Source organism: Mycobacterium sp. 852002-51971_SCH5477799-a, assembly GCF_001667145.1.
GTDB lineage: Bacteria > Actinomycetota > Actinomycetes > Mycobacteriales > Mycobacteriaceae > Mycobacterium.
The window spans coordinates 1-56,064 of sequence record NZ_LZIF01000087.1; the positions used below are offsets into that span (position 1 = coordinate 1).

At 68.5% G+C, this 56,064-nt stretch carries 57 protein-coding genes, 1 tRNA gene and 1 pseudogene (1 of these 59 only partly in view); 27 read left to right on the forward strand and 32 right to left on the reverse strand.

Translation table 11 applies throughout. The features are described from left to right. The coding region (locus A5753_RS12710; RefSeq protein ID WP_156656085.1) for an MlaD family protein at positions 1-168 on the reverse strand (168 nt) is incomplete at its 3' end. A gap of 300 nt (positions 169-468) precedes the next feature. Here A5753_RS12710 and A5753_RS12715 point away from each other — a divergent pair. Both A5753_RS12715 and A5753_RS12720 read left to right on the forward strand, forming a co-directional pair. Further along, positions 469-1,005 (forward strand): hypothetical protein, encoded by a 537-nt coding sequence (locus A5753_RS12715; RefSeq protein WP_067128075.1) that lies wholly within the window; start codon positions 469-471, stop codon positions 1,003-1,005. 20 nt (positions 1,006-1,025) lie between these two features. Further along, the gene (locus A5753_RS12720; protein WP_067128078.1) at positions 1,026-1,514 is read left to right on the forward strand and encodes a glutathione peroxidase; all 489 of its coding nucleotides are present in this window, start codon (positions 1,026-1,028) and stop codon (positions 1,512-1,514) included. A 47-nt stretch (positions 1,515-1,561) separates the two neighbouring features. On the opposite strand, the gene A5753_RS12725 is transcribed toward A5753_RS12720, so the two are convergent. The 5 genes from A5753_RS12725 to A5753_RS12745 all read right to left on the reverse strand — a co-directional run bounded on the left by A5753_RS12725 (position 1,562) and on the right by A5753_RS12745 (position 4,637). Next, positions 1,562-2,359: an RsiV family protein gene (locus tag A5753_RS12725; RefSeq protein ID WP_067128082.1), complete on the reverse strand. Its 798-nt coding sequence runs from the start codon at positions 2,357-2,359 to the stop codon at positions 1,562-1,564. Positions 2,360-2,524: 165 nt separating this feature from the next. Then, positions 2,525-2,601 (reverse strand) — tRNA-Met (locus A5753_RS12730). Positions 2,602-2,680: 79 nt separating this feature from the next. Next, positions 2,681-3,217 carry a cupin domain-containing protein gene (locus tag A5753_RS12735; protein WP_067128085.1) on the reverse strand — a complete coding sequence of 179 codons (537 nt, stop codon included), beginning with the start codon at positions 3,215-3,217 and terminating at the stop codon, positions 2,681-2,683. Between the two features lie 50 nt (positions 3,218-3,267). Beyond that, complete coding sequence (locus tag A5753_RS12740) at positions 3,268-3,969, reverse strand: nitroreductase family protein (protein ID WP_067128088.1); 702 nt, start codon at positions 3,967-3,969, stop codon at positions 3,268-3,270. 17 nt (positions 3,970-3,986) lie between these two features. After that, complete coding sequence (locus tag A5753_RS12745) at positions 3,987-4,637, reverse strand: HD domain-containing protein (RefSeq protein WP_067128090.1); 651 nt, start codon at positions 4,635-4,637, stop codon at positions 3,987-3,989. A gap of 129 nt (positions 4,638-4,766) precedes the next feature. Here A5753_RS12745 and A5753_RS12750 point away from each other — a divergent pair, with 129 nt between their 5' ends. Further along, on the forward strand, positions 4,767-5,711 hold the full coding sequence (locus tag A5753_RS12750; protein WP_067128093.1) for a GlxA family transcriptional regulator: 945 nt from the start codon (positions 4,767-4,769) through the stop codon (positions 5,709-5,711). Positions 5,712-5,714: 3 nt separating this feature from the next. Here A5753_RS12750 and A5753_RS12755 read toward each other — a convergent pair whose 3' ends face one another. Together A5753_RS12755 and A5753_RS12760 are read right to left on the reverse strand one after the other, a co-directional pair. Next, the gene (locus tag A5753_RS12755; RefSeq protein WP_067128096.1) at positions 5,715-8,696 is read right to left on the reverse strand and encodes a UPF0182 family protein; all 2,982 of its coding nucleotides are present in this window, start codon (positions 8,694-8,696) and stop codon (positions 5,715-5,717) included. 75 nt (positions 8,697-8,771) lie between these two features. Next, positions 8,772-9,794 (reverse strand): PDZ domain-containing protein, encoded by a 1,023-nt coding sequence (locus tag A5753_RS12760; protein WP_067128099.1) that lies wholly within the window; start codon positions 9,792-9,794, stop codon positions 8,772-8,774. A gap of 100 nt (positions 9,795-9,894) precedes the next feature. Here A5753_RS12760 and A5753_RS12765 point away from each other — a divergent pair, with 100 nt between their 5' ends. The 3 genes from A5753_RS12765 to A5753_RS12775 all read left to right on the forward strand — a co-directional run bounded on the left by A5753_RS12765 (position 9,895) and on the right by A5753_RS12775 (position 13,656). Further along, positions 9,895-11,289: a zinc-dependent metalloprotease gene (locus A5753_RS12765; protein WP_197694683.1), complete on the forward strand. Its 1,395-nt coding sequence runs from the start codon at positions 9,895-9,897 to the stop codon at positions 11,287-11,289. Positions 11,290-11,325: 36 nt separating this feature from the next. Further along, entirely contained in the window at positions 11,326-12,189 is an 864-nt protein-coding gene (locus A5753_RS12770; protein ID WP_067128105.1) for a cyclodehydratase, read from the forward strand. Positions 12,190-12,312: 123 nt separating this feature from the next. Beyond that, positions 12,313-13,656: an AarF/ABC1/UbiB kinase family protein gene (locus A5753_RS12775; protein ID WP_067128469.1), complete on the forward strand. Its 1,344-nt coding sequence runs from the start codon at positions 12,313-12,315 to the stop codon at positions 13,654-13,656. Positions 13,657-13,667: 11 nt separating this feature from the next. Here the strand turns inward: A5753_RS12775 and A5753_RS12780 are convergent, their stop codons facing one another. Together A5753_RS12780 and A5753_RS12785 are read right to left on the reverse strand one after the other, a co-directional pair. Next, positions 13,668-13,940 carry a WhiB family transcriptional regulator gene (locus A5753_RS12780; protein ID WP_067128108.1) on the reverse strand — a complete coding sequence of 91 codons (273 nt, stop codon included), beginning with the start codon at positions 13,938-13,940 and terminating at the stop codon, positions 13,668-13,670. 404 nt (positions 13,941-14,344) lie between these two features. Continuing rightward, the gene (locus tag A5753_RS12785; protein WP_197694678.1) at positions 14,345-16,456 is read right to left on the reverse strand and encodes an ATP-dependent DNA helicase UvrD2; all 2,112 of its coding nucleotides are present in this window, start codon (positions 16,454-16,456) and stop codon (positions 14,345-14,347) included. Between the two features lie 171 nt (positions 16,457-16,627). On the opposite strand from A5753_RS12785, the gene mrx1 reads away from it, so the two are divergent. Then, the gene (mrx1, locus tag A5753_RS12790) at positions 16,628-16,882 is read left to right on the forward strand and encodes a mycoredoxin Mrx1 (RefSeq protein WP_067128113.1); all 255 of its coding nucleotides are present in this window, start codon (positions 16,628-16,630) and stop codon (positions 16,880-16,882) included. 8 nt (positions 16,883-16,890) lie between these two features. Here mrx1 and nudC read toward each other — a convergent pair whose 3' ends face one another. The 5 genes from nudC to A5753_RS12815 all read right to left on the reverse strand — a co-directional run bounded on the left by nudC (position 16,891) and on the right by A5753_RS12815 (position 26,307). Next, entirely contained in the window at positions 16,891-17,823 is a 933-nt protein-coding gene (gene nudC, locus A5753_RS12795) for an NAD(+) diphosphatase (protein WP_067128116.1), read from the reverse strand. Then, a complete protein-coding gene (locus A5753_RS12800) occupies positions 17,823-18,893 on the reverse strand; it encodes a TrkA family potassium uptake protein (protein WP_067128120.1) in 1,071 nt (356 codons plus the stop codon). The genes nudC and A5753_RS12800 overlap by 1 nt, the downstream gene beginning before the upstream one ends. Before the next feature lie 94 nt (positions 18,894-18,987). After that, entirely contained in the window at positions 18,988-22,296 is a 3,309-nt protein-coding gene (locus tag A5753_RS12805; RefSeq protein ID WP_067128123.1) for an ATP-dependent DNA helicase, read from the reverse strand. Continuing rightward, positions 22,293-25,430, reverse strand: coding sequence for an ATP-dependent DNA helicase (locus tag A5753_RS12810; protein ID WP_067128126.1), 3,138 nt, complete (start codon positions 25,428-25,430; stop codon positions 22,293-22,295). Before A5753_RS12810 ends, A5753_RS12805 begins: the two co-directional genes overlap by 4 nt. Before the next feature lie 34 nt (positions 25,431-25,464). Continuing rightward, a complete protein-coding gene (locus tag A5753_RS12815) occupies positions 25,465-26,307 on the reverse strand; it encodes a DUF6159 family protein (protein ID WP_067128129.1) in 843 nt (280 codons plus the stop codon). 106 nt (positions 26,308-26,413) lie between these two features. On the opposite strand from A5753_RS12815, the gene A5753_RS12820 reads away from it, so the two are divergent. The 3 genes from A5753_RS12820 to A5753_RS12830 are packed head-to-tail and all read left to right on the forward strand — an operon-like array spanning position 26,414 to position 27,759. After that, positions 26,414-26,617, forward strand: coding sequence for a hypothetical protein (locus tag A5753_RS12820; protein ID WP_067128472.1), 204 nt, complete (start codon positions 26,414-26,416; stop codon positions 26,615-26,617). Between the two features lie 45 nt (positions 26,618-26,662). Further along, on the forward strand, positions 26,663-27,448 hold the full coding sequence (locus A5753_RS12825; protein WP_067128132.1) for an alpha/beta fold hydrolase: 786 nt from the start codon (positions 26,663-26,665) through the stop codon (positions 27,446-27,448). A 2-nt stretch (positions 27,449-27,450) separates the two neighbouring features. Beyond that, entirely contained in the window at positions 27,451-27,759 is a 309-nt protein-coding gene (locus A5753_RS12830; protein ID WP_067128134.1) for an MGMT family protein, read from the forward strand. Here the strand turns inward: A5753_RS12830 and A5753_RS12835 are convergent. From A5753_RS12835 to A5753_RS12845, 3 genes are all read right to left on the reverse strand, one after another. Further along, positions 27,756-28,610 carry a TIGR02569 family protein gene (locus A5753_RS12835; RefSeq protein WP_067128137.1) on the reverse strand — a complete coding sequence of 285 codons (855 nt, stop codon included), beginning with the start codon at positions 28,608-28,610 and terminating at the stop codon, positions 27,756-27,758. The two genes, A5753_RS12830 and A5753_RS12835, sit on opposite strands and share 4 nt — an antisense overlap. A gap of 35 nt (positions 28,611-28,645) precedes the next feature. Then, complete coding sequence (gene moeZ, locus A5753_RS12840; protein ID WP_156656080.1) at positions 28,646-29,830, reverse strand: adenylyltransferase/sulfurtransferase MoeZ; 1,185 nt, start codon at positions 29,828-29,830, stop codon at positions 28,646-28,648. A gap of 147 nt (positions 29,831-29,977) precedes the next feature. Then, entirely contained in the window at positions 29,978-31,003 is a 1,026-nt protein-coding gene (locus A5753_RS12845) for a DUF3152 domain-containing protein (protein ID WP_231990069.1), read from the reverse strand. Positions 31,004-31,201: 198 nt separating this feature from the next. On the opposite strand from A5753_RS12845, the gene A5753_RS12850 reads away from it, so the two are divergent. Beyond that, on the forward strand, positions 31,202-31,888 hold the full coding sequence (locus A5753_RS12850; RefSeq protein ID WP_067128143.1) for a TetR/AcrR family transcriptional regulator: 687 nt from the start codon (positions 31,202-31,204) through the stop codon (positions 31,886-31,888). A gap of 2 nt (positions 31,889-31,890) precedes the next feature. Here A5753_RS12850 and A5753_RS12855 read toward each other — a convergent pair whose 3' ends face one another. Beyond that, positions 31,891-32,145 (reverse strand): DUF3107 domain-containing protein, encoded by a 255-nt coding sequence (locus tag A5753_RS12855; RefSeq protein WP_156656086.1) that lies wholly within the window; start codon positions 32,143-32,145, stop codon positions 31,891-31,893. 219 nt (positions 32,146-32,364) lie between these two features. On the opposite strand from A5753_RS12855, the gene A5753_RS12860 reads away from it, so the two are divergent. Then, positions 32,365-33,078 carry an MmpS family transport accessory protein gene (locus A5753_RS12860; RefSeq protein WP_067128149.1) on the forward strand — a complete coding sequence of 238 codons (714 nt, stop codon included), beginning with the start codon at positions 32,365-32,367 and terminating at the stop codon, positions 33,076-33,078. A 15-nt stretch (positions 33,079-33,093) separates the two neighbouring features. On the opposite strand, the gene A5753_RS12865 is transcribed toward A5753_RS12860, so the two are convergent. Further along, positions 33,094-33,801, reverse strand: coding sequence for a ferritin-like fold-containing protein (locus A5753_RS12865; protein WP_067128152.1), 708 nt, complete (start codon positions 33,799-33,801; stop codon positions 33,094-33,096). Between the two features lie 280 nt (positions 33,802-34,081). Here A5753_RS12865 and A5753_RS12870 point away from each other — a divergent pair, with 280 nt between their 5' ends. Together A5753_RS12870 and A5753_RS12875 are read left to right on the forward strand one after the other, a co-directional pair. After that, entirely contained in the window at positions 34,082-35,635 is a 1,554-nt protein-coding gene (locus tag A5753_RS12870; RefSeq protein WP_067128155.1) for a DEAD/DEAH box helicase, read from the forward strand. A 16-nt stretch (positions 35,636-35,651) separates the two neighbouring features. After that, a complete protein-coding gene (locus tag A5753_RS12875; RefSeq protein ID WP_067128158.1) occupies positions 35,652-36,875 on the forward strand; it encodes a hypothetical protein in 1,224 nt (407 codons plus the stop codon). 43 nt (positions 36,876-36,918) lie between these two features. Here A5753_RS12875 and A5753_RS12880 read toward each other — a convergent pair whose 3' ends face one another. Next, the gene (locus tag A5753_RS12880; protein WP_067128161.1) at positions 36,919-37,722 is read right to left on the reverse strand and encodes a ParA family protein; all 804 of its coding nucleotides are present in this window, start codon (positions 37,720-37,722) and stop codon (positions 36,919-36,921) included. Positions 37,723-37,843: 121 nt separating this feature from the next. Between A5753_RS12880 and A5753_RS12885 the strand changes: the two genes are divergently transcribed. From A5753_RS12885 to A5753_RS12895, 3 genes are read left to right on the forward strand one after another with little or no spacing between them, the layout of a single operon-like run. Next, positions 37,844-38,434: an acid phosphatase gene (locus A5753_RS12885; RefSeq protein ID WP_067128165.1), complete on the forward strand. Its 591-nt coding sequence runs from the start codon at positions 37,844-37,846 to the stop codon at positions 38,432-38,434. Between the two features lie 50 nt (positions 38,435-38,484). After that, positions 38,485-39,582, forward strand: a complete 1,098-nt coding sequence (locus tag A5753_RS12890) for an isochorismate synthase MenF (RefSeq protein WP_067128479.1) — start codon at positions 38,485-38,487, stop codon at positions 39,580-39,582. Continuing rightward, a complete protein-coding gene (locus A5753_RS12895) occupies positions 39,579-40,061 on the forward strand; it encodes a GNAT family N-acetyltransferase (RefSeq protein ID WP_067128169.1) in 483 nt (160 codons plus the stop codon). The genes A5753_RS12890 and A5753_RS12895 overlap by 4 nt, the downstream gene beginning before the upstream one ends. On the opposite strand, the gene A5753_RS12900 is transcribed toward A5753_RS12895, so the two are convergent. Further along, a complete protein-coding gene (locus tag A5753_RS12900; protein WP_067128172.1) occupies positions 40,013-40,444 on the reverse strand; it encodes a hypothetical protein in 432 nt (143 codons plus the stop codon). The genes A5753_RS12895 and A5753_RS12900 overlap by 49 nt on opposite strands. A gap of 86 nt (positions 40,445-40,530) precedes the next feature. Between A5753_RS12900 and A5753_RS12905 the strand changes: the two genes are divergently transcribed. Together A5753_RS12905 and whiB1 are read left to right on the forward strand one after the other, a co-directional pair. Continuing rightward, a complete protein-coding gene (locus A5753_RS12905) occupies positions 40,531-41,496 on the forward strand; it encodes a diacylglycerol kinase family protein (RefSeq protein ID WP_067128175.1) in 966 nt (321 codons plus the stop codon). Positions 41,497-41,776: 280 nt separating this feature from the next. Further along, a complete protein-coding gene (whiB1, locus tag A5753_RS23830) occupies positions 41,777-42,031 on the forward strand; it encodes a transcriptional regulator WhiB1 (RefSeq protein ID WP_003874607.1) in 255 nt (84 codons plus the stop codon). 72 nt (positions 42,032-42,103) lie between these two features. Here the strand turns inward: whiB1 and A5753_RS12910 are convergent, their stop codons facing one another. Both A5753_RS12910 and A5753_RS12915 read right to left on the reverse strand, forming a co-directional pair. Beyond that, a complete protein-coding gene (locus A5753_RS12910) occupies positions 42,104-43,603 on the reverse strand; it encodes a sensor histidine kinase (protein ID WP_067128178.1) in 1,500 nt (499 codons plus the stop codon). A 48-nt stretch (positions 43,604-43,651) separates the two neighbouring features. Next, complete coding sequence (locus A5753_RS12915; RefSeq protein WP_007773063.1) at positions 43,652-43,867, reverse strand: biotin/lipoyl-binding carrier protein; 216 nt, start codon at positions 43,865-43,867, stop codon at positions 43,652-43,654. A 234-nt stretch (positions 43,868-44,101) separates the two neighbouring features. Here A5753_RS12915 and A5753_RS25190 point away from each other — a divergent pair, with 234 nt between their 5' ends. Continuing rightward, positions 44,102-44,176 (forward strand): 50S ribosomal protein bL37, encoded by a 75-nt coding sequence (locus A5753_RS25190; RefSeq protein ID WP_085976515.1) that lies wholly within the window; start codon positions 44,102-44,104, stop codon positions 44,174-44,176. Positions 44,177-44,183: 7 nt separating this feature from the next. Here A5753_RS25190 and rsrA read toward each other — a convergent pair whose 3' ends face one another. Together rsrA and A5753_RS12925 are read right to left on the reverse strand one after the other, a co-directional pair. Beyond that, on the reverse strand, positions 44,184-44,498 hold the full coding sequence (rsrA, locus tag A5753_RS12920) for a mycothiol system anti-sigma-R factor (RefSeq protein WP_067128181.1): 315 nt from the start codon (positions 44,496-44,498) through the stop codon (positions 44,184-44,186). Continuing rightward, positions 44,495-45,157 (reverse strand): sigma-70 family RNA polymerase sigma factor, encoded by a 663-nt coding sequence (locus tag A5753_RS12925; protein ID WP_067128481.1) that lies wholly within the window; start codon positions 45,155-45,157, stop codon positions 44,495-44,497. The genes rsrA and A5753_RS12925 overlap by 4 nt, the downstream gene beginning before the upstream one ends. Before the next feature lie 311 nt (positions 45,158-45,468). On the opposite strand from A5753_RS12925, the gene A5753_RS12930 reads away from it, so the two are divergent. Continuing rightward, on the forward strand, positions 45,469-46,329 hold the full coding sequence (locus A5753_RS12930; RefSeq protein WP_067128183.1) for an NAD(P)-dependent oxidoreductase: 861 nt from the start codon (positions 45,469-45,471) through the stop codon (positions 46,327-46,329). Positions 46,330-46,335: 6 nt separating this feature from the next. Beyond that, complete coding sequence (locus A5753_RS12935) at positions 46,336-46,821, forward strand: aminoacyl-tRNA deacylase (RefSeq protein WP_067128187.1); 486 nt, start codon at positions 46,336-46,338, stop codon at positions 46,819-46,821. 21 nt (positions 46,822-46,842) lie between these two features. Here A5753_RS12935 and A5753_RS24855 read toward each other — a convergent pair. From A5753_RS24855 to A5753_RS12950, 3 genes and pseudogenes are all read right to left on the reverse strand, one after another. Next, a pseudogene (locus tag A5753_RS24855) lies at positions 46,843-47,527 on the reverse strand (sulfotransferase); the annotation flags it as partial. Between the two features lie 4 nt (positions 47,528-47,531). Continuing rightward, the gene (locus tag A5753_RS12945) at positions 47,532-48,281 is read right to left on the reverse strand and encodes an SDR family NAD(P)-dependent oxidoreductase (protein WP_067128190.1); all 750 of its coding nucleotides are present in this window, start codon (positions 48,279-48,281) and stop codon (positions 47,532-47,534) included. Further along, on the reverse strand, positions 48,278-49,522 hold the full coding sequence (locus A5753_RS12950) for an alkyl sulfatase dimerization domain-containing protein (protein ID WP_067128194.1): 1,245 nt from the start codon (positions 49,520-49,522) through the stop codon (positions 48,278-48,280). Before A5753_RS12950 ends, A5753_RS12945 begins: the two co-directional genes overlap by 4 nt. Positions 49,523-49,585: 63 nt before the next feature. Between A5753_RS12950 and A5753_RS12955 the strand changes: the two genes are divergently transcribed. Together A5753_RS12955 and A5753_RS12960 are read left to right on the forward strand one after the other, a co-directional pair. Beyond that, the gene (locus A5753_RS12955) at positions 49,586-50,356 is read left to right on the forward strand and encodes an SDR family NAD(P)-dependent oxidoreductase (RefSeq protein ID WP_067128197.1); all 771 of its coding nucleotides are present in this window, start codon (positions 49,586-49,588) and stop codon (positions 50,354-50,356) included. 8 nt (positions 50,357-50,364) lie between these two features. Further along, complete coding sequence (locus tag A5753_RS12960; protein ID WP_067128200.1) at positions 50,365-50,985, forward strand: TetR/AcrR family transcriptional regulator; 621 nt, start codon at positions 50,365-50,367, stop codon at positions 50,983-50,985. An 88-nt stretch (positions 50,986-51,073) separates the two neighbouring features. Here A5753_RS12960 and A5753_RS24350 read toward each other — a convergent pair whose 3' ends face one another. Next, a complete protein-coding gene (locus A5753_RS24350; RefSeq protein ID WP_156656082.1) occupies positions 51,074-51,277 on the reverse strand; it encodes a hypothetical protein in 204 nt (67 codons plus the stop codon). A gap of 139 nt (positions 51,278-51,416) precedes the next feature. Next, complete coding sequence (locus A5753_RS12965) at positions 51,417-52,175, reverse strand: SOS response-associated peptidase (protein ID WP_067128484.1); 759 nt, start codon at positions 52,173-52,175, stop codon at positions 51,417-51,419. Between the two features lie 44 nt (positions 52,176-52,219). On the opposite strand from A5753_RS12965, the gene aroA reads away from it, so the two are divergent. Both aroA and rsgA read left to right on the forward strand, forming a co-directional pair. Continuing rightward, on the forward strand, positions 52,220-53,503 hold the full coding sequence (gene aroA / locus A5753_RS12970) for a 3-phosphoshikimate 1-carboxyvinyltransferase (protein WP_067128203.1): 1,284 nt from the start codon (positions 52,220-52,222) through the stop codon (positions 53,501-53,503). After that, positions 53,500-54,495 carry a ribosome small subunit-dependent GTPase A gene (rsgA, locus tag A5753_RS12975; protein WP_067128206.1) on the forward strand — a complete coding sequence of 332 codons (996 nt, stop codon included), beginning with the start codon at positions 53,500-53,502 and terminating at the stop codon, positions 54,493-54,495. Before aroA ends, rsgA begins: the two co-directional genes overlap by 4 nt. Here the strand turns inward: rsgA and A5753_RS12980 are convergent. Then, a complete protein-coding gene (locus A5753_RS12980) occupies positions 54,479-54,955 on the reverse strand; it encodes a helix-turn-helix domain-containing protein (RefSeq protein WP_067128209.1) in 477 nt (158 codons plus the stop codon). The genes rsgA and A5753_RS12980 overlap by 17 nt on opposite strands. A 97-nt stretch (positions 54,956-55,052) precedes the next feature. On the opposite strand from A5753_RS12980, the gene A5753_RS12985 reads away from it, so the two are divergent. After that, positions 55,053-56,064 carry the 5' portion of a thiolase family protein gene (locus tag A5753_RS12985; RefSeq protein ID WP_067128212.1) on the forward strand. 167 nt of this gene lie beyond the right edge of the window, so 1,012 of the gene's 1,179 nt are visible here — the first part of the coding sequence; its start codon is at positions 55,053-55,055; the stop codon falls past the right edge of the window.

Sequence of the window (56,064 nt, forward strand, 5' to 3'; positions counted from 1 at the left end):
AATCGACCCCACCCGGCCGATCTCCACCCCGTTGTAGGTGACCTTCGAACCCGGATCCATCACCAACCCGGCCCGCGACGCGAGCATGGTCAGCTGCGACTTGGCGGTGAAGCTGCCCCGAAACTGCCCGTATACCAACGCCAGAATCAGCGCGCAGACAATCAGCATGGCGACGGCGACCAACTTATACGGCGGGGTCCGTTGCGAGTTGATCTGTACGGGTGAGCCCGGACCTGAATCTTTCGACAAGACCGTTACTGCCCCTTACGTCGGCGCCGCAGCCCCCCAGGCGCTGCGGCGAACGATCCGCCAAGCAATTGCCGGGGGCTCCGTACACATGCGATAACGAAGACCAGTGAAATGTACCGCGAATGGAGGGCTTGCGCGAACCACTATTCACATAATTCGGTCGGCGCGCTGGCTGCAGTGCCCAGGTCTAGGCTCGGAAAAGACTAGGAAAGGTACGCAATGCTCGCAGCGTTCGGATTCGAATCCCTGGGCGTAGTCGTCGGGGACATGTACTTCATCGACCCGTCCCCGCTCGAGGGTCAGGAAACGCCGGAGCGGGGCGTCAGACTGGAGCTGCGCCTCGTCGACCGGGCCGAACCCCAGGGCTCGATCTACGCCGGCGTGCCGATCGCCTTCACCCGCCCGGTATGGCGGGTGGACCTATTCGGGTCCACCGAAAGCCCTCCCGGGACGCTGGACCGGGCCCATCACCACCCGCAGTTTAACGGTTGGGAACCCAGCAGCCGGCACTTCGTTCCCGAGCTGTCCGCCGACCCGCTGACCTGGTTGACCGAGCAGCTGGCCGACCCGGCCGCGATCCTGGCCCGCGCCGGCGTCGACGCCGACGACGTCAACGAAGCCGACACCACCGGACTCGCCGACGCGGCGCCGGAGATCGTCGCCGCGGTGAGACGGTTGCTCGACGGCGTGCGCAACGGCGAATTGGCACCGGCCCCCGCCGAGCCCGTTGCCGCCGCGCGCACCGGCTGGCTCTGAGGTGCGTTAGCGTCGTCGGCGTGACCCTCAACAACATTGCCCTGACCACCCTCGAAGGCCGGCCGACCACGCTGGCCGAATTGTCCGACGGCGCAACGCTGGTCGTCAACGTAGCCTCCAAATGTGGGCTCACTCCGCAATACACGGCGCTGGAGAAGCTGGCCAAGGACTATGGCGAGCGCGGCCTGACCGTCGTCGGCGTCCCCTGCAACCAGTTCATGGGCCAGGAACCCGGCACGGCCGAGGAGATCCAGGAGTTTTGCTCGACCACCTACGGGGTGACGTTCCCGCTGCTGGCGAAGACCGACGTCAACGGCGACGACCGTCACCCGCTGTACGCCGAGCTGACCAAGACCGCCGACGCCGACGGCCAGGCCGGAGACATCCAGTGGAACTTCGAGAAGTTCCTGCTCGCCCCCGGCGGTGAGGTGGTGGCGCGGTTCCGGCCCCGCACCGCGCCCGACGCCCCCGAGGTCATCAGCGCCATCCAGGCCGTGCTCCCCCGATAGGTGTGAAACGGCCCCCGGAGAATCTCCGGGGGGCCTGCGTGCGCTCGCTAAGCGAGCATCGGGTCGATCGCGGAGCGTGGTACCAACACCTGAGTGGCACCTGCCGCGTCGGGCAGCATATGACCCTGGTCGAAAAAGAAGATCACACCGTCGTTCGTGACGGCGAAATTCTGATAGTTCGCCGGGTCGTAGGCGACGGCCGGCGCGATGGTCACCGGCGGTGCCGTCTGCGTCTGGTTCACCGGCGGTGCCGTCTGCGTCTGGTTCGCCGGCGGTGCCGTCTGCGTCTGGTTTGCCGGCGGTGCGGTCTGCTTCTGCAGCTCGCTCTGCACGATTGGCGCGACGGTCTTCAGCGGGTCGTCGACGCGCCACAAGGGCGTGTTGTTCTTGTCGTCCGGCGCTGCGGTCCACACAATCGCCTTGCGATAGGCCTGGTCCCAGTTAAACGACTTGAACGTCGTCTGGGGGTGTGCGGCGCCAATGTTCTCGAGGACCTTCAACACCACCGCCTCGGTGCCGCGCGGGGGTATCGCCGACCCGTAACTCGCCGACGAGATGGTCAGCTGGTAGGGCTGATCGCGGGGTGCGGAGGATTTGGCGACATTAAGGAAATCGTCGCGCTCCTTTGTAATGAAGTCGGCCACGGACTTCTCGTCGGGGTAGTTGACCGGGAAGCTGATGTCGAGGTTGTAGCCGGCGTCGGACATCTGGATCTTGCATGTTTGGCCAGTGTTGACACCCTTGAGTTCGGTGCAGTAGTCCTTCGGCGGCGCGGCGGCGGCGACGCCAGCAGAGCCGAAGAGAACGAGGGCCGTGGCGAACCCTGCCACCTTGAAGCTGCGCATGTTGGATCTCCTCCGACAACTCGCGGTACCGATGCGACGGATGGAGGTAAAGATAAGCCATCGCGCCGCCGACCATGATTGCCGGACTTCCTGAGAGGAGTGTTCCCAAAGGTGTTCCAACGGCATGAAAACGGCCCCCGGAGATTTCCCGAGGGCCGTTTTACCTGGTAGCGGGGACAGGATTCGAACCTGCGACCTCTGGGTTATGAGCCCAGCGAGCTACCGAGCTGCTCCACCCCGCGTTGGTGAATGCCAGGTTACCGAACGCGTGTCACGGCGACCAAATCGCGCGGTCAGCGGCCAGTCGACGGCTCAGATCGGTCAGTGCGACGGCGGGCTCAGCCCGTACCGCTGCGCGATGTCGTCCATCCACTCGGGCGACCCGTAGGTCAGCCCGTACTTGTCGGCGAGTTCGCCGAACTCGGTCAACTCGTGCAGCGGCTTGCCCGCAGGGTCGTCGGCGTGCTCGAGGAGCAGTTCGCCGAGTTCCCGGAAATAGTTCTCGAATCCGCCCGGGGTGATGATCTCGATGATGCGGCCCGGCTCGCTGCCGGCGTTCCACATCGCATGCATCTGGCCGCGGGGCTTGGTGATGTAGCCACCGGGACCCAACACCACCTCGCTGTCGTCGGAGCGGAAGCCGATCTCGCCGGCCAGGACTATCGAATGCTCGTCCTCCCGGGTGTGCCGGTGTGCCGCGGTGAGAACTCCGACCGCGAACGGGTGCTCGACGATGGACACCTCGCCGCCGTTGGTCTTGCCGGATATCTTGAACACCGCCCCGAAGCCCGGGAGGGTGACGACTTCGCCCTCCCCCGGCTGCACCACGGTGACCCCGATGTCTTTCAGCTCGGTCATGTGATTCACCTTCCTGCGAATATCCTTGCGCTGCAATCTCCGGCCGCTTGTCAACCGGCTGCGGCCAGGCCGGTCGTGTCGTCGTGCGGCGGCCACAGTGGTTGCGGAACTTCGATGCCGAACGACTTGTCCCAGCCGTTGCGGGACGAAACCTCATGTACTGGACGGCGATTGGCCGCGACGCCCCACCTGCCCAACGGATAACCGAGGGTGAGCATGGCCGACATCTTCCAGCCTTCCGCAACGGGCACGCCCAGTAACTCGTTCACCTTGTCCTCGAAATTGCGAAGCACCATCGTCATGACGCCGCCGACGCCCTCGGCACGGGCGGCGAGCAACGCACTCCAAATCGCCGGGTAGATGTTGGCGCCGCCGTAGTCGTCGATGGAAAAGACGAACAGCAACAACGGGATCTCTTCGAAATGGTCGGCGAGGTAATTTCCCGAGCCTTTCATTCGGCGCATGGTTGCGGCGTGAGCGGCCGGGTCCGCACCGGGCGCTGTCGCCACCATCGGCCCCGTCCCTGTCTTGAACTTCTCGTATTCGAGGGCGCGGGCCTTCCGGAACAGTTTGGCGAACTCGCGGATGAGTTCCGGATCGTCGACGGCCACGAAGTGCCAGCGCTGGGTGTTGCCCCCGTTGGGGGCGCGGACCGCCGCATCGAGGATGCGGGCCTGCGTGTCCAGCGGGATCGGATCCGGCCGCAATCGCCGCATCATCCTGGTGGTGTAGAGGCCTTCGTAAATGTCCATTGTTCTGCTCCCTTCCGCTACTCGGGCCAGCTGTTGTTGAGGATCTTGTCGACGAAGTCGACGCGCTCGAAGGCCGGATCGAAGTGCGCCAGCACATCGGCGTTCATGGTGCCGTCGGTGGTGCGCGGGCGGTGCTTCATGCCGTCGTTGAACGCCGCCAGGATGCGCCGCTTGAACTGCGGGCGCGGGTGCGCGGCGGTCACCGCGGCCAGCGCCTCTGGCGCCAACTGCTCGCGCCCGAGGCCGACCACATCGACTTCGACGCCTGCCTGCAGCAGGGCCACTTCGGGTGCCATGAACTCGGGCACGCCAGGGGTGGTGTGCAAGGCGATGCCGAGCCACACCTTGCCGGCGTCGGCTTCCTCGACGCCGCGGTTGAGCAGGAAGTCACGGGCCGCGTTCGCGCCGTCGACCTCGAAGCGGACGCCGGAACCGCGGTAGCGCTCGGTCAGGCCGAGGTCGTGAAACATCGCCGCGACGTAAAGCAGCTCCGGGTTCGGGTGCAGGCCGCGACGCAGGCCCTGCAGCGCGCCGAAGAAGAACACCCGCCGGGAATGGTTGAAGAGCAAGTCGTCCTCGGTGTCGCGGATGAGCTCGGTGACCTCGCGCACCAGCGCGGTGTCGGGAACTTCGATGCCGGCGATGGTGTCAATCGAGCTGGTAGTCATGTTGTCGTCTCCTTCTCCGGTGGTCTCCGTTTGAGTGTGCGGCCGCCCGGGCAATCCGACCCCGCCCGTTCGGGCCGTCCTCTCCACAGAAAGCGACACAATGGCTGCGTGGCTGCAGCCAAAACACGGGTGGTGGTGATCGTCGTCTTCGACGGGGTGACGTTGTTAGACGTCGCGGGCGCGGGTGAGGTGTTCGTCGAGGCCAACCGGTTCGGCGCCGATTACGAAGTGAAAATCGCGTCCGTGGACGGGCGGGACGTGACCAGCTCGATCGGGGCACGCTTGGGCGTCACCGACAGCGTCTCTGCGATCGACTCCGCCGATACCGTCATGGTCGCCGGCAGCGACAACCTGCCCGGTCGAGCCATTGACCCCGCCCTGGTGGAGGCCATCCGATCGGTGTCGGCACGGACCCGGCGGCTGGCATCCATCTGCACGGGGTCGTTCATCCTCGCGCAGGCCGGTGTGCTGCGCGGCCGGCGCGCGACCACGCACTGGCACGACACCCGATTGTTGGCCCGGGCCTTCCCCGATGTGACCGTGGAGCCGGACGCGATCTTCGTGCGTGACGGCGACATTTTCACCTCGGCCGGCATCTCGTCGGGCATCGACCTGGCGCTGGCGTTGGTCGAAATGGATTACGGGACCGAGCTGGTACGTGACGTGGCCAGGTGGCTGGTCGTGTACCTCAAGCGCGCGGGCGGTCAATCGCAGTTCTCGGTGCTGCTCGAGGCCGATCCCCCGCCGCAGTCTCCCCTGCGTCCGGTCACCGATGCGATCGCGGCCAACCCAGGCGCCGACTACAGCGTGAAAAAGCTTGCGGCCCTGGCATCTTTAAGCACACGCCAACTGACCCGGCTATTTCAGTCCGAGCTCGGGATGAGCCCGGCGCGCTACGTCGAATTGGTTCGGATCGATTTCGCCCGTGGCGCACTGGAATCCGGCCGGTCGGTTACCGAGACCGCGGGCATGGCCGGCTTCGGCAGCATCGAAACGCTGCGCCGGGTATTCGTCAACCACCTGGGCATCAGCCCGAAGGCCTACCGGGACAGGTTCCGGACGGCCTACGCCTGAAAGCTATTTGGTGCTGTTGTACTTCGTGATCGCGTCATCGAGGCGCTGTAGCGCCGCACCGTAGCCGGCGAAATCGCCCTTCTTCTGCGCGTCCTTGGCCTCGCCGATTGCCGCCTGAATCTCTTGCAGGGCGGCGGATTTCGCGGGCGACAGCGTCACCGATCCGTCGGGTACCGGGGGTGCGGCGACTGCGGGCGGTGAGCCGGGCGTCGCGACCGGCGCCGGCGCGGTGGGCGGCGGACTCGCGGCGGGTGTCCCGGCTTCGGTGGGCTGGATGCTCGTCGCGACCGCACCCGCGCCCGGACCGAACAGTCCGGTGAGGGCGTCCCGCACGGTCGGGCCGTACCCGATCTTGTCGTTGTACATCATCGCCACCCGGATCAGCCGCGGATAGGACGACGCCGCGTCGCTGGCCCCCGGCGAGGCATACACGGGTTCGACGTAGAGCAGCCCGCCCTGCCCCACCGGCAAGGTGAGCAGATTGCCCCACCGGATCCGGTTCTGGTTGTCGCGTCCGATCACGCCGAGGTCCTGAGACACCGCCGGGTCGGTGGTGATCGCGTTGTTGGCCAGTTTGGGCCCGTTGACCTGACCCGGGATGGTCAGCACGGTGATCCTGCCGTACGTCGCCGGGTCGGAGCTGGCGCTGATGTAGGCGGCCAGATAGTCGCGCTTGAACCGGTTCATCGCGCTGGTCAGCTGATACGACGCCGTATTGTCGTTCTTCGCAATGTTTTTCGCGACGATGTAGTACGGCGGCTGGTAGCTGCTGGCCGTCGGGTTCGGATCCAGCGGCACGTCCCAGAAATCCGAGGTCGAAAAGAACGTCACCGGATCGTTGACGTGGTATTTGGCCAGCAGCATCCGCTGCACCTTGAACAGGTCCTCGGGATAGCGCAGGTGCTCGGCCAGCTCCGGGGTGATGTTGCTCTTGGGCTTCACGGTGCCCGGGAACACCTGCATCCAGGCCTTGAGCACCGGGTCCTGTTCGTCTTGCTGGTACAGCGTGACAGTGCCGTCGTAAGCGTCCACGGTCGCCTTCACCGAGTTGCGGATGTAGGAGACCCGCTTGTCGGGCGCCAGCTTGTTGAACGCCACTTCGTTGGAGTCCGCGGTCGCCGATTCCAGCGACGTGAGTTCGGAATACGGGTAGTTGTCCAGCGTGGTGTAGCCGTCGATGATCCACACCAGTCGCTTGTTGACGATCGCCGGGTACACCGCGCTGTCGGTGGTCAGCCACGGCGCCACCGCCTCCACCCGCCGCGCGGGGTCCCGGTTGAACAGGATCTTGCTGTTAGAGCCGATCACGTTGGAGAACAAGAAGTTTCGCTCGGCGAACTTCGCGGCGAATACGCTGCGCGACAGCCAGTCGCCCAACGGGACGCCGCCGAGCCCGGTGTAGGTGTAGTTCTTGGTTTCGTTGTTGGTCTCGTAGTCGTATTCGCGGTCGTTGCCGTTGCGCCCGACGATCGCATAGTCGGCCGACGTGTTTGAGATGACCGGCCCGAAGTAGACGCGCGGCTGGTCGAGTTGGGCCGGGCCGTCGGACACCACCCCTCCGTTGGCGCCGACGACGTTGACCAGGAATTCTGGGTAGCCACCGTTTTGGTTGGGATCGTTGGCGACGCCGCGGACCGTGTTGGCCGGTGAGGCGATGAAGCCGTTGCCGTGGGTGTAGACGCTGTGCCGGTTGATCCAGTCGCGCTGGTTCTCGATCAGCCGGTCGGGGTTGAGTTCACGCGCCGCCACTACGTAGTCACGCAACGCCCCGTTGCGGTCCAGGTACCTGTCGATGGACAACTGGTCGGGGAAGTAATAGAAATTCTTGCCCTGCTGGAACTGGGTGAATGCCGGACTGACGATCGTCGGGTCGAGCAGCCGGATGTTCGACGTGGTCGCGCGGTCGTCGGCGACCTGCTGCGCGGCGGCCTGCGTGTCGCCGGTGTAGTTGCGATAGGTGACCTGGTCGGAGGTCAGGCCGTAGGCTTGCCGCGTCGCGGCGATGCTGCGGCTAATGTATTCGCTTTCCTTTTGCGCGGCATTGGGTTTGACGCTTATCTGTTCGACGATCAGTGGCCAACCGGCACCCACGATCAGCGAGGACAGCAGCAACAAGACCAGCCCGATCGCCGGGATCCGCAAGTCCCTGAGCACGACCGCGGAGAACACCGCCGCCGCGCAGATGAGCGCGATCGCCATCAGGATCAGCTTCGCCGGCAGCACCGCATTGATGTCGGTGTATCCGGCGCCGGTGAAGGGTTTGCCGCCGCGGGTGTGCGACAACAACTCATAGCGGTCCACCCAGTACGCGATCGCCTTGAGCACGACCAACAACCCGACCAGGGTGACCAGCTGGATCCGCGTCGAACGGCTCAGTGCGCCCGTCCGACCGGACAACCGGATGCCGCCAAAGACGTAGTGGGCCAACACGTTGGCGACGAAAGCGAGGAACACCGCGACGAACAGGTAGGACAGCAGCAGCCGGTAGAACGGCAGCTCGAAGGCATAGAAGCCGAGATCCTTGCCGAACTGCGGGTCCCTGATGCCGAAGTCGCCGCCGTGCAAGAACAGCTGGATGCGCACCCAATAGCTTTGCGCGATGATGCCGGCCAGCAGGCCGATCGCCACCGGGATCCCGGCGCTCACCAGTCGCAACCGGGACAGCACCAGGGCGCGGTAGCGCGCCACCGGATCGTTGTCGTTGCTCGGCACGAACACCGGCCGGGTGCGGTAAGCCACCGCGAGCCCGGCGAACACGATGCCGCCCACCAGCAGACCGGCGACCAAGAAGACCACGAACCGGGTGACCAGCACGGTGGAAAACACCGAGCGATAGCCGAGCTCGCCGAACCACAGCCAGTCGACGTAGGCGTCGATCAGCCGCGGACCCGCCAGCAGCAGAGCGATCACACCGAGTGCGATCAGGATCAGAATCCGGCTACGCCGAGTCAGCTTCGGCATCCGTGCGGTGGGCCGCATCCCCACTGGCTACGCTCCCTGATTCGATGGCTAGACGGTGACAACTCTACGCATGGCACTACCCGTGACCATCAAGGTTCGCTAGCAGCTTGGCGGCTGCCCACCCGACCCGATCGCATGCAGCGCATCCACTGCCTGGCCGAGCGTCTCGACCTTGACCAGCCGCAGGCCGGACGGATTGTCCGAGCTGGCCTCATAGCAGTTCTTCGCCGGCACCAGGAACACCGTTGCCCCGGCCGCGTGCGCGGCGACCATCTTGTGGGTGATGCCGCCGATCTGGCCGACCTTGCCATCGGACGAAATGGTCCCGGTGCCCGCGATGAAGTTCGACTTGGCCAGGTCCCCGGTGGTCAACTTGTCGACCACCGCCAGGCTGAACATCAGTCCCGCGGACGGTCCGCCCACGTTGGCCAGGTTGAAGTCCACAGTGAAAGGCGCCCATGGCGCGTCGAGAACCGCAACGCCCAGAAAGCCGTAGCCGCGGTCCTTGTTGGCACCCAGCGTGATCTGGGCCACCCCGGCCGGCTCGTTCTTGCGGCGGTAGTCGATTGTCAACACCTGGCCCGGCTTGGTGTTCTTCAGCAGCCCGGTGAACTCGTCGACGGTGGCCACCGGGACGCCGTTGACCGCGTCGATGGCGTCACCGGTCTTGAGCTTGCCCGCCGAGGGGCCCGGCTCGGGAACCTTCGCGACCGTCACCGCCGCGGGGTACTTGAGGTACCCCAGGGCCGCATAGGCGGCGCTGTCCTCGGATTGCTTGAAGTCCGCGTTGTTGGCCTTGTCGACGTCCTCACGCGACTTGCCCGGCGGATAGATGAGGTCGCGGGGCACCAGCTGTTCCTGGTCCGACAGCCACAGGGTCAACGCCTCGCCCAACGTCAAATCGTCGCGCTGGGACACCGTGGTCATGTTGAGGTGTCCGGTTGTCGGATGCGTCTGGGTGCCCTCGATCGCCACCACCTGCTTGCCGTCGACCTCGCCGAGCGTGTCGAAGGTGGGCCCGGGCCCCAGCGACACGAACGGCACCGTCACCACCGCCAGCAACACGCCGAACACCACGATCGGCACCAGCGCGACCATCAAGGTCAGGATGCGCCTGTTCACGCCGATCAGACTAGACGGCGGCCGCGGCGCGATGCTCGGCTACGACGTTCTACCGGGTTCAGCTACAAGCTGACCCGAGGTCGCGCCGGCTGACCGAGTGGTGAGTACCGTTGGGGTTATGGCTGACCTGCCTTTCGGCTTCTCCTCCGGAGACGACCCCGACAAACACGGGAAAAAGGATCCCGATTCGGGCTCGAACCCGTCCGACCCGTTCGCCGCCTTCGGCATGAGCGGTGAATTCGGCATGGGCGACCTGGGGCAGATCTTCACCCAGCTGGGTCAGATGTTCAGCAGCGCGGGCACTGTCGGGCCCGGTGGAACCGCTTCGGGTCCGGTCAATTACGAACTGGCGCGGCGCGTCGCGACGAATTCGATCGGCTTTGTGGCGCCGGTTCCGGACACCACCAACTCGGCGATCGCCGACGCGGTGCGCCTGGCCGAAACCTGGCTGGACGGGGCCACGGCGCTGCCCGCGGGCACCACGAAGGCGCTGGGCTGGACGCCCGGCGACTGGGTCGACAACACGTTGGAGACGTGGAAGCGGTTGTGTGACCCGATGGCACAACAGATTTCGACGGTGTGGGCCGCGTCGCTGCCCGAAGAGGCCAAGAGCATGGCCGGCCCGCTCATGCAGATGATGTCGCAGATGGGCGGTATGGCGTTCGGGTCACAGCTCGGGCAGGCGCTGGGCCGATTGTCCCGCGAGGTGCTGACATCGACCGACATCGGTTTGCCGTTGGGGCCCAAGGGAATTGCGGCGGTGATGCCCGAAGCGGTCGAGTCGTTCGCCACCGGGCTGGAGCGCCCGCGCAGCGAGATCCTGACGTTTCTGGCGGCGCGCGAGGCCGCCCACCATCGGCTGTTCAGTCACGTGCCGTGGCTGTCGAGTCAACTGCTTGGTGCCGTCGAGGCGTATGCGATGGGCATGGAAATCGACATGTCCGGCATCGAGGAGCTGGCGCGCGACTTCAATCCGGCGTCACTGTCGGACCCCGGAGCGATCGAAAACCTGCTCGGGCAGGGCGTTTTCGAGCCCAAGGCGACGCCGGCGCAGACACAGGCACTGGAACGCCTCGAAACACTGCTCGCCCTGATCGAGGGGTGGGTGCAGGTGGTGGTGGCCGCCGCGCTGGGCGACCGGATTCCCGGGGCGGCCGCGCTGGGCGAGACGATGCGCCGTCGCCGGGCCAGCAGCGGCCCCGCCGAGCAGACCTTCGCGACGCTGGTCGGCCTGGAGCTGCGGCCCCGCAAGATGCGTGAGGCCGCCGCGTTCTGGGAGCGCCTGACCGAGGCCGCCGGGGTCGACACCCGCGACGGAATCTGGCAACACCCCGACCTGCTGCCCGACGCCGAGGACCTCGACGAGCCGGCGGGCTTCATCGACCGGGTCATCGGCGGCGACACCAGCGGGATCGACGAGGCCATCGCCAAACTCGAGCGCGAGGATCAGGGCCCCGATCGCCCGGGCGCCGACGGCGGCTCTGTGGATAACTGACCGGAGTTATCACCCCCGGCGTGACACAGTTGCGCGGTGACTCAGCGGTGCCAGGCCGTCCTTTCCGCCTATGCGCTGGATCCCGCTTTGCCGGTGTTGCTGCGTCCCGACGGTGCGGTCCAGGTGGGCTGGGACCCGCGCCGCGCGGTGCTGGTCCGCCCGCCGGATGGCCTGGCCGCCGCCGAGCTGGCCACGCTGTTGCGGACGATGTGGTCGCCGACCCCGCTCTCGGAGTTGCAGCGCCGCGCCCTCGACCGCGGCCTGACCGACGCCGACGGTCTGCGAAACCTCGTCGCGCAGCTCGTCGGTGCCGGCGTCGCCACCGAATGCGGGCGACCGCGCGCGCGGGCGGCCTCGGTGCGGATCCACGGGCGCGGGCCGCTATCGGAGCTGCTGGTGGAAACCTTGCGCTGCTCGGGCGCCCGGATCGCGCACAGCAGTCAACCGCACGCCGCGGTGTCGGCCGACGACGTCGACCTGGTCGTGCTCTCGGATTTCCTGGTCGCCGATCCGCGCATGGTGCGCGACCTGCACAACCAGGGCGTCGCGCATCTGTTGGTGCGGGTACGCGACGGCATCGGGCTGGTGGGTCCGCTGGTGATTCCGGGCGTGACCAGCTGCTTAGGGTGCGCGGACCTGCACCGCCGGGACCGCGACGCGGCGTGGCCGGCCATCTGCGCGCAGCTGCGCGAAACCGTCGGCGTTGCCGATCGGGCCACCGTGCTGGCGACCGCGGCGCTGGCGCTCAGCCAGGTCAACCGGGTGATCGCCGCCGTGCACGGGCAGGAGGCGGCCGAGCCCGCGCCGCCCCAGACGCTGAATGCAACCCTGGAATTCGATCTGCACTCCGGCGCGATCCTCACGCGACCGTGGACCAGGCACCCGTTGTGCTCCTGTTGACGCACACTCAGCGCGGCGCTTGGTGTCGTGGTCGCGGGCCGCACGCCGTTCGCTTCGCCGACCTGCGCTTACGAAGTGTGACAACGAGTGTTGTCGACATCTCTCCACATCGCGCTGGCCATCATGGATGATGGATGCGTGGCAGACATCAAAAGGGGCCGTGCTGCGCGGAACGCGAAGCTGGCCAGCATCCCGGTGGGATTCGCCGGCCGGGCAGCGCTCGGATTCGGTAAACGGCTGACCGGGAAGTCCAGGGACGAGGTCCAGGCCGAGCTCCTGGAAAAGGCCGCCCACCAACTGTTCACCGTCCTCGGTGAGCTCAAGGGCGGCGCGATGAAGGTGGGCCAAGCCCTGTCGGTGCTGGAGGCCGCGATTCCCGAGGAGTTCGGCGAGCCGTACCGCGAAGCGCTGACCAAGCTGCAAAAGGACGCCCCGCCGCTGCCCGCCGCCAAGGTGCACCGCGTGCTCGATGCGCAGCTGGGCACCAAGTGGCGCGAACGATTCAGCTCGTTCGACGACACTCCGGTTGCCTCGGCCAGCATCGGTCAGGTCCACAAGGGCGTCTGGTCGGACGGCCGTGAGGTGGCGGTCAAGATCCAGTACCCGGGCGCCGACGAGGCACTGCGGGCCGACCTCAAGACCATGCAGCGCCTGGTCGGGGTGTTCAAGCAGCTCGCGCCGGGCGCCGACATCCAGGGCGTGGTCGATGAGCTCATCGAGCGCACCGAGATGGAGCTGGACTACCGGCTGGAGGCCGAGAACCAGCGCGCCTTCGCCAAGGCATATCACGACCACCCGCACTTCGCGGTGCCGCGCATCGTGGCCAGCGCGCCGAAAGTGGTGATCCAGGAGTGGATGCAGGGCACCCCGATGGCCGAAATCATCCGGCACGGCACCACCGAACAGCGCGACTTGATGGGCACGCGACTGCTCGAGCTCACCTTCGATGCGCCGCGCCGGCTGCAGATGCTGCACGGCGACGCCCACCCCGGCAACTTCATGCTGCTCCCCGACGGCCGCATGGGTGTGATCGACTTCGGTGCCGTCGCGCCCCTGCCCGGCGGGTTGCCGATCGAGCTCGGTATGACCATCCGTCTAGCCCGTGACAAGAACTACGACATGCTGTTGCCGACGATGGAGAAGGCCGGCTTCATTCAGAAGGGCCAGCAAGTGTCGGTGCGTGACATCGACGACATGCTGCGCCAGTACGTCGAACCGGTCGAGGTCGAGGTTTTCCACTACACCCGCAAGTGGCTGCAGAAGATGTCCGCCATCGAGATCGATCGGTCGGTGTCGCAGATCCGCACGGCGCGCCAGATGGACCTGCCGCCCAAACTGGTCATCCCGATGCGGGTGATCATGTCGGTGGCCGCGATCCTGTGCCAGCTCGACGCCCACGTGCCGATCAAGGCGCTGTCCGAAGAGCTGGTGCCCGGCTTCGCCGAACCCGACAGCGCGGTCGTCTAGATCCCCTCGCTCTAAGCGGCGGCCCCGTCCTGCCGGCGGCCCTTGCGCGGGCGTCCGCGCGGCCGTTTGAAGCTCAGGACCGAGCCGCGGTCGATGATTTCGCCGCCCCACACACCCCAGGGTTCGGCCCGTTCCAACGCGGCGGTCAGGCACTGCCGCCGCACCGGGCAGCCGGCGCACAGCGCCTTGGCCCGCTCGAGATCGGCCGGGGTATCGGCGAACCACAGGTCGGGATCGCCGACGTGACACGGCAGGGCTTGTCTGGGGACCGTCGGTGCCGACATGTCCTACCACCTACTTCCTGATCTGGATTGCTTTGCAGTGATCCGGACCAGGTCGAAGAGTTGCCGACCTACAACTATGGCCACGGATCCTGGTGACTTCGGGTCCGTGGCCATCTGGGAGAAAACCGGGCTGGTGCTTACCTTGCCTTCGGCGGGCTCCCGACATCTACGGACGCGTCGGTCACGGCGGCGGCGCGATGCTTACGCGCGGCCGCCGGGGCGGCGTGTGCGGCATGGAAGGTACCCGCGGCCAGGACAGGGCGGGTCGCGCGAGCCACGCCTACACCAAACGCGTCGTTGATCATCGTGGCCACCCTCCTTCTCCGTAGCGCCGAGTTGCGGTTTCGAGGGTAAACGGTCACCGCCGATGACCACAACCGATTTTTAACCAGCGGGTTTGCCGGTCAGCGCCCGCGGACCAGTTCCAACACGTCGGGGCCGTACTGTTCCAGCTTGCGGGCGCCGATGCCGGGAATCCCGATCAGCGCCTCCTCGTCGTCGGGCAGCAGCTCGGCGATGGCGATCAGCGTGTTGTCGGTGAAGACGACATAGGCGGGCACCTTCTGCTCCTTGGCGATGTCCAGCCGCCAAGCCTTGAGCCGCAGCAACAGATCCTCGTCGATGTCGGCGGCGCAGGTCTCACAGCGCCGCAGCATGATAGCTGCCGGGGTGGTCAGGTTGCTGTTGCAGATCCGGCAGCGGGTCGCGGTGGCGCGGTTACGCCGGGACTTGTTCGGCGCGGCGTCGGCCCGCGCTTGCGGCGCAATGCCGTTGAGGAACCGCGATGGCTTGCGGCTCTGGCGCCCGCCGGGGCTGCGGGCCGACGCCCAGCTGAGCGCCAAATGCATACGGGCCCTGGTGATTCCGACGTAGAGCAACCGCCGCTCCTCCTCGACCGCTTCGCTTTCGGCGCCGTGCGCCAACGCGTGCGAGATGGGCAACGTGCCGTCGGCGAGTCCGACCAGAAACACCGCGTCCCACTCAAGTCCCTTAGCCGCGTGCAGCGACGCCAGCGCGACGCCCTGCACCACCGGTGGATGCCGGGCGTCGGCCCTGGTTCGCAGTTCGGCCACCAGCCGGGGGAAGTCGAGCTGCGGTCGCTGGGCCACCTCGTCGTCGACGAGCTCGGCCAGCGCGGTCAGGGCCTCCCAGCGCTCCCGGGCCCGGGTGCCGACGGGTTCCTCGGCCGTCAGCCCCAACGGCTCCAGGATCGCGCGGACCACGGTGGGCAGGGGCTCCCGCAGGGGCTCGGCGCCGCTGCGCTCGGCGCCGCGCTGCAGCGCCAGCAGGGCCTGCTTGATCTCCTGGCGGTTGAAAAATCCCTCGCCGCCGCGAACCTGATAGGGAATCCCAGCCTCGGTCAACGCCTCCTCGTAGATCTCCGACTGAGCGTTGACCCGGTACAGCACCGCGATTTCCGACGGCGGGGTGCCGGATTCGATGAGCCGCTTGATCGACACCGCCACCGCGGCGGCCTCGGCGGGTTCGTCAGGATGCTCGTGGAACGACGGCGCCGGACCCGGCGCCCGCTGACCCACCAGGTGCAGCTTGCTGCCGGCGACCCGGCCGCGGGCCGCCGCGATCACCTGGTTGGCCAACGACACCACCTGCGGGGTGGAGCGGTAGTCGCGCTCCAGGCGCACCACCGTGGCGTCGGGGAACTGGCGGGAGAAGTCGAGCAGGAACCGCGGAGACGCCCCGGTGAACGAGTAGATGGTCTGGTTCGCGTCGCCCACCACCGTCAGGTCGTCGCGATCGCCCAGCCACGCCGTCAGCACCCGCTGCTGCAACGGCGTGACGTCCTGATATTCGTCGACGACAAAGCAGCGGTACCGGTCCCGGAACTCCTCGGCCACCGCGGCATCGTTTTCGATCGCGGCCGCGGTGTGCAGCAACAGGTCGTCGAAATCGAGCAGGGTGACGTTCTCGTCGCGGACCTTGAGCGCCTCGTAGGCGGCGTAAACGGTGGCGACGCGGGCGGCGTCCAGCGGGATGTCGCGCGCGGCGGCGGCCACCGCGGCCGGATATTCCTCCGGTCCGATCAACGACGCTTTGGCCCACTCGATCTCGCCGGCCAGGTCCCGCACGTCGACGGTGCTGGCGTTGATCTTTGCGCGGCCGGCCGCCCGGGCGACGACGGCGAACTTGCTGTCCAGCAGCTGCCAGCCCGTGTCGCCGACCACCCGCGGCCAGAAATATCGCAGCTGCCGGTGGGCGGCCGCGTGGAACGTCAGCGCCGACACCGCGCCGACGGAGGTACCTGCGTCCGCCACGGCGTCGATCGTCCGCAGCCTCGCGCGCATCTCCCCCGCTGCCCGCTGGGTGAACGTGACCGCCAGCACCTGACCGGCCGCGACGTGACCGCCGGCGACCAGCTGGGCGATCCGGTGCGTGATGGTTCGGGTCTTTCCCGTTCCGGCGCCGGCCAGCACGCAAACCGGGCCGCGGGGAGCCAGCACGGCCTCGCGCTGCTCGTCGTCCAGCCCGGCTGTCAATGGATCGGCGACCGTCGGCATGGCGTCCATCTTGGCAGCGGTCGCCGACAAACCCGGCGCATCGCCACGCCCTAATCGGCGGGACTGGCGTGTCGCCCCGGCGAGTCGCCGGATCTCATGGCGCATCCCGCCTGACGACCGGGCGGCACCCCCGGCGCGGAATGCATCGTGGTCGGGCTACGTTTACGAACTATGACCTCTGCCCCGCTCACCGTTTACACGACGTCCTGGTGCGGTTACTGCCATAGGCTCATGACGGTGCTGAAGTCCAACGGCATTCCCTACGAGGCGGTAGACATCGAACACGACGCGGCGGCCGCCGATTTCGTCAGCTCGGTCAATGGCGGAAACCGGACGGTTCCGACGGTGAAGTTCGCCGACGGGTCGACGCTGACCAACCCGAGCGCCGCCGAAGTGAAGGCGAAGCTGGCCGAGGCCGGCGCCTAGGCGCCCGGTCAGTCGATCGCGGCCCAGGATTCGATGATCACGCGGGCGATCGAAATCGACCCGGGCAGCAGCAGATTCGACTCCGACGAGCTGGACCAGTCGCCCGCCGCCAGCGCGGCACGCACCTCATCGCGCGTGAACCAGGCCGCCTCGGCGATCTCGCCGTCGTTAAACGAGAATTCTTCGACCGGGTCGGCGACGGCGTGGAAGCCGACCATCAGCGAGCGCGGGAACGGCCACGGCTGACTGCCCAGGTATCGCACGTCGCGGACGCTCAAGCCGATCTCCTCGCGAATCTCCCGAGCGACGCACACCTCGAACGATTCGCCGGCCTCGACGAATCCGGCGAGCAGCGAGAACATCCGCTCCGGCCACACCGCCTGGCGGGCCAGCACCGCGCGGTCACCGCCGTCGTGGACCAAACAGATCACCGCCGGGTCGATCCGCGGAAACTCTTCGTGACCGGTGACCGGGTTGACGCGTGCCCAGCCCGCCCGGGCCGGTCTCGTCGGCGAGCCGTCCTCGGGGCTGAAGCGGGCCTTCTCATGCCAGTTCAGCAGCGCGACGGCCGCGGACACCAGCTGACTGCTGGTGTCGTCGAAGATCGGGCCCAGGCTGCGCAGGTTCACCACTTCGGCGTGCGCGTCGGGATCGTCCGGGGCCTGCAGCGCGCCGCGAACGCCCCAGACGTGACGGCCGTCGTCGAGGCGCCCCAAGAACACGGCCTCCGACGGCGGCTTGTCGCCGATTTCGCCGGCGGCGCCGAGCACCACCCGACCGTTGGCGGCGATCACCTGATTGCGCGAATCCACCCGCAACAGCGCCGCATCGGCCCAGCCAGCGGTGGCGGCCTCGACGTCGGTGCGCAGCTGGTCGGCGCGGTCGGCACCCACCCGGGACAGCAGCGGGACGCTGCGCAGCTGAAAGTCCGCTATCGCCATCAGTGGTCGGCGTTTCGGATGTAGAGCAGTCGGTCATTGGCCTCGATGGCATCCACTTCCGGTGCGCCGATGCGCAGCAGGTGGCCGTCGCGCACCACGCCGAGCACGGTGTCCCGCAGGTGCCGCGGCGATCCGCCGACTTCGGTCTGCTCCACTTCACGCTCGGCGATGGCCAGTCCGGCGTCGGGCGTCAGCAGATCCTCGATCATCTCCACGACGCTGGGCGTGGTGGTGGCCAACCCGAGGAGCCGCCCGGCGGTGGCCGAGGACACCACCACCGAGTCCGCGCCCGACTGCTGCAGCAGGTGCTGGTTCTCGGTTTCCCGGATCGAGGCGACGATCTTGGCGGTGGGCGCGATCTCGCGCGCCGTCAGTGTCACCAGCACCGCCGTGTCGTCGCGGCTGGTGGCGACGATGATGGACGCCGCATGCTGGGCGCCGGCCAGTCGCAGCACGTCGGCTTTGGTGGCATCGCCGTGCAGCGTGACCAGGCCCGCGCTTTCGGCGTGCTCGAGCGTGCTGCGATCGGTGTCGACGACGACGACGTCTGTCTGAACGGTCTCGTCGCCCAGGATCGCTGCGACCGCCGTCTTCCCCTTCGTTCCGTAGCCGATCACGATGGTGTGGTTGCGCACTCTGCTCCTCCAACGCTGAATCTTCCACCCGTGGCGAGATCGCTCGGAAAGCACTTCGAGAGTGGTGCCCACCAACACGGCCAAAAACGCGATCCGCATCGCGGTGAAGATGAGGGTGTGCACCAGCCGCGCGGTCTCGGTGTACGGCGTGATGTCGCCGTAGCCGGTGGTCGACAGGGACACCGCGGAGAAGTACAGGCAGTCCAGGAAGGTCAGCGGCTCGTTGCGGACGTCACGGTAACCGTCGCGGTCAAGGTAGACGATGAGCGCCGCGGCGAACAGCACCACGAGTGCGATGGCCAGGCGGCGGGTGATGACGCGGATCGGACTGGCATGTTCCTCGGGGATGCGCACCACGCCGATCAGCTGGTGACCGCGCTGAGCAGTCAGGGTTTCGTCCAGACCGCTCAGCCTTCGGGACCTACCGTTGCCCACGGCGACCCGTCATCGGCTTACCTTTTGCGCACGAGACACGCACGGGTCTTATGTAACCACGGCCACAGCTCCGCCAATACTCGGGCGGCGCACGTCACACCTGGGCGCGACGGTCGCCGTCGAATCCATTCAGCAACCCCGCCACCTCGGCGTCGCTCGGCAGTTCCTCGGGGATCACGGTGGTGCGGGCACGCACGTAGTGAAAAGCGGCGCGCACCGAGGATTCCGGGACGCCGGTCAGCGCCGCCCAGGCCTGGCGGTACACGGCGAGCTGGACGGCGGCCTGCCGCTTCGCTTCCTGCCCGCGCGGAGGTTCACCGGTCTTCCAGTCCACCACCGTGGCGCCGCCGTCGGGGTCGGCGAAGACGGCGTCGATGCGTCCGCGGACCAGTGTGTCACCGATCGGCATTTCGAACGGCACCTCTACGGCCAAGGGAACCCTTGCGGCCCAGGGTGATTCGTTGAACGCATCCTGCAGCGCGGTCAATTCCGCGGCGTCGCCGGCATCGGAATCCGCCGCGCCAGGCAGATCGCCCAACTCGAACAGACATTCGGCGCCATAGAATTTCTGAACCCATGCGTGAAAGGCATTGCCCAACAACGCATGCGGCTCTGGCCGAGACGGCAACCGATGCGCCAACCGCTGCGCGGTGCCCGCCGGATCACGCGCCAGCCCGACCAGGGAGCTGACCGACAACTGGCTGGGCAGGGGCCGGGGTGCCGGCCGCGCCGACCGGGCACGCTCGGCCAACAGTGCGTCGACGTCGGCGGCCCAGCCATCCACATCGACGCCCTCCTCGGTCGTGTCGGCCAGCAGCGCCTGTCTCACCCGCGCGGCGCCGCGCTCGACGCCGTCGCGCCGGCGCGCCAGCGGGTCAGGCGGCCATACCGCTTCGATGACGTTGTCGCGTAGCGGGTTTCGTTCACCGTCAGCGGGTGTGGGTGCCCAATGCTCCACCGTTCCACACGGGTCGCCGGCCGCGGCCGAATCGTCGATCACGGCCTTGATCTCGCAGAGGAAATCCGACGGCCCGCGCGGCTTGATGCCGGTGGCCCCCCACTGGTGGCCGGACACCAGCAGGGTGTTCTCGGCGCGGGTGACGGCGACGTACAACAGGCGCCGCTCCTCGTCGACGCGCCGCTGCTCGAGCTGGCGGCGGTGCTCGGAGATCTTGTCCGACAGCTGCTTTCGGTTGGTGACGTCCGAGGTGTCCATTACCGGTATGCCCAGCGTCCCCGCGGCCGCGCGATCACCGCGCAGCAGTGGCGGCAGTTCCGCGGCGTCGGTGAGCCAGGTGCTCTTCGACGCCGTCGACGGGAAAGTGCCGCCGGACAGGTGGGCCACCGCGACGACCTGCCATTCCAGCCCCTTCGCGGAGTGCACGGTGAGCACTTGGACGCGGTCGTGCGCGACTGTCAATGGCGCTGGTGCCAAACCGTTCTCGACCGCCTCGGCGACGTCCAGGAAGGCCAGCAGGCCGGCCACCGACGTGGACCCAAACCCGTCCGCCGGCCCGATCGCGGGGTCGGTGCGTTCGGCGTAGCCGGCGACGACGTCGGCGAACGCATCCAGGTGCTCGGTGCCGGCCCAGCCGGCGCCGACCCCCGCCGCGGCCCGGGCTTCGCAGTCAATGCCCAGCACACGGCGCACCTCGGCCACCAGATCGGGCAACGGGTGGCCCAGGTGGGCACGCAGGGCACTCAGTTCGGCGGCCAGCGCGGTGATGCGCTGATAGCCCGAAGTCGAATATGCCGCGGCCGCACCGGGATCGGCGATCGCGTCGGCCAGACATACGGTATCGGCGTCGGGGTCTGCCGCCCGCGCGATCGACTCGGGTGAGGACGCTTCCGGCGCGGCCCCGCCAAGCGCACGCGCGCGCTGCCACAGCGCCGCGAGGTCGCGGGCACCGAGGCGCCAGCGTGACCCGGTGAGCACCCGCATCGCCGCCGCGCCGGCCGTCGGATCGGCGACCAGTCGCAGCATGGCCACCAGCTCGGCGACCTCAGGGATGGCCAGCAGCCCGGCCAGCCCGACGACCTCGACGGGGATGCCGCGGGCGCGCAAGGCGTCGGCGATGGGCGCGGCATCGGCGTTGCGGCGCACCAACACCGCGGCCGTCGGCGGCCCGAGGCCGTCCTCGCGGGCCCGCCGGTACTGGGCGTCGAGATGGTCGGCGATCCACTCCCGCTCGGCCGTCACGTCGGGCAGCAATGCGCAGCGGACGGTGCCGGGCGGGGCATCCGGGCGCGGGCGCAGCGCGTGCACGGCCACCGATCGCCGGCGCGCCTCCGCCGAGACGGCGTTGGCCACCCGCAGGGTCCGCGGCGGATTGCGCCAGCTGGTGCGCAACTCGCACATCGGCGCGGGGGTGCCGTCGGATCGGGGAAAGTCGGTGGTGAACCGCGGCAGGTTGGTCGCCGAAGCGCCACGCCAACCGTAGATCGACTGAATCGGGTCGCCGACGGCGGTGAGCGCCAGCCCGTCGTCTACCCCGCCGCCGAATAGTGCTGAGAGAGCGATGCGTTGGGCGTGGCCGGTGTCCTGATACTCGTCGAGCAGTACGACCCGGTAGCGGTTACGCAGCTCCTCGCCGACCTGTGGGAACGTCGCCGCCAGCCTGGCCGCCGAGGCCATCTGCATCCCGAAGTCCATCGCCTTGGTGGCGCGCATGCGGTCGTTGAGCGCGTCGAGCAGTGGCACCAGTTCGGTGCGCTCGGTCTGGGTGGCCAGCAGCCGCAGCAGCCATTGGCTGGGGCCGCGGTCCCGTTGGTAGGGACCGGCGGGCAGTGAGTGGATGAGCCGCTCCAGCTCCACGTGGGTGTCGCGCAGCTGGCCGGTGTCCACCAGGTGTTCGTTCAGTTGTCCCCACAGCCGCAGCACCATCGAGGTGACGGCCGCTGGCGTCTTGTCGGTCCGCAGTTCCCCGGGGTACGTGTTCACCACGTCGAAAGCCAGCTGCCACAACTCGGTTTCGCCGAGCAGCCGGGTGTCCGGTTCGACGGGCAGCAGCAGCCCGTAGTCACGCAGCAACGAACCCGCGAAGGCGTGGTAGGTGCTGACCGTCGGCGCGGCACCGTTGTCGACGGCCGAATCGCCGGCGGCGCTCGGCGCGTCCAGGCCGACACCGGCCAGCCGGGCCAGCCGGGACCGGACGCGGCGCAGCAGCTGGCCGGCGGCCTTGCGGGTAAACGTCAATCCGAGCACCTGACCGGGTGCGGCGTAACCGTTGGCGACCAGCCACACCACCCGCGCGGCCATGGTCTCGGTTTTGCCGGCGCCGGCCCCGGCAATGACCACGAGCGGCCCCGGCGGCGCGGCGATGACGGCAGCCTGCTCGGCGGTGGGCGGGAAAAGCCCTAACGCGCCGGCCAATTCGGCGGGGCTGTAGCGCGGCGGGGTCACTGCTGGGACCCGTCGGCGTGGGCCGGGCAGTTAGGCCGGATGGGGCAGTGCGTGCAGCCGTCGTTGCGGCGTGCGATGAACTGCGGGCCGGACGTCGCGCCGGCCGCACGCGCGATGATCCCGCGCCATTCCTCTCCGGCGGCGGTGGTCAGCGGATCCTGTTCTCGTTCGGCCACTCCGGACGCTCCGGTCTTGCCGAGGTACACCAGCCGCGCGCCCCCGGGCTCGGCATTGTCGGTACCGTTGCCGACCAGTCCCTCGGCCACCGCCAGCTGATACATCGCCAACTGGGCGTGTTGTTGCGCATCGTCCTTGCTGACCGGTGTCTTGCCGGTTTTGATGTCGACGATCACCAGCCGCCCGGCGGCATCGCGCACCAGCCGGTCGACCCGGCCACGCAGCCGCACCTCGCCGCCGTCTTCGGTCGCCACGGTCCCGTCGATCTCGACCTCGACGCCGATCTCGGTCAGTGCGCCCCTGGTCTGGGCCCGCCACTCGATGAACGCCTCCAGCATGGCGCGGTGCCGAGCCAGCTCGTTGGCCGAATGCCATTGTGCGGCAATGGGCAAATGCTTCCAGGTGCGGTCCAGCTCGGCCAGCAATTCCGATTCGCTCTTGTTCGGTTCGGCGATCAGGGCGTGCATCACCGACCCGATCGCCGAGCGCACGTCGCGCGGGTCTGATCCGCCGTGCCGCTCGGCGAGCCAGCGCAGCGGGCAGTCATTGAGCGTCTGCAGGGTCGAGGGCGTCAAGGTGACCACGTCGCCGCCGTCGCGCAGCGGTTCGCTGGTGCTGATCGGGGCCAAACCGTGCCAACCGGCCGGGTCGGCGCCGGGCACGCCGGCTTTGGCCAGCCGGGCCAATTGGGTTGCCGCGCAGTCGCGGGTGCGCTCGTCGACCGCCCCTTCGGGCGCACACACGACGCCGCGCAGCCGGCCCACCACCGCGGCCGCGGACAACACCCGCGGCGCCGAAACCGGTGGCACGCCGGCGCTATCGGCTTCGTCGTCGGCCCATTGCGCGATCTCGGTGAAGAACACCGACGGCAGCGCCGCCTCCAGACCGGCCCCGCCGGTGTCGCTGTCGACGGCCGTCACCAGGAGCCGGCATCGGGACCGGCCCATCGCCGCCACCAGCAGCCGGCGCTCCTCGGCCAGCAGCGGCGCCCGCACCGAGGCGTCAGCGCCGACCCCGTCCAGCACGTCCAGCAGCCGCTGGGTCGCCAGCACGCCGCCACGCGGAACGGTGTTGGGCCACAAGCCATCCTGCAATCCGGCGATGACCACGAAATCCCATTCGTGGCCCAGCGCGGCGTGCGCGCTGAGCACCCTGACCTGCTCGGCCGGGGTGATCGGCTCGGGGGTGCTGCTCGGCAGCGCCAGTGCGGCGATGTGCTCGACCAGACCGCGCAACGACGCACCCGAGGTGCGCGACACATAGTCGTCGGTGACCTCGAACAACGCGGTCACCGACTCGAGGTTTCGGGTGGCCTGCGCCGCGGCGGGGCCGCCGCGCTCGCTCACCGACAGCCAGCGGCGCTGCAGCCCGGACCGGTGCCAGGCGGCCCACAGGGTGTAGCGGGGGTCGTCACCGGCGCGGTGCGAGCGCGCCGCCGCGTCCAGCACCGCGCGGACCTTGCGCAGCGGGGCGAATTGCGGCCCCGGCGGCGTCGCCTCAGCGGACAGCGCCTCGACCAACAGGTCGGCGAAATCTCCCGGGGGGCGAATGGGATTGACGCGCTGCAGTGTTCGGCGCAGCCGGCGCATCGACACCGGATCGACACGACCGATGGGGCCGGTCAGCAACGCCAGCGCCTGCTGGCCGTCGAGGCCGTCGGCGGTGGCCAGCAGCACTGTGAGCAGTGCCCGCGCGGCCGGCTCCTCGGACAACGGGCCCGGCACCGCGGGTGCGGCCACCGGCACCCCGGCGGCGGCCAGCGCACGCGGCAGTCGCGCGCCGGCCCGCGGCACCGATCGGACGATGACCGCCATCTGCGACCAGGGCACGCCGTCGATCAGGTGTGCGCGCCGCAGCGCGTCGGCGATGGTTGCCGCCTCGGCATGTGCCGACGCGGCCAGACGCACCGTGACGGATCCCTCCCCCGCACCGGCGCCGTCGATCCGCCGGCCGCTGCTGCCGCCGGGCAACCGGCCGGCGATACCGCTGACCGCGCGCGCCACGGCGGGAGCGCAGCGGTGCGACGCCGTCAGCGTCACCGATGGTGCGTCGCCGCCGAGCAACCCCGCGGGTTCGCCGCCCCGGAAGCCGAACACCGCCTGATTAGGATCCCCGGCGATCAGCACCAATTCGGCGCCCGCGCCGAGCACCCGAACCAGGCGCGCGGCCTGCGGGTCGAGTTGTTGGGCGTCGTCGACCAGCAACACGCGGATCCGGCCACGTTCGGCCGACAACAATTCGGGATCGACGGCGAACGCTTCCAGTGCGGCGCCGACCAATTCGGCGGCACCCAGCGCTGGTGTGGTCGCCTCCGGCGCGGCGGTGCCCACCGCCGCGCGCAGCAGCATGACCTGCTCGTACTGGCGCGCGAACTGGCCTGCGGCGCTCCATTCCGGCCGCCGGCAACGACGGCCCAGCCGCTCCAGCTCATGGGGATCCACGCCGCGTTCGGCGCAGCGGGCCAACAGGTTTCGAAGCTCGGCCGCAAAGCCGGCGGTGCTCAGCGCGGGTCGCAGCTGGGCCGGCCACGCCGTCGCGGCACGCTCCCCATCCTCGAGGTCTCCGGCCAGCAATTCCCGGATGATGGCGTCCTGCTCGGCGCTGGTGACCAGCCGCGGGGGCGCCTCGCCGGCGCGTTCGGCGGCGCGCCGCAAGACCGCGTACGCATACCCGTGCACGGTCCGCACCAGCGGCTCGCTGACGGCGGCCCTGCCACGGTTGCCGGCCCGCGAGCGCAGCAGCGCCGTCGTCAACGCGCTGCGCGCGGCCATCCCGATCCGGCCCGAACCCGTAAGCAGCAGAACAGATTCCGGTGGGACACCAGCGTCGATCTGGGCGACTGCGGCGTCGATCAGCAGGCTGCTCTTGCCGGTGCCGGGCCCACCGAGAATTCGCAGCAGGCCGCGCGCGCCGGAGTCTAAGACGGTGCGCGCTTCGGCATCCCACGTGTAGGCCATGACGGCATGACATCACGAGGGTCCGACAGGTCCGCTAGCGCGCGACGAACGCGGCCTGCAGCAGCCGGGGGTCGAATCCGCCGACCGTCTCGCCGGTGACCGCGTATTGGTACACCGCGACCCGAAAGATCTGGCTGAGCGCGCTCGAGACGAACGAGATCACAACGGCGCACATGAATGTAGCGGCAAGCACGGCGAGGCCGAGCGGCGCGAGACGAGCCGCGATCAGCGCGATGCCACCCACCACGCCGCCAATCACGACGACCAGGGCGACCAGGAACGTCAGCACCCCGATGGTGGCCGCCCCGGCCGCGCTCTCGCCCCAGCGCGCCTTGATGGTGTCCACCGAGCGCCGCAGTGACCGAAATGGCCCGGTCCCTTCGAGCGCTATCGCCGGTACGACGAAAAACGTTGCGACGGCCCACGCCGCGCCGACCAGGTCCGCGACGAGCTTGCCCAAATTCGGTAGGCGCTCCTCGACCGCCTTGAGGACCAGCCCGACCGTCGTCGCCACCAGCGTCCACCCCAGGATCGGAACGAGCCGGCGCGCCGCCGCGCTGACGCCCTCGGCGACCCTGGTGTCCTCGCCACGCATCGAGCGCACCACGCAGGCGGCCAGCGCCACATTGAAGAAGATGGCGATGAACGTGGACGCGTATGCCGTCGCCGCGCCCGCGATGTAGTAGACGGGATCCTGGTTGTCCACCTGATGACCCTGGAACACCCCGCGCACCAGCAACGTCGGCGCCCAGATCGCGATCGTGGCCAGGGTGGCGAAAAGGGTGGACAAGATCGGGAAGAAGACGAGCGAGCGGTCCTTCTTCAGGACCTCCCAGCTCTGCTTCGACAGCGCCCAGCCGCGCCTGATTCTGCCCATGAGCGCTCCCGTTGGGTAATCGAGGAAGATCGAGCGGTTCAGCGTACCCGGCCGGCACCTACCCTGGAGCGCGAGCGACCAAGACCGGAAGGAGGGGTTGAAGACCATGCACGACGACGAACGCGGCTTTCCCATCGACGAGGCGCCGGAGGGCGATGCGGTGGAACAACTGCGGCCCGCGGATTCCGACGACGAGACCGGTCTGGACATCGACTACGTGGCCGCCGGGGACCGGGAAGCCAACGAGGCCGATGTGATCGAGCAGGCCTACATCGTCTCCACCGAGGACGATCGGGATGACGACCGGTGAGGACCGCCCGCCGCCTTCGATAGTGGCGGCTGGCACCATCGACGCGTGACCGCAAAGTTGCATGTGCACCGCTACGGCCCGTCCGGTCCAGCACAGGCTCTGGCGTTGCACGGGTTGACCGGCCACGGCCAGCGCTGGCGGCATCTGTCCGGCTTTCTGCCCGGGATCGGCATGGCCGCACCGGATCTGGTCGGCCACGGCCGGTCGTCGTGGGCCGCGCCGTGGACCATCGACGCCAACGTCGCGGCGCTGGCCGCGGTGCTCGACGAGCAGCCCGACACGCCCGTGGTGGTCGTGGGCCACTCGTTCGGCGGTGGGCTGGCGATGCACCTGGCCGCCGTCCGCCCGGATCGGGTGGCGGGGCTGCTGCTGCTCGATCCGGCGGTCGGGCTGGACGGCGGCTGGATGCGCGAGATCGCCGAGGGGATGCTGTCCTCGCCCGACTATCCGAACGCCGCGCAAGCGCGCATGGAAAAGGTGCACGGCTCCTGGTCTGACGTGGAACCCAACCTGCTCGACGTCGAGATCGACGAGCATCTGATCACGCTGCCCGGCGGGCGCTACGGCTGGCGGGTCAGCCTGCCGGCGATGATGTCGTACTGGAGCGAGCTGGCCCGCGAGGCCGTGCTGCCGCCGGCGAAGACGCCGACCGTCCTGGTGCGAGCCAAGCGGACCACCCCGCCCTATGTCACCGACGAACTGATCGACGGCTTGGCCCAGCGGTTGGGATCGGATTTCCGGCTGCTGGATTTCGACTGCAACCACATGGTGCCCTACGCCAAGCCCGACGAAGTCGCGGCGCTGACCCGCGAGCTGTTGGAAGCGCGCTGAGCGTGGCGCCGGTGACCGACGAACAGGTCGAGCGGGTGCGTGCACTGGTCGCCGCCATCCCGTCCGGGCGGGTCGTCACTTACGGCGACATCGCCACTGTCGCAGGCCTTTCCAGCCCCCGCATCGTCGGCTGGGTCATGCGGACGGATTCCTCGGACCTGCCCTGGCACCGGGTGATCACCGCCTCCGGGCGCCCCGCACGCCACCTGACGACCCGGCAGCTGGAATTGCTGCGCGCCGAAGGCGTGCTGGCGACCGACGGCAGAATCGCGCTGCACGAGGTTCGCCACAAGTTTCCGGACGGGCGCTAGAGCACCAGCCGGACCAGCGCCGCGGTGCGCGCCAGGCCGGGGAACGCCTCGGCGGTGGACCGCGGGTGCAGCGCGTGGACCGCGAGGCGAAACATCAACGCCCGCAACAACATCTGCGGCCACTCCGGCAGGGCGTTCCAACGCTCGATCAGGCCGTCGTCGGCCTCTCCCCAAGACAGCGCGTCGATGACAACCACGCCGGCCGCCCACGAGGCGGGCCGCCAGTACGGGGTGATGTCGGTTATTCCCGGTGCGGCGGTGCCGACGAAAAGCACTGTGCCGTAAAGGTCTCCGTGGACCAGCTGGTTGGGGCTCTTGGTCGGCTTGCGCAAGGTGGCGAGTTGGTTGATCAGCTCCACCGAGCGCTCGGCGTCCGCCATCGGCGGGGCCACCCTCGCACCCGGGGGCACCGAGGCCAACGGCCGTTCCTCCCAGGCCGCACGGTCGGCGGCGATGAAGATGTCGACGTCGCCCCACGGCGCGGCGGGCCCCTGGGTCAGAAAGCGGGGGCGGTCCAGTTTGCCCGTCGCCTCGTGCAGGCGCACCGCGGCGGAGACGACTTCGTCATGGCGGGGCTCCGGCGCCCCGGCCACGAAGGTGTCCGCCCGCCACCCGGAAACGACGTAGCGCCCGTCGGTGGAACGAACCGGCCGGGCCAGCCGGACGCCGTCGACGAACAGGGTTTCGCGGACCCGGGCGGACCAGGCCGCGCGCGCGTTGTCGGCCACCAGCGACAACACCACTTCGCCGCACCGGAAGCCGCCCTCCCAACTGGCACCCAAGTAGACGGGTTTCACGGCGGCCAAGCCGAACGCCGACAGCACATGATCCGGCGGTGGCTCGACTGTCACACCGGTACTCTAACGAGTCCAACAGGCCATACAGGTCAGTACATGACCATGTCGGGTTGCATCTGCTGCGCCCATGCCACGATCCCGCCCTGCAAATGCACCGCATCGGCGAATCCGGCCTCGCGCAGCACCGCCAGCGCCTGGGCCGAGCGCACCCCCGTTTTGCAGTACAGCACCGGTAGGCGGTCCCGCGGCAGCTTTGCCAGACCCTCACCGGAATTGATCGACGACTGCGGAATGAGCTGGGCCCCTTCGATGTGCACGATGTCGAACTCCACCGGCTCGCGCACGTCGATCAGGGCCAGCTTCCTGCCGGAATCCAGCCAGTCGCGCAACTCTTGCGGGGTGATGGTCGGCCCGTCGGCGCGGGCCGGGGACTCGGGCGCGACACCGCACAACCGCTCGTAGTCGACGAGCTCGGTGATCTTCGGCCGGGACGCGTCCGACGGGTCGCGGCGGATCGCGATGGTGCGGTACGTCATGTCCAGCGCGTCATAGATCATCAACCGGCCCAGCAGAGAGTCGCCGATCCCGGTGATGAGTTTGATCACTTCGGTGCTCATCACCGAGGCGATGGAGGCGCAGACGATGCCCAGCACCCCGCCCTCGGTGCAGGAGGGGACGGACCCGGCCGGCGGGGGCTCGGGGTAGAGGTCGCGATAGTTCAGTCCGCGTCCGTCCGGCGCGTCCTCCCAGCACACCGAGACCTGACCCTCGAAGCGGTAGATCGACCCCCACACGTAGGGCTTCTTCGCCAGCACCGCGGCGTCGTTGACCAGATACCGGGTCGCGAAGTTGTCGGTGCCGTCCACGATCAGGTCGTAGGAGCCGAACAGCTCGACCGCGTTGGTCGAGTCCAGGCGGAATTCGTGCAGTCGCACGTTGACGAGCGGGTTGATGGCGGCGATGGACTCGCGCGCCGACTGGGTCTTGGACCGTCCGACGTCGGCCACCCCGTGAATGATCTGACGATGCAGGTTCGATTCGTCGACCACATCGAAATCGACGATGCCGATCGTGCCCACGCCGGCCGCCGCCAGGTAGAGCAACGTCGGCGCACCGAGCCCGCCCGCGCCGATCACCAGCACCCGGGCGTTCTTGAGCCGCTTCTGCCCTTCGATGCCCAAGCCAGGAATGATCAGGTGACGGCTGTAGCGGGCCACCTCGTCGCCACTGAGGTGAGCTGCGGGCGCCACCAAAGGCGGCAGCGGCGTTGACACTGCGAACATCTCCTCGGTTGGCCAAGCGGAAAGCGTCTACCCCCATCACAGCAGCCCGCCGACAGAGCGGCAACGCGCATCGGAGGGGACAAGGCCGATCGCCCGCCTTCTCCTCACGCCACCTGCGCGGCGGGCATCGGCGGCGGGCTATGCGATCGGGTACGGCCAGGGATTGAACCGGCAGATCTTCCCGTCGGCCTTGACGACGTCGGGGTCGAACTGGGCGGCGTCGTTGTTCGACGTGGAGAACGTCTGCTGCATCATCACCGGGGCCAAGGCGCCCTGCTGCTCACACGGCTCGTGATGCAGGTAACCGATGGCGTGGCCGACCTCGTGGTTGATCACGTACTGGCGGTAGGACCCGACGTCCCCCTCGAACGGCACGGCTCCCCGGATCCAGCGGGCCTCGTTGATGAACACCCGCGCCTCGCGGTTGGCGCCGAAAACCGGGTTGTAGCAAGAGGTTTCGAGCCGGAACTCGTAACCGCACCCCTCGCGCACCGTCACGGGCGACACCAACGAGATCCGAAAATCGGGTTTGCCGTTGTCGATCCGGATGAACGCGAACTGCGGGTTGTGCGTCCAACCCTTCGGGTTGCCCAGCGTCTGGTCGACCATCTGGGCGAAGGCGTCGTCGCCGCCGAACATGGTCGGGTCGATGCCGTTCTCCACTTCGACGGTGTACCTGAACACCTTTGCGGTGCCCTGGCCGATCTGTGGCGTGGCGCCCGGCACGACGTGCCACGTCTTGTCGCCCGCTTCGGTGAACGGGCCGCCGTCGGGCAGGGTCCCGGCCGGCAGGTTGGCGTCGAACGCGGCGAGCCCACGCGGCGGGGCGTCGATGATCGTCGTGCCCACCGCGCCGATCGCCGGCGGACTCTGGATGGGCTGGCTGGCCGTCGGCTTCGGCGCGCCGGTACCGGTCACCGTCTGATACATGACCACCGCGGTGAGCACCACCAGGACGGGCAGGGCGTACGCGCGCCACCCATAGGTGGAGACGAACCGCCCCAGCCAGGTTTGTTTGCGCCATTGTCGCGGCCGCTCACGGTCGGCCCGCGCCCGCCCGGCCTCCCGCGCGAGCGGGTCACGCAGCGCCCGCAGCGGCTCTCGCCACTCGTCGCGTAACACCGGCACGCGGCCCGTGCTGCGCGGCGGCCGGGGGGAGGTCATTTCCCCAGGATTACACAGCGTCGGACCCGCGCCGTCCGTGGCGCGCCCGAATCCGCCGTCCGACACCGCTTCTGCCTGCGGCGACGAGCGCGATTACGGTCGCATCGACCCGTCGGGTAGTAAGGTACCTTCCACGGGCTGCGAGCGGCTGACTCCGCGTTACCAGGGACCGGCCGCCGATAATCAGATGAGGAATCGATGAGCGAACTCGCCAAGGTGCCGGCGCGCCGCGCCGTCCGATCGGCTGACCGCGGTCGGCCGGCAGACGGAGCCGCGGTCTCGAACCGGCGAGGCAACCGGTTGCCCCGCGACGAGCGGCGTGGCCAATTGCTCATCGTGGCCAGCGACGTGTTCGTCGACCGCGGCTACCACGCGGCCGGTATGGACGAGATCGCCGATCGCGCCGGAGTCAGCAAACCCGTTCTGTATCAACACTTTTCGAGCAAGCTTGAGCTGTACCTGGCGGTGCTGGCGCGGCACGTGCACAACTTGGTCTCGGGCGTTCAGAACGCGCTGAGCACCACCACCGACAACCGGCGCCGGCTGCACTCCGCGGTGCAGGCGTTCTTCGATTTCATCGAGCACGACAGCCAGGGCTACCGGCTCATCTTCGAGAACGACTACGTCACCGAACCCGAGGTGGCCGCCCAGGTTCGCGTCGCCACCGAATCCTGCATCGACGCGGTATTCGCGTTGATCAGCGAGGATTCCGGACTGGACCCGCACCGGGCCCGGATGATCGCCGTTGGTCTGGTCGGCATCAGCGTCGACTGCGCGAGGTATTGGCTGGACTCCGACCGCCCGATCTCCAAGGCGGACGCCGTCGACGGCACCGTCCAGTTCGCCTGGGGCGGGCTGTCACACGTGCCGCTTACCCGCTCCTGATTTCACTTGCCGGCGTGCTTGCCGGATTCGGCGCTGATCCCGAAGCCCACCCGGCGCGCGTCAGCGACGCCGATCTCGACGTAGGCGATTCTGGTGGTGTGAATCAGGAAGCGGCGGCCCCGCTCGTCGCTCAGGCGCAGCAGCCCTGACCCGTCGCTCAGGGCGGCGCTGACCAGTTCTTCGACCTCGGCGGGCGTCTGGGTGCTAGCGAGGACCAGCTCGCGCGGACTATCCGTGATACCGATCTTGACCTCCACGGTCACCCCTTCCATGGGTCTTGCAGCCTTGCGCAGGTATTGAAGTGCCGGCCCTGTCAGCAGCAGGCTAGTGGACGCCGCTGAACCTCACCTCGCCGCGTCCCCACACTTCGCGGTCAGCGAAACCTTGGTCGCAGCCCGGTAACGATTCGCTTGCAGGTTGTCTCGGGCACCCGCGCGATACCCGATCCGTGCTTTCACATGGCTAACTTCGGCACCATGGGTACCACGTGGGCGCACCTTGACGACAGGATCCGGGATTACCCCGAGGACGAGCTTGACGACGCCGTCGAAACCGATCCGCATCTGGACGCCGACCACAACTGGACGGGCTGGCCGGCCGATTCACGCTGGCGCCCCGCCACGGCAGTGCTGGGCGCGGTGGTCGCCCTGGGCGCCATCGCCACCGCGGTCATCATCAACAGCGGCGACAGCGCGTCAACCAAGGCCACGGTGGGTGCGCCGGCTCCCCGCCCGGTGACCTCGGCACCCGCGACGACCGAAGCATCCGCGCCGCCCAGCGCCGCCCCCCGGCCGACCCAGTTACCGCCCGAAACCGTCACGACGGTCACCACACCCAGCGCCGCGCCCATCGTGCCGCCTGCGGTGGCGGCGCCCACCGTCGCGCCCCCGCTCGCGGCGGCGCCACCTTCGGCAGCGCTGAACCCGCGCACCATCCTGTACAGCGTGACCGGAACCAAGCAGCTGCTGGACCTGGTCAACATCGTCTACACCGACGCGCGGGGCGTGCCGCAGACCGAATTCAACGTGTCGCTGCCGTGGTCCAAGGTGGTGGTGCTGAACCCCGGCGTAGAGACCGAATCCGTCGTCGCGACCAGCTTCTACGGTCGGCTCAACTGCTCGGTCTTCAACGCCGCCGGACAGCGGATCATCGCGTCCACCATCTCGAACATGGCGACCTGCGCCGGCTAAGCCCGGCTGCGAGCCTCAGCTCAGGCCCAGTTCGTGCATGCGTCGTTCGTGCGTCTGCTGCATCCGGTCGAAGAACGCGTTGAGCTGGCCCAGCCCGCCCGCGCCCGACATCACCAGGTCGACGAGCTCGTCGTGGTCGGCCAGCAGGTACTGGGCCTGGGTGATCGCTTCGCCGAACAGCCGGCGTGACCACAGCGCCAGCCGGCTGCGTTGCTTGCCGCTGGACGTCACCGCGGCGCGCACCTCGGCGACGACGAACTGGGAGTGCCCGGTTTCCGACAGGGTCGCGCGAACCACGTCGGCAACCTCGTCGGGCAGCCCATGCGCGATCTCGAGGTACAGATCGGCCGCGAGGGCGTCGCCCACATAGGTCTTCACCAGGGCCTCGAGCCACGTGCTGGGCATCGTCAGCCGGTGGTAGTTCTCGAGCGCCGAGACGTACTTGGACATCGCCGACACCACGTCGACGCCGCGGCTTTCCAGCGCGTCGCGCAGCTGCTCGTAGTGCTGCATCTCCGCAGCGGCCATGCTCGCCATCGAGATCCGTCCGCGCAGGTCAGGGGCCATGCGCGCCTCGTCCGTAAGCCGGTAGAACGCGGCGATCTCGCCGTAGGCCAGGACCGCGAACAGCTCGTTGACACCCGGGTGATCGGCCGACAGCCGCGGGGCGGGCGAATCGTCGATTTGGTCGGCGGCAGCGGGCTGGCAGGAGGGCCGGGTCATGGCAACACTGTAGTCGGCTGACGTGGCGCAAAATGGGAGCCAGCTGTCGACCAGCTATCATGTAGGTAGATGGCGGCGTATTGATGCCGTATTTGTTTTGTCAAGCCGCTATCGGCGAAATGTGCGTGCACAGCTGGCCCGCCCTAACTGGGCCATCCCAGACTGGGCCAGGGCCGGCGACTCGGCGACGAAATCGGAGTCGGAACTCGTGCGCGCGTGACCGCGAATAGAGAAACGCCGACACACACCGATACGTCACCGAGAGGCTACCTACCCACGCATGACCGCACTCACCAGCACAACTGAACTGACCTTTGCGCAACTCGGCGTCCGCGACGAAATCGTGCGCGCGCTCGCCGAAAAGGGGATTGAAACCCCGTTTGCCATCCAAGAACTGACCCTGCCGATGGCGCTCGCGGGCGACGACCTGATCGGCCAGGCCCGCACCGGTATGGGCAAGACGTTCGCCTTCGGCGTGCCGCTGCTGGAGCGCATCACGGCCGGCACCGCCGCGCGGCCGCTCAACGGCACACCGCGGGCGCTGATCGTCGTGCCGACCCGCGAGCTGTGCCTGCAGGTCACCGATGACCTGACGCTGGCGGCCAAGCACCTGACCGCCCAGAAGGGCGAGACAGGCCAAGAACGGGCACTATCGGTGGTCCCCATTTACGGCGGACGCCCCTACGAGCCGCAAATCGAGGCGCTGCGCGCCGGGGCCGACGTCGTGGTGGGCACCCCCGGCCGACTGCTCGACCTGAGCCAACAGAACCACCTGCAACTGGGTGGGCTGTCGGTGCTGGTGCTCGACGAGGCCGACGAGATGCTCGACCTGGGCTTCCTGCCCGACATCGAACGCATCCTGCGTCAAATCCCGACCGACCGGCAATCCATGCTGTTCTCGGCGACCATGCCGGACCCGATCATCACGCTGGCGCGCACCTTCATGAACCAGCCCACCCACATCCGGGCGGAAGCGCCGCACTCGGCGGCCACCCACGACACCACCGTCCAATACGTCTACCGGGCCCACGCCCTGGACAAGGTGGAGCTGGTGAGCCGGGTGCTGCAGGCCGAGGGCCGCGGCGCGACGATGATCTTCACCCGCACCAAGCGCACCGCCCAGAAGGTGGCCGACGAGCTGGCCGAGCGCGGCTTCGCGGTGGGCGCGGTGCACGGCGACCTGGGCCAGGCGGCCCGCGAGAAGGCGCTCAAGGCCTTTCGCACCGGCGAGGTCGACGTGCTGGTCGCCACCGACGTCGCCGCCCGCGGCATCGACATCGACGACATCACCCACGTCATCAACTATCAGATCCCCGAGGACGAGCAGGCCTACGTGCACCGCATCGGCCGTACCGGCCGCGCAGGCAAGACCGGTATCGCGGTCACCCTGGTGGACTGGGACGAGCTACCCCGCTGGTCACTGATCGACAAGGCGCTGGGGCTGGACTGCCCCGAGCCCGCCGAGACCTACTCCAATTCGCCGCACCTCCACGCCGAGATGGGCATCCCCGCCGAGACCACCGGCGCGGTGGGCGCGGCCCGCAAGCCGCAAGGCCAGCGCCGCAGCAGTGACCGGGACGGCAAGAAACCGGAGCAGAAGTCGGAGAGGCCCGCGCGCCGCTCCGGCACCCGCCGGCGCACCCGGGGCGGCCAGCCCGTCACGGCGCACCCGTCGGGCAACGGGGCCGCCAGCAGCAACGGCGAGGCCACCGCGGAAACCGCGGCCGCCTCGCCCCCGGGCAACGCGGGCTCTACCCGGCGTCGGCGCCGGCGTCGCAAGCCCGCCGAAGGGCAGGCCGCCGCGGCTAGCGCCGCCACCACGCAGAGCAACTAGCCCCCCGGGCCGCCGGATGGTCAGACCCGAGCGCCGGACCAAGGCCGACATCGTCGCCGCCGCGGCCATCGCGATCGTCGTCGCCGCAGTCGCGGCGTTGGTCTGGTGGAGCAGCGACGCCCGCGCCACCATCAGCAGGCCCGCGGCCTTTCCCGCCCCCAATCCGGCCCCGGCCCGCCAGGTGCCCGCCGACCTGAAGCAGCTGTGGAGCGCTGCCAGTCCGGCCACCACCGCCCCGGTGGTAGCCGGCGGGGAGGTGATCACCGCCGCGGGCCGCCAGATCGACGGGCGCGATCCCGATACGGGCCAGCCTCGCTGGAGCTACGCCCGCGATGCCGACCTGTGCGGGGTCACCTGGCTGTATCGCTACGCCGTCGGCGTCTACCGCGACGATCGCGGCTGCGGCCAGGTGAGCACGCTGGACGGCGCCACCGGTCGCCGCGGGCCTGCCCGCAGCGGTTACGCCGACCCTCGGGTGCGGCTCTCCTCCGACGGCATGACGGTGTTGTCGGTCGGCGACACCCGACTGGAGCTGTGGCGTTCGGACATGGTCCGGATGCTGGCCTACGGCGAGACCGACGCCCGGGTGAAACCGTCGACGCGCGGACTGCACTCCGGATGCAAGCTGATCTCGGCCGCGGCCAGCTCGCAGGCGGTGTCGGTGCTGGAGAGCTGCGCGAATCAAGCCGACCTGCGGTTGGTGCTGCTGCGTCCGGGCAAAGACGACGATGAACCACAGCAACACATCGTGGCCGAACCGGGAATCGCGCCGGATTCGGGCGCCCGGGTCCTGACCGTCGCGGAGAACACCACCGCGGTCTACCTGCCCGCGCCGCAGCCCCGCGTCGACGTGATCGACCAAACCGGCGCCACCGTGTCGAGCACCCCCCTGCCCAAGCCGCCGTCGCGCTCGGCGACGGTCTCGCACCCCGGCAGCCTGATCACCTGGTGGACGGGCGATTCGCTGATGGTCTTCGACACGAACACATTGGCGCTGCGCTACACCATCGCCGCGGGTGACAAGACGCCGTTGGGCCCGGGGGTGATGATGGCGGGCCGGCTGCTGGTGCCTCTCACCGACGCGATCGGGGTCTACGATCCGCTCGGCGGCGCCAACGAACGGTACATCCCGGTGGACCGGTCGACGAGCGCGCCGCCGGCCGGGAAACCGGTTTTCCCGGCCGTGATCGGGTCCCGGGTGCTGGAACAGCGCGGTGACACCCTGGTCGCGCTCGGCTAGCTACCCCAGACGGTGGCCGGCTCCGCGGCGCTTGCGATCGCGACTAAACCTCGACGGCGAACGTCGGCAGCGGCTTGCCACTCTTCCAATGCTTGAGCAACGCCACCGCCAGATCGCCGTAGGCCACCGCGCCCTTGTTCTTGCGCCCGGCCATCACCGATGAGCCCGAGGCGCTGGCCTCGGCGAATCGCACCGTGCGAGGAATCGGCGGCGCCAGCACCGGCAGGTCGTACCGGTCGGCGACGTCGGCCAGGACGTCGCGGGTGTGGGTGGTGCGCGAGTCGTACAGCGTCGGCAGGGCGCCGAGCAGTCGCAGCTCCGGGTTGGTGATCTGCTGGACGTCGGCGACGGTGCGCAGGAACTGGCCGACCCCGCGGTGCGCGAGGGTTTCGCACTGCAGCGGCACCATTACCTCGTCCGCGGCCGTCAGCCCGTTGAGGGTGAGCACGCCCAGCGACGGCGGGCAGTCAATGATCACCACGTCGAATTGGTCGCCGAGTTTGGCCAACGCGCGCTTGAGCGCGTATTCGCGGCCGGCCCGCATCAACAGCATCGCTTCGGCGCCGGCCAGGTCGATGTTGGCCGGCAGCAGCGTCATTCCCTCCGCGGTCTCGACCAGCGCGGCGTTGGGCTCGACGTCGCCGAGCAGCACCTCGTGCACGGAGACCGGTAGCTTGTCCGGGTCTTGGCCCAGCGAGAAGGTCAGGCAGCCCTGCGGATCGAGGTCGACCAGCAGCACCCGTTTGTTCTCGTCCACCATCGCCGCACCCAGCGACGCGACCGTGGTCGTCTTGGCGACACCACCCTTCTGGTTGGCCACCGCCAGTACCCGGGTCTTTGCAGCCATAGGCGCGGCTCTCCCCTCTGCGTAATCCCCATGCGCTCAACAACGCCCATCCTGACACGTTCGCCCGCCCCGCGCTGCGGCCTGAGCAACCACCGCGAGTCGTCCGGCAGAATCATTCGATATGGGGTTGCACAACCACCGCCTGGTGCTGCTGCGCCACGGCGAGACCGAGTGGTCGAAGTCGGGCCAACACACCGGCCGCACCGAGGTCGAGCTGACCGACGCCGGCCGAACGCAGGCCAAGCTGGCCGGCGGCGTGCTCGGCGAACTCAAACTCGTTGATCCGCTGGTGATCAGCAGCCCGCGGCAGCGTTCCCTGACCACCGCGCAGCTGGCCGGACTGTCCGTCGACGAGGTGTCCGAACTGCTGACGGAATGGGACTACGGCTCCTACGAGGGCCTGACCACCGAACAGATCCACGAGACGGTGCCCGATTGGTTGGTGTGGACGCACGGCTGCCCGGGCGGGGAGACCGTCGAGCAGGTCAGCGAGCGCGCTGACGCGGCCGTCGCGACCGCGCTGGAGCACATGGAGTCGCGCGACGTGATTTTGGTCAGCCATGGCCACTTCTCCCGGGCGGTGATCACGCGCTGGGTCGAACTGCCGCTGATCGAGGGCAGCCGCTTCGGCATGATCACCGCGTCGATTGCGGTCTGCGGTTTCGAACACGGGGTACGACAGCTGCAGGCGCTCGGATTGACCGGTCAGTGAGCAGCCAAGGCGACGATGCGCGCCGCGCGGCGCCGCGAGGAGTCGAGTATCTGCATCGCGCACCACCGTTCGCGCTGTGCGGGCCGACCGGCACCCTGATCGCCGACGGAGTGCGGCGCCGTTACGCAGACGTGGGCGCCGCGCAGGCCGCGCTGCGCTCGGATGAAGCGCCGATTGTGTTGGGCGCGTTGCCTTTCGACGTCACCAGGCCGGCGGCGTTACTGACGCCCGATGCGGTGAACGCCACGGACGGACCTCCGGACTGGCCGTCGGGCGGCCTGCCGCCGGTGCGGGTGGCCGAGGCCGTGCCGCCGCCGGTCGAATACCGCGACCGGATCCGCCGGGCGTGCGAGCAGCTGGCCGCGGCCGACAACCCGCTGGACAAGGTGGTGCTGGCCCGCGCCCTGCGGCTGGTTGCCGACGCCCCGCTGGATGCGCGGGTGGTCCTGCGCCGGTTGATTGCCGCTGACCCGGCGGCCTACGGCTATCTGGTGGACCTGACCGCCGCCGGCGACGAGTACGCGGGCACCGCACTGGTGGGCGCCAGCCCCGAGCTGCTGGTGGCGCGCAGCGGCGACCGCGTTGAATGCCGGCCGTTCGCCGGCTCGGCCCCGCGCTCCGCCGACCCGGAAACCGACGCCGCAAACGGCGCCGCGCTGGCCGCCTCGGCCAAGAACCGTCACGAGCACCAACTGGTCATCGAGACCATCAGGGCCGCCCTGGAGCCGCTGTGCGACGACCTGTCCATCGCGGCCGAACCGCAGTTAAGCAGCACCGCCACGGTTTGGCATCTGTGCACGCCGATCACCGGTCGTTTGCGCGATATATCAAGCACCGCAATGGATTTGGCGTTGTCGCTGCACCCGACCCCGGCGGTCGGCGGGGTGCCGACCAAGTCCGCGATGGGGTTGATTGCCGAACTGGAAGGCGACCGGGGGTTCTACGCCGGGGCGGTGGGCTGGTGCGACTCCCGTGGCGACGGCCGCTGGGTGGTGTCCCTGCGCTGCGCGCAGCTCTCGGCGGACCGGCGGGGCGCGCTGGCGCGCGCCGGCGGCGGTATCGTCGCCGAGTCCGATCCCGACGAGGAAGTCGCCGAAACGACAACGAAATTCGGCACGATCCTCAACGCTCTGGGAGTTGAGCGATGAGCCACCACATCCGCCGTGCCACGTCGCAAGACGCCGCCGCGATCACCGACATGATCCACACGCTGGCCGACTTCGAGCACGCCGCCGATCAGTGCACGGTGACCGAAAATCAAATCCGCGCAGCACTTTTCGAAGACCCGCCGACGGTGCATGGCCACCTGGCCGAGGTGGACGGCGAGATCGCGGCGATGGCGCTGTGGTTCCTCAACTACTCCACCTGGGACGGCGTGGCGGGCATCTACCTGGAAGACCTGTTCGTGCGGCCCGAGTTTCGCCGGCGCGGACTGGCCCGCGCGCTGCTGGCCGCGTTGGCCTCCGAATGCCTGCGGCGCGGCTACACGCGGCTGTCCTGGGCGGTGCTCAACTGGAACGCCGACGCCATCGCGCTCTACGAAGCCATCGGCGGGCAACCGCAGAACGAATGGACGACCTATCGGCTGTCCGGGGCGTCGTTGGCCGGCTTGGCGGAATCGCCCTGATCACCGCCGGCCCAGCGCACCGCGGCGGGACTGAACAGCAATCCCAGCACGATCAGCGCCGCAGCACCCAGCGGAATCCCGAAGCCCGGCTGACGTGATCCGACCGCGAGGTACCACGCCACCGGCAATAACAGCAGCTGGGTGATGACGGCCAGACCGCGGCCCCAGCGCTTGCCGAGGATCAGCGCGCGCCCCGCGGCGATCACCCCGGCGCCGACCAAAACGAACCAGCCCGCCGTCGCGAGGCCGTTGACCATTTGCTGATCGGCCCCCGCGATGCCCCGCACCACCAAGACCACCGCCACGATCAGCGCCGCGATCCCCTGTAGCGCAACGATCAGGCCGGCGCGGCGAACGGTGATCGGAGCGGCTGGCGGCGTCACAGCGTCAGCGTAGTCAGGGCGGTCGCCGGTCCCCCGGCGGTTCCCTCACAGCGGCGCCTTAACCGGCGCGCCTAAGCTCGTGGCTCATGCGGGCCGTGCTGATCGTCAACCCCACAGCCACTTCCACCACACCGGCCGGTCGCGACCTGCTGGCCCACGCGCTCAAAAGCCGCCTTCAGCTCAGTGTCGAACACACCAACCATCGCGGTCATGGCACCGAGCTCGCGCAGAAGGCCGTCGCCGACGGTATCGATCTGGTGGTGGTGCACGGCGGCGACGGCACAGTGAGCGGCGTGGTCAACGGCCTGCTCGGCCGGCCGGGGCCGCTTCCGAGCGGACCGGTACCCGCGGTCGCCGTGGTGCCCGGCGGTTCGGCGAATGTGCTGGCGCGTTCCCTGGGCATTTCCCCGGATCCGGTCGCGGCCACCAACCAGCTCATCCAGCTGCTCGACGACTACCAGCGGCGCCAAGCCTGGCGGCGGATCGGTCTGATCGACTGTGGCGAGCGCTGGGCGGTCTTCAACACCGGCATGGGCGTCGACGCCGAGGTGGTGGCCGCGGTCGAGGCCGAACGGGACAAGGGCGGCAAGGTTTCGGCGTGGCGCTACATCCGCGCTTCGGTGCCCGCCGTGTGGGCCTACACGCGCCGCGAACCGATGCTGACACTCGAACTTCCCGGCCGCGAACCCATCACCGGCATCAGCTTCGCGTTCGTGTCGAACTCCAGCCCTTGGACTTTCGCCAACGCACGGCCGGTGTGGACCAATCCCGGCTGCAGCTTCGAGTCTGGCCTGGGGGTGTTCGCTCCCACCACCATGAAAACGATTCCCACCCTGAGGATCGTGCGGCAGATGTTGGCCAAACGACCCACGTTCGACTTCAAGCACCTCATCACCGAGGACGACCTGCCATGCGTCCGAGTTACCTCGACCGCAGGGCCAGTGGCCTGCCAGTTTGACGGCGATTACCTCGGCGTGCGCGAAACCATGACGTTCAAGGCGGTCCCGGACGCGCTGGCGGTGGTAGCGCCGCCTCAACAAAAATGGCGCTGACCTGCGCTGATTCCGCGCTCGGGCGCTGTGCGCGTAAAAATTTCCGTGAAGCAGCCCGTGGAGTGTAGTACAACGGAGTGAGGGCTTGGCTAAGAGATGATCAAAGTGAGATAGCCCACGAGCGAACTCACGCTATTGACATCTGTTGAGCCTGTGAAACGATCAAAACGTTGCATGCAGAAACTACGTAGGAGTCCGGACTCCTTTTCTTCTGCACGCGTAAACAGCCGAAGAAAATGGCCGTGCGCCTTGCTGCGCACTCAGTGAGGAGTAAAGACGTATGGATTGGCGCCACAAGGCGGTCTGTCGTGATGAAGACCCGGAGCTGTTCTTCCCGGTAGGGAACAGCGGCCCGGCGCTCGCGCAGATCGCTGACGCGAAACTGGTCTGTAATCGGTGTCCGGTGACCACAGAGTGCCTGGGTTGGGCCCTGAACACTGGCCAGGACTCGGGCGTCTGGGGCGGCATGAGCGAAGACGAGCGGCGTGCACTGAAGCGCCGCAACGCCCGGACGAAAGCCCGCAGCGGGGTATAACCCACATAACGCAAATAGTGCGGCCTCGACGAAAGTCGGGGCCGCGCCTTTGCGTGTGGGAGCGCTGCGCGCCTACAGCAGCAGACGGGTTCGCCGGCCGATCGGCACCCGCAGCACCACATCGGTGCCGCGGACGGGCGCCTCACGCATGCCCAGCGTGCCGTCCAGCTCCGCCGACACCAGGGTCCGCACGATCTGCAGACCGAGGCTGTCGGAGGTCTCCAGGCTGAATCCCTCCGGCAGCCCACGACCGTCGTCGTGCACCACGACGTCGAGCCAGCGGGCGGATCGCTCGGCGCGAATGGTCACCGAGCCCTCTTCGGCCGCCGGGTCGAAGGCGTGCTCGATCGCGTTCTGCACCAGTTCGGTGATCACCATGATCAGCGCGGTGGCCCGGTCCGAGTCCAGCACACCCAGGTCGCCGACCCGGTTGATGCGGATCGGCCGGTCCACCGACGCCACGTCGTTCATGATCGGCAGGATCCGGTCGATCACCTCGTCGAGGTTGACCTGTTCGTCCACCGACATCGACAGCGCGTCGTGCACCAGCGCGATCGACGACACCCGCCGCACCGACTCGATCAGAGCCTCCCGCCCCTCCGCGTTGACGGTCCGGCGCGCCTGCAGGCGCAACAGAGCCGCCACGGTTTGCAGGTTGTTCTTGACCCGGTGGTGGATCTCCCGGATGGTGGCGTCCTTGGAGATCAAGGCGCGGTCACGACGCTTGACCTCCGTGACGTCGCGGATCAGCACCGCCGCGCCGGCGCTGGCACCGTCGACCATCAGTGGCAGCGTGCGCAGCAGCACGGTGGCTCCGCCGGCGTCGACCTCCATGCGCATGCTGCGCCCGCCGGCCACCAGATCTTGCACGTGCTCGGCCACCTCCTGGGCCTCGAACGGGTCGGAGATCAGCGGGCGCGTGACCTCGATGAGGTTGCGCCCCTCCAGCTCGGTGGTCAGGCCCATCCGGTGATAGGCGGACAGCGCGTTGGGACTGGCGTAGGCGACGACGCCGTGCACATCGAGGCGAATGAAGCCATCGCCCGCCCGCGGGGTCGAGCGCGACATCACCACGTCGCCCACGTCCGGAAACGTTCCCTCGGCGAGCATGTGGACCAGATCGCCGGCGCACTCCCGGTAGGCGATCTCCAGCTGACCGGACGTTCGGTCGGCGGCCAACGCGGTCTGATGGTGGGTGAGAACGGCCACCACCTTGCCGCCGTACCGCACCGGAGACGCCTCGATGTGCGTGCCGGTTAACCACGAATCCTGTTGTCCGGCAATGTCATTGCGCTTGCCGGTGCCCGACGCGAACGTTTCGGCCACGAGTGCCAACCGGTCGGATCCGACGACGGTGCCGACCGCGTCGGTTTGCAGCGCCGTGGGCGCCGTGTTCGGCCGGCACTGCGCCACACAGACCAGCGCGCCGTCGTCGCGACGCACCCACATCAGGTAGTCGGCGAAGGACAAGTCGGCCAGCAGCTGCCACTCCCCGACCACCGCGTGCAGGTGGTCCACCGCGTTGCCCGGCAGCATGGTGTGTTCGGCGAGCAGATCACCGAGAGTTGACATCGCTTACTCCCCGGGTCGTTCCCGGCGGCTGGTCGAGGGGTCCGACTTCTAGCTGATCACCGCGATAAGGTCGCCCGCCTGAATCACGTCGCCCACCGACACACTGACCTTGCTGACGGTGCCGCCCACTTCGGCCAGGACGGGGATCTCCATCTTCATCGACTCCAGCAGCACCACGATGTCGCCTTTGCCGATCTGGTCGCCCTCGTTCACAACGACTTCGAGCACGCTGGCCACGATCTCGGCGCGCACATCCTCCGCCATCTTCACCCCACTCGTCTCGGCCTTCGCGCAGGCTGGCTGCTGGTCATCACGGTTCAATCAGGCCCATCAGGCTCGGATACATCGAACCACAGGGCCGGTCGGGGCCGCGGCGCACGGGGCCCGCAAGGGCCCTACGAGGGCGAAGACACTGCACAGGACGTCCCGTGAGACAATGGCCGTCAAGCCAACGGGCGCGGAGCGCCTAGTTTGACAGCAATCACGGAGGTTTTCACCATGGCCAAACGGGGCCGTAAGAAGCGCGACCGCAAGCACAGCAAGGCCAACCACGGCAAGCGCCCCAACTCCTGACGGGACGCTACTGCGTACCCCGGATGATCGTGGTCCGGCGGATCTCGAGCCGTAGCCGCTCGCGCAGCGCCTCAGGGGCCTTCTCGCCCCTGCATTTGGTGGCGATCAGCGCCTTGATCCGCTCTTCGAGCCCGTAGTGCTTGAAGCAACCGGGGCACGCCTCGAGGTGCTGACGCAGCTGCTCGCGGGTGTCCGGGCCGCATTCACCGTCGAGCAGCAGCCAGACCTGGCGGATGACCTCCGCGCAACCGACGCTGCCGTGTGACTCGTCGTTGGGGCAGGCGTCGGGCGAAGCACCGCCCTGGCCGGAGAACTCGCTCATGACGACACCTCCTCGTGCGTCTGCTGACCGCGGTTGAAACCGCGCTCCTTGGCAACGTCGGCCAATAAGCCACGCAGCTGCCGGCGGCCGCGGTGCAGCCGTGACATTACCGTTCCAATCGGCGTATCCATGATTTCGGCGATTTCCTTATACGGGAAGCCTTCGACGTCGGCGTAATAGACCGCCATCCGGAATTCTTCCGGCAAAGCCGCCAGCGCGTCCTTGATTTCGGAGTCCGGCAGCGCCTCGAGGGCCTCCACCTCTGCCGAACGCAGCCCCGTGGACGAATGCTCGGCGTTGGAGGCCAGCTGCCAGTCGGTGATCTCCTCGGTCGGATACTCCGCGGGTTGGCGCTGCTTCTTGCGATAGCTGTTGATGTAGGTGTTGGTCAGGATCCGGTACAGCCACGCCTTCAGATTGGTGCCGGCCCTAAACGAGCGGAATCCCGCATAGGCCTTGACCATGGTCTCTTGCAACAGATCTTCGGCGTCGGCGGGATTGCGCGTCATGCGCAGCGCGCCGCCGTAAAGCTGGTCCAGCAGGGGGATCGCGTCGCGCTCGAACCGCGCCGTTAGTTCCGCGTCCGTCTCTTCGGGCGCGGCGGGCTCGGAAACCTCGGGTCCCGTCGCGCCATCGCGGCCATCGTCAGCATCGGCCATGTCGATCAACCCGGTCCCTTCTGCGGCGGTGTTGCCGGAGAGCACGGAAAGCGCCACCGGACTCGCAAGGAAGCCAGCCAACCGCTCCTCGCCTAACAGGCTCGTCGCCGTTGACCCCACGCTGCTCCTCCTAATCTAAGCGCTGACCCCGACACCGTCCGTCCGGGTCCGCTCCACCGCTTGTGCAACCGACTGGATCAACGCCGCGCGCGACCTCGCTATTTCCACAGCGCGGCCGGGCGGATGCCGGCCCTGGCGACCGGTTTCGGACCCCGATCAGTGCGGTTCGGGCGTGGCGTTAGTGTGACGCCATGTCCCACGCCAAGTCTCTGCAAGGCAAGACCATGTTCATCTCCGGCGCCAGCCGCGGTATCGGCCTGGCGATCGCCAAGCGCGTCGCGCAGGACGGCGCCAACATCGCGCTGATCGCCAAGACGGCCGAGCCGCACCCGAAGCTGCCGGGAACGGTGTTCACGGCGGCCAAAGAACTCGAGGAAGCCGGTGGGCAGGCCCTGCCCATCGTCGGAGACGTGCGCGACCCGGATTCGGTCGAGGCGGCCGTGGTCAAGACCGTCGAGCAGTTCGGCGGCATCGACATCTGCGTCAACAACGCGTCGGCGATCAACCTGGGATCCATCTCCGAGGTGCCGATGAAGCGGTTCGACCTGATGAACGGCATTCAGGTGCGCGGCACGTACGCGGTCTCGCGAGCGTGCCTGCCCCACATGAAGGGCCGGGAGAATCCACACATTCTGACGCTGTCCCCGCCGGTGCTGCTGGGCCAGGAGTGGCTGCAGCCGACGGCGTACATGATGGCCAAGTTCGGTATGACGTTGTGCGCGTTGGGCATCGCGCAGGAGATGCGCGAGGAGGGCATCGCGTCCAACACGTTGTGGCCGCGCACGCTGGTGGCCACCGCCGCGGTGCAGAACCTGCTCGGCGGCGATGAGGCGATGGGACGCGCCCGCAAGCCCGAGATCTACTCCGACGCGGCCTATGTCATCTTCAACAAGCCGTCCAAGGAGTTCACCGGCAACATGCTGCTGTGCGAGGACGTGCTGGTGGAATCCGGTGTCACGGACCTGTCGACCTACGACTGCATTCCCGGCTCGAAGCTGGGCGTCGACTTCTGGGTGGATGGCGTCAACCCGCCGGGGTATTCGGGTCCCTAATAGGTCGTGGCCGCCACACCGGGCATCGCCGCGCTGGTGAAAGCCGGTGTGCCGCACGAAGTCCTGACTTTCGATCATGATCGGCGGGAGCAGTCGTTCGGTGCGGAGGCGGTCAACGCGCTCACCAAGGCCGGCGGCATCGACCCGGGGCAGATCTTCAAGACGCTGATCATCACGGTTCCCGGCGGACTGGCGGTCGCGATCGTGCCGGCGACCGCCCGGCTGTCGCTGAAGGCGGCCGCCGCCGCGCTGGGAGTTGCCAAGGCAGCCATGGCCGACGCCCCGGTCGCCGACCGGGCCACCGGGTACGTGCTCGGTGCGGTGTCGCCGTTCGGTCAGCGCAAGCCGCTGCCGACGGTCGTCGATTCCAGCGCGCTGGCGTGGGATCGGGTGTTCTGCAGTGCCGGGCGCCGAGGCTGGGAGGTCGCGGTGGCGCCGCAGGACCTGATCCGCCTCACCGGCGCGGTGACCGCCGACATCAGCAGAACGTGACGGCGACCTTGTCCGCGGCCCCCCGACCTCGGCGACCCCCCCGGCCGGCTCATGCCCGAGCGGGGTGTGCCCCTGGCGCGGCGGGATGCCGCCGATGGTGATGTAGAACGCGTCGGAACCGCAGATGCCGCAGGCCCGCATCCGCACCAGGACGTCGCGCGGGCCGACCTCGGGACGCTCGGTGTCGAGAACCTCGGTCGGACCGTCGGCGTCTTCCCAATGCGGCAGCGGCATTTTCGCCTGGGTCACCAGTTCGAGGATCTTGCGTTGCTCTTCGAGCAGGGCCAGGCAGCGCGGGTCGGTGCGCAGCGTGTCGGTGTCCGCGGGTGGGATCGGGTCCACGCACTGCCAGTGCAACAGGGATCGCCGGGCCGGGTCCTGGTCGAGCAGGTAGCTGATCACCGTTGTTCCGGTGCGCGGCATGCCGAGCACGATCATGGGCCGCTCGACGGGCGCGTCCAGCACTTCGGGGTGGGCCTGGATGTAACCGTGCACCTGCATGCGCCGCCCCAGCGCGTTGGTGGCGTCGTCGAGGACCCGTTCACGCCCGAACGGTGTGAAGGCCGGTGTTGAGCTCGTCGAGGATGAGCTGCAGTCCGTCCCGCCATGAGTCGGAGTCGATTTCGGTGAGACCGGTGCGTCGGGCCGCCAGTTTGAGAACGTCCTCGGCGGTCGCGATGTTGTCGAGGTCTTTGTGGTCGCTCATCGCGCTAGACCGTCAGGTATCCGCCGTCGACGGCGATGGTGGTGCCGGTGATGTACGAGGCGGCGTCGGTACACAGAAACAGCGCCGCGCCCGCGCAGTCCTGGGGCGTGCCGGGCCTGCCCAGCGGGGTGTGGAAGCCGATCTCGACGTCCATCACCTCGGGAATTCCCATGGCGGGGTGGGTCATTCGGGTGTCGATGAGCCCCGGCGCGATGGCGTTGACCCGGATCCCGTCATTGGCCCACCGGCGGGACAGATTCATCGTCAAAGCGATCAGGCCCATCTTCGACGAGGCGTAGCCGGGGACGAAGACCGCCGAGCGGAAGGCGGACATCGAGACCACGCTGACGACGCTCGCGCCGCCCGGTGCCTGACTGGACTTGAGTCGTTCGTGACAGCGCATCGTCAGCCGCATCGGGCCGAGCATGTTCTGCGTCACCGACGCGACGTAGCCGTCCGGGTCGTATTCGTCACCGGCGGGATAGGGGCCACCCGCGTTATTGACCAGGATGTCCAGGTCGCCCAGCGAATCCGCCAGGGCGTCAACGGATTCGGCATCCTGGATCTGGCACTGCCGGTAGGTGAACGCGCCCAGCTCGGTTTCGGGATAGTCTGCGGCCGAGCCGCGGGTCCCGGACACCGTGACGGCGGCCCCGGCAGCGGCGAACGCGGCGGCGATCGCGTTGCCGATGCCGCTGGTGCCGCCGGTAACCAGTGCGTGGGCGCCGCTGAAATCGAAGTTGACGGTGTTCATTCGTCCGTCCTCAATTCGTTGATCGACTTGGTGAGCCAGGCCTTCTCCCAGAAGTTTTCGGTGTCGGCCAGCAGCGCCTCGTGCGCGTCGGCGGCCACCGCCCGGGCACCGGTGTGCATCGGCTGGGCGGCCAGGATCAGGTCGGTGAGGTGGATGGCCTGCACCGGCCGCCCGGCCGCGACGTGAGCGCGGGCGGCGTCGGTGAGCGCGTCGGCGCCGGCGGCGCTGACCACGTCTGCGGCAACCGAATCCGGCGCCACGCCATACAGTTCGGTGGTGGAGCGGTGCCGGAACCACCCGGTGTACATCTCCCAGATGGCCCGCACATTCCAGGACGTCTTGCCGTAGCCCTCGCCGATGTCGAGGTGCTCGGGCACCTTGACATCGCGCATGGCGGTGTGGATGTCGGCGCCGGCATTCATCAGCTCGGCGGTGCGATCGTGCACGGCCTGCATCGCCTCGCGCATCGCGGTGACCTCCTCGGCGATACGATCGGCGCCCTCGATGGGATCGAAGTGGCCCGTGATCAGCCGCCGCGGTCCGTATTCAAGCACGGTGTTCAGCGACTCGATGTAGAGGATCGGATCCCGATATCGGTCCCCGCGGATGGTCATCAGGTTCGGGACGTGCCCGAATAGTGGACCGAACAGGTTGCCGCTGAACAGGATTCGATCCTCGGGTAGCCACACCACCAGTGCGTCGGTGGTCTCGCCGCCCGGCGTCCACACCAGCTCGACGGTGCGCCCGCCGACCGTCATGCTCGTGTGCTGGTCGAAGGTCGCGGCCGGCTCGGGAAACGAGAAGTCGATCGTCGCGGGGTCGATCGTCTTGAAGTGTTGCAGGATGGCATCGGAGAATTTCTGGAAGGCGAACGACGTCTTGGGCACCCGATAACCCATGAGCAGCGCGTTGTCGTCGCGCCAGTACCGGTAGTTGCGGTGCATCACCACGTCGGTGCCCTCATCGCGCAGCGAGTTCACCCCGCCCCAGTGGTCGGCGTGCCCCTGGGTGACGATGATGGCCCGCGTCGGGCCGGGCACGTCGGCAAAAGCGTTGCGGTGCAACGGGCCTTCGAAGACCAGCCCGCCGTTGACGATGATCCGTCCGTCGTCGGTCGCGACCGCATAGGAGTTGGAGACGCCCGGCGACATCCAGACGCCGTCGCCCAGCGGCTGCGCGGGGGTGTCCATCGCCGCCGCGAGGTCACCCGCTCCGGGACGCTCCCGATGAATCCCTGCCATGACTGGCGATCCTCTACAGTTCTAGAGGTAAAGTCAATATCTTCGCGGCGGGAAGGGGCGCTCATGGGACTGCGCGGTCTGGCGGACAAGGTGGCGATCGTCGCCGGCGGCGCAACCGGCCTCGGCGCCGCGACCGCCGCCCGGCTGGGCGAGGAGGGCTGCCGGGTGGTCATCGGCGACGTGGCCGTCGACGCCGCACGGCAGACGGCCGCGCGCATCGCCGCGGCCGGGGGCACGGCCGCCCACGTGGGCTTCGACCTGGCGGATCCCGCCTCGGTTGCAAGCCTGATCGACTGTGCCGCGAGGACTTACGGCGGAGTGGACCTGCTGTTCAACGTGGGCGCCGACATGAGCACCATCCGCTCCGACACCGACGTGGTCGACATCGACTTCGACGTCTGGGATCGGGTGATGACGGTGAACCTGCGCGGTTATGTGGCCGCCATGAAATACGCGATCCCGCACATGCTGCGTCGCGGCGGCGGGGCGATCGTCAACATGTCCTCGGCGGCGGCTTTCCAGGGCGAGCCCGCACGTCCGGCGTATGCCACGGCGAAGGCCGGCATCGGTGCGCTCACCCGCCACGTCGCGTCGCGGTGGGGAAAGGACAACATCCGGTGCAATGCGGTCGCCCCCGGGTTCACCGCCACCGAGACGATCCGTTCGGTGCCGCAGTGGCCGGACCTTCAGGCCGCCGCACTCGAGCGCATCCGCGCACCCCGCGTCGGCGATCCCGGCGACGTCGCGGCGCTGGTCGCCTTCCTGCTCTCCGCCGAGGGCGAGTGGATCAACGGGCAGGTCGTCAACGTCGACGGCGGCACGGTGCTGCGCTGAGGACGGACATGGCCACCAGCAGACCCCGGAAACGCAATGGCGACGAACGCCGTCGCGACCTGTGCGATGCCGCGATCCGGGTGCTGGCCGAACACGGTTCGCGCGGACTGACGCACGGGCAGGTCGACCGCGTCGCCGGCGTCCCGGAGGGCACCACGTCGTACTACTACCGGACCCGCGCCGCCCTGCTGCGCGGCGTCGGCAAGCGCGTTGCGGAGATCGATGTGGGCAACCTGCAGTCGGTCATCGACGAGCCGGTCGATCCGCTCTCCCCCTTCGCGCACCTGGCCCGGCTCACGATGATCCAGGCCGAAGAACCGGGCCTCATGCTCAACAGGGCGCGCCACGAACTGTTGCTTAGCGCCGCCCGCGACCCCGGCCTGGCCGAAACGTCGCAGGTGTTCGTCGCCCGGATCAACGGCATGGCCCGCGACGCCGTTGCCCACCTGCAACCGGACATCCGCGACCCGGCACTGCTGGCCGCGCAGACCGCAGCCGTCACCACCTTCATCGCCGGTGTCTTCACGCGGCTGGCCGCCGGCGATCGCGACGTCGGGGACGCCGAGCAGCTTGGCCGTCTGCTGGAAGCCGTGGCCACGGCGGTGGCGCTCGCGGCCCAGCGGAGTTGAGCGGAGAATGAAGTTGTTTCCCAGCAACTGATTCGGCTTGAGCCACAGTCACCCACCCGGGCCGCGCCCAACACCGGAGCTTGTTGTGTCAGCCCGCCACCGCGAAGGGACTGACCGCGCTGTTGGACAGGCCACGTTCGGCGTCGGCGCGCGGTTCCCGGGGCCGCCTGGGGGTCGTGAGGGCGATGACTGACGGTTCGACAACGGGAGCGCAGAAGTAGCACAGACCGGGTGCGAGTTCGGGAAAGCTGCACTCGGGGCAGAGATTGGGACAAAGCAATGCACTTGTCATGAGATCGATGGTCAGGCCGCAGGGTTCTCCCGCGCCACGCCAGGGAGAAAAAGGTATGTATGTGCCGCAAAACCGTTGCTCAATCGAGTCATGAGGGACCGGCGAACAACGCACCGTTGAACCTTGCGCTAAAGCAAAGCTAAAGGATTTTCATCTGCTCGGGCTGCGCCTCGGCCGGTTCGAGCAACTGCGGACCGTTGTTGCGAACGTTGTTGACCAACGTCGATACCTCGCGCATCCGAATGGCGCGCACATCGGGTGTGCGGGCCAGCAGGCCCTCATCGATCGCGGCGTCCGGATCCAACCACCGGTCCCAATCGCGTTCGGGCATCACCAGGGGCATCCGATCGTGGATCTGCGCCAGTTCGCCCGGCGCATCGGTGGTGATGATGGTGCAGCTCAACAGCGGCGCAGCGTCCTTGGCCGGCTTCCAGACCGACCACAGGCCCGCCATGAACAGCGGCTCCCCGTCTTCGGAGTACATGAAAAACGGCGTCTTGCGGGTCTTCTTCCCGGCGGCATCGTCCGAATTGACCCGCCATTCGTAGTAGCCATCCATCGGGATCAGGCAGCGCTTGGACTTGGCGCTGGTCCGGAAGGCGGGCGACGTGGTGACTTTGTCCGCGCGGGCGTTGATCAACATCGGGCCCTTGGTGTCGGGCGCACCGTCGGCGCCGGTCTTGGCCCAGGGCGGCACCAACCCCCAGCGCATCAGCCGCACCCGCCGCGTCGGCTGGTCGTCGGGCTCGGAATGCCTGCTGACGACGGTCGCGATGGTCGAGGTCGGGGCGACGTTGTAGTTGGGCGCGGGAGCGTCGGCGGCGGTCGCCTCGTCGATCGCCTTGATCTTCTCGGCCAGCAGGGCCGGATCGGTCGTTACCGCGAACCGTCCACACATAGATTCCATGGTGGCAGAAACCGGCGACACGCAATGATGGACCGATGAGTACGTGGACGGCCCCCGTAGCATCGCAGCCCGTGCAGGCGACCGTGACCGTTCCGGGATCGAAATCGCAGACCAACCGGGCGTTGGTGCTCGCCGGGCTGGCGACCGCCCTGGGCTCGGGGTCGGCGACCATCAGCGGGGCGCTGCGCAGTCGGGACACCGACCTGATGATCGGCGCGTTGCGCACGCTGGGCTTGCGTGTCGACGGAGACGAGACGGAGCTGACGGTCAGCGGTCGCGTCGAACCGGAGACGCCGGCGCAAGTCGACTGCGGCCTGGCCGGCACGGTGCTGCGGTTCGTGCCGCCGCTGGCGACGCTGGCCGAGTCGGCGGTGGAGTTCGACGGCGACGAGCAGGCCCGGGCACGGCCCATCGCGCCGCTGCTGGACGCGCTGCGCGGGCTCGGTGTCCGGATCGACGGCTCCGGTCTCCCGTTCCGGGTGCTGGGCGTCGGTTCGATCACCGGCGGCACCGTGGAAATCGACGCCTCGGCCTCCTCGCAGTTCGTCTCCGGTCTGCTGTTGTGCGCGGCCTCTTTCGCCGAGGGACTGACCGTGCGGCACACCGGTGCGGCACTGCCGTCGGCTCCGCACATCGCCATGACGGTGGTGATGTTGCGTCAAGCCGGCGTCGACGTCGACGACTCCGAGGCCAACCGCTGGACGGTGCGTCCGGGGCCGGTCGCGGCGCGGCACTGGGAGGTCGAGCCGGACCTGACCAACGCCGTTCCGTTCCTTGCGGCGGCGGTGGTCAGCGGCGGCGCGGTGCGTATCACCGGCTGGCCGGCCGACAGCGTGCAGCCCGCCGAGGACATCCTGTCCGTGTTGGGCAAGCTGAACACCGTTGTCACGCAGAATGATTCGTATCTGGAGGTGCGCGGCTCCGGGGAGTACGGCGGTTTCGACGTCGACCTGCGCGCGGTCGGCGAACTGACACCGTCGGTGGCCGCCCTGGCGGCGCTGGCGACGCCCGGATCGGTGTCCCGGCTCTCCGGCATCGCTCACCTACGGGGGCACGAGACCGACCGGCTCGCCGCGCTGAGCGCCGAGATCAACCGCCTCGGTGGAGATTGCGAGGAAACGTCGGACGGCCTGGTGATCACCGCGACGCCGCTGCGCGCCGGGACGTGGCACGCGTACGCCGACCACCGGATGGCGATGGCGGGCGCGATTGTCGGGCTGCGGGTGGACGGGGTCGAGGTGAGCGATATCGGCGCCACCAGCAAGACCCTGCCGGACTTCCCGCAGCTGTGGGCCCGGATGCTGGAGCACGGCATGTGAGGCCCGGCGACTACGACGAGTCCGACGTCAAGATCCGCTCCGGTCGGGGGTCGCGACCGCGGACCAAGACTCGCCCCGAGCACGCCGACGCCGAGGCCGCGATGGTGGTCAGTGTCGACCGCGGCCGATGGGGATGCGTGCTGGGCGGAGACGTCGATCGCCGGGTCACCGCCATGCGGGCCCGCGAACTGGGCCGCACCCCGATCGTGGTGGGCGACGACGTCGACGTCGTCGGTGATCTGACCGGGCGGCCGGACACGCTGGCCCGCATCGTGCGCCGCGGCGAGCGCCGAACCGTGTTGCGGCGCACCGCCGATGACACCGATCCGACCGAACGGGTGGTGGTGGCCAACGCCGATCAGCTGCTGATCGTGGTGGCACTGGCCGATCCGCCGCCCCGCACCGGCCTGGTGGACCGGACGCTGATCGCCGCCTACGCCGGCGGCCTCACGCCGATCCTGTGCCTGACCAAGACCGACCTCGCACCGCCGGAACCGTTCGCGGAGCAGTTCGTCGACCTGGACATGACGGTGGTCGTCGCCGGCCGCGACGATCCCCTGCTCGCCGTGGCGGACCTGCTCGCGGGCAAGATCACCGTGCTGCTCGGGCATTCCGGCGTGGGCAAGTCCACCTTGGTCAACCGCCTGGTGCCCGACGCGGATCGCGCCGTGGGCGACGTGACCGACATCGGCAGGGGACGGCACACGTCGACGCAGTCGGTGGCGCTGCCGTTGACCGAACCGCTGGGCACCACCGGCTGGGTGATCGACACGCCGGGCATCCGATCCTTCGGGCTCGCACACATCCAGCCCGACGACGTCATGATGGCGTTTTCCGACTTGGCCGAGGCCATTGCGGATTGCCCGCGCGGCTGCGGGCACATGGGGCCGCCGGCCGACCCGGAGTGCGCCCTGGACACACTGACCGGGCCCGCGATGCGCCGCGTCGCCGCGGCGCGCCGGCTGCTGACCGCGCTCAACCAGACTTCTTAGCCAGTCGCATCCCGAGTTCGTCCGGCGACACCAGATGACCTTCGGCACAACGGATTTCGACGCCAGCCTCTGCGCCGCAGCCCAGGTGGACCAGCCGCAGCCGGTTGTGACCCGGCAGATGACGTCTCCCCCACTCGAACATCGCCCACACCACCGGCATGAAGGCGATGCCGGCCTCGGTGAGCACGTATTCGTCGCGACCGCGCTGGCCGGGCTCCCGATACGGTTGGCGCCGTAGCAATCCCAGCTCGACCAGTTCGCTCAGCCGTGCCGAGGTGGCGGCCTTGGTGATGCCCACCCGGCGGGCGAAGTCGTCGAATCGGGTGGTGCCGTAATAGGACTCGCGCATGATCAGCATCGCGGATTTGGTTCCGACGACCGCCATCGTTTTCTCGATCGCGCACTCGCCCACCGCCGACCAGGCGTCGCGGTCGGCCAGCGGTCCTTGCAGCAGTGTCATCTAAATCACCTCCGCAGCTGGGTTGCTTTAAGCATACCGAGGTGTTTATCTGGGTACAGCGATCTATACCTAGATCAACGCGACTCGAGGAGGAGTCATGAATCAGGTCCGCGACGCCGTCATCGTCGGAGCCGTCCGCACCCCCATCGGCAAGGGCAAGGCCAGTGGCGCGCTGCACGACGTGCTGCCGGCAGATCTGCTGGCGCACAGCCTGCGTGAGCTGGTTGCGCGTACCGACGTGGATCCGGCGCACGTCGACGACGTCATCGCCGGCGCGGTCACCCAGGTCGGCGACCAGGCAGCCAACATCGCCCGCAATGCCCTGCTGGGCGCGGGGTTCCCGGAGTCGGTTCCGGGCGTTTCGATCGACCGACAGTGCGGCAGCAGCCAGCAGGCCATCAGCTTCGCGGCCCAGGGTGTGATCGCCGGCGCCTACGACCTGGTGATCGCCGCCGGAGTGGAGTCGATGAGCCGCGTACCGATGGGCACCCAGGTGCTGCCGGGGAGCAACCCGATGGGTGAGGACATGACCCGGCGCTACCCCGACGGCCTGGTGCCGCAGGGCATCAGCGCCGAACTGATCGCCGCGAAGTGGGGCTTCTCGCGCGCCCAGCTCGACGAGTTCTCCGCCGGCAGCCACGAGAAGGCCGCCCGCGCCACCAAGGAGGGCCTGTTCGACAACGAGCTCATTCCGGTCGCCGGGCTGGCCACCGACGAGATCATCCGCCCCGGCGCCACGGTCGACACGCTGGCCGGGTTGCAGCCGGCGTTCTACAGCGACGCGGCCAAAGCCCGTTTCCCGCAGATCAATTGGCACATCACACCCGGCAATTCGTCGCCGCTGTCCGACGGCAGCGCCGCGGTGTTGATCACCACCAGCGACGTCGCCAAGAAACGGGGCCTGCGCCCGCTGGCCCGGATCCACACCACCACCGTGGTGGGCTCCGACCCGCTCTACATGCTGACCGGCGTCATTCCGGCCACCGAAAAGGTGTTACAGCGTGCCGGGCTGACGCTCGCCGACATCGATCTGTTCGAGGTGAACGAGGCGTTCGCGCCCGTCGTGCTGGCCTGGGCACACGACACCGGCGCCGACCTGACCAAGACCA

Coding starts and splice junctions, on each gene's coding strand:
- A5753_RS12715 (WP_067128075.1), top strand. CDS start 469: ATGCTCGCAGCGTTCGGATTCGAATCCCTGGGCGTAGTCGTCGGGGAC.
- A5753_RS12725 (WP_067128082.1), bottom strand. CDS start 2,359: ATGCGCAGCTTCAAGGTGGCAGGGTTCGCCACGGCCCTCGTTCTCTTC.
- A5753_RS12735 (WP_067128085.1), bottom strand. CDS start 3,217: ATGACCGAGCTGAAAGACATCGGGGTCACCGTGGTGCAGCCGGGGGAG.
- A5753_RS12740 (WP_067128088.1), bottom strand. CDS start 3,969: ATGGACATTTACGAAGGCCTCTACACCACCAGGATGATGCGGCGATTG.
- A5753_RS12745 (WP_067128090.1), bottom strand. CDS start 4,637: ATGACTACCAGCTCGATTGACACCATCGCCGGCATCGAAGTTCCCGAC.
- A5753_RS12775 (WP_067128469.1), top strand. CDS start 12,313: ATGGATGATGGATGCGTGGCAGACATCAAAAGGGGCCGTGCTGCGCGG.
- A5753_RS12780 (WP_067128108.1), bottom strand. CDS start 13,940: ATGTCGGCACCGACGGTCCCCAGACAAGCCCTGCCGTGTCACGTCGGC.
- A5753_RS12785 (WP_197694678.1), bottom strand. CDS start 16,456: ATGCCGACGGTCGCCGATCCATTGACAGCCGGGCTGGACGACGAGCAG.
- mrx1 (WP_067128113.1), top strand. CDS start 16,628: ATGACCTCTGCCCCGCTCACCGTTTACACGACGTCCTGGTGCGGTTAC.
- nudC (WP_067128116.1), bottom strand. CDS start 17,823: ATGGCGATAGCGGACTTTCAGCTGCGCAGCGTCCCGCTGCTGTCCCGG.
- A5753_RS12810 (WP_067128126.1), bottom strand. CDS start 25,430: ATGGCCTACACGTGGGATGCCGAAGCGCGCACCGTCTTAGACTCCGGC.
- A5753_RS12815 (WP_067128129.1), bottom strand. CDS start 26,307: ATGGGCAGAATCAGGCGCGGCTGGGCGCTGTCGAAGCAGAGCTGGGAG.
- A5753_RS12820 (WP_067128472.1), top strand. CDS start 26,414: ATGCACGACGACGAACGCGGCTTTCCCATCGACGAGGCGCCGGAGGGC.
- A5753_RS12845 (WP_231990069.1), bottom strand. CDS start 31,003: ATGACCTCCCCCCGGCCGCCGCGCAGCACGGGCCGCGTGCCGGTGTTA.
- A5753_RS12850 (WP_067128143.1), top strand. CDS start 31,202: ATGAGCGAACTCGCCAAGGTGCCGGCGCGCCGCGCCGTCCGATCGGCT.
- A5753_RS12860 (WP_067128149.1), top strand. CDS start 32,365: ATGGGTACCACGTGGGCGCACCTTGACGACAGGATCCGGGATTACCCC.
- A5753_RS12865 (WP_067128152.1), bottom strand. CDS start 33,801: ATGACCCGGCCCTCCTGCCAGCCCGCTGCCGCCGACCAAATCGACGAT.
- A5753_RS12870 (WP_067128155.1), top strand. CDS start 34,082: ATGACCGCACTCACCAGCACAACTGAACTGACCTTTGCGCAACTCGGC.
- A5753_RS12875 (WP_067128158.1), top strand. CDS start 35,652: ATGGTCAGACCCGAGCGCCGGACCAAGGCCGACATCGTCGCCGCCGCG.
- A5753_RS12880 (WP_067128161.1), bottom strand. CDS start 37,722: ATGGCTGCAAAGACCCGGGTACTGGCGGTGGCCAACCAGAAGGGTGGT.
- A5753_RS12885 (WP_067128165.1), top strand. CDS start 37,844: ATGGGGTTGCACAACCACCGCCTGGTGCTGCTGCGCCACGGCGAGACC.
- A5753_RS12895 (WP_067128169.1), top strand. CDS start 39,579: ATGAGCCACCACATCCGCCGTGCCACGTCGCAAGACGCCGCCGCGATC.
- A5753_RS12905 (WP_067128175.1), top strand. CDS start 40,531: ATGCGGGCCGTGCTGATCGTCAACCCCACAGCCACTTCCACCACACCG.
- whiB1 (WP_003874607.1), top strand. CDS start 41,777: ATGGATTGGCGCCACAAGGCGGTCTGTCGTGATGAAGACCCGGAGCTG.
- A5753_RS12910 (WP_067128178.1), bottom strand. CDS start 43,603: ATGTCAACTCTCGGTGATCTGCTCGCCGAACACACCATGCTGCCGGGC.
- A5753_RS12915 (WP_007773063.1), bottom strand. CDS start 43,867: ATGGCGGAGGATGTGCGCGCCGAGATCGTGGCCAGCGTGCTCGAAGTC.
- rsrA (WP_067128181.1), bottom strand. CDS start 44,498: ATGAGCGAGTTCTCCGGCCAGGGCGGTGCTTCGCCCGACGCCTGCCCC.
- A5753_RS12925 (WP_067128481.1), bottom strand. CDS start 45,157: ATGGCCGATGCTGACGATGGCCGCGATGGCGCGACGGGACCCGAGGTT.
- A5753_RS12930 (WP_067128183.1), top strand. CDS start 45,469: ATGTCCCACGCCAAGTCTCTGCAAGGCAAGACCATGTTCATCTCCGGC.
- A5753_RS12945 (WP_067128190.1), bottom strand. CDS start 48,281: ATGAACACCGTCAACTTCGATTTCAGCGGCGCCCACGCACTGGTTACC.
- A5753_RS12950 (WP_067128194.1), bottom strand. CDS start 49,522: ATGGCAGGGATTCATCGGGAGCGTCCCGGAGCGGGTGACCTCGCGGCG.
- A5753_RS12955 (WP_067128197.1), top strand. CDS start 49,586: ATGGGACTGCGCGGTCTGGCGGACAAGGTGGCGATCGTCGCCGGCGGC.
- A5753_RS12960 (WP_067128200.1), top strand. CDS start 50,365: ATGGCCACCAGCAGACCCCGGAAACGCAATGGCGACGAACGCCGTCGC.
- A5753_RS24350 (WP_156656082.1), bottom strand. CDS start 51,277: ATGACAAGTGCATTGCTTTGTCCCAATCTCTGCCCCGAGTGCAGCTTT.
- A5753_RS12965 (WP_067128484.1), bottom strand. CDS start 52,175: ATGTGTGGACGGTTCGCGGTAACGACCGATCCGGCCCTGCTGGCCGAG.
- aroA (WP_067128203.1), top strand. CDS start 52,220: ATGAGTACGTGGACGGCCCCCGTAGCATCGCAGCCCGTGCAGGCGACC.
- A5753_RS12980 (WP_067128209.1), bottom strand. CDS start 54,955: ATGACACTGCTGCAAGGACCGCTGGCCGACCGCGACGCCTGGTCGGCG.